This is a genomic window from Pseudorhizobium flavum (genome assembly GCF_044142885.1).
GTDB classification, from domain to species: domain Bacteria; phylum Pseudomonadota; class Alphaproteobacteria; order Rhizobiales; family Rhizobiaceae; genus Neorhizobium; species Neorhizobium flavum.
In genome coordinates, this window is record NZ_JBIOKZ010000001.1 from 111,553 (window position 1) to 168,357 (window position 56,805).

Sequence of the window (56,805 nt, forward strand, 5' to 3'; positions counted from 1 at the left end):
ATGCCGCTAGCCGCGTCGATCGGCCCCTTCGTCTTCCGGCTGGTGTTCTGGCTGGCGGTGGGTCTTGCTGCCGCATCCTTCCTGAAGTTCGGCGTAAACTTCCTGGCGCTCGTGATCCTCGCACTCATTGCCGCCTGCTTCTTCGTCAAGGGAGGCCGCGAAACTCTCGGGATCTGCCGCGACGCCATGGCGGAAGGGGCAAAGAACGCGCTGCCTGTCGGCATCGCCTGCGCCATCGTCGGCATCGTCATCGGCACGCTGACCCTGACCGGCATTGCCTCGACCTTCATCGGCTTCATCATCCGGGTGGGGGAGGACAACCTGTTCCTGTCGCTGGTGCTGACGATGATCACGTGCCTCATTCTCGGCATGGGCATCCCGACCATCCCGAACTACATCATCACCTCGTCCCTCGCGGGCCCTGCCCTGCTGGAACTCGGTGTGCCGCTTCTCGTCTCCCACATGTTCGTCTTCTATTTCGGGATCATGGCCGACCTGACGCCGCCGGTGGCGCTCGCCTGCTTTGCCGCGGCGCCGATGGCCAAGACATCGGGATTGAAGATATCGATCCAGGCCACCAAGCTTGCAGCAGCGGGCTTCATCGTGCCCTTCATGGCGGTCTACACGCCGGCCCTGATGCTGCAGGATGCCGGGCCGATCGCCGCGGCCTGGGGATATCCCGTGGAGGTGGCCTACATCTTCGTCAAGGCCTGCTTCGGCATCGCCCTCTGGGGCGTTGCCGTCGTAGGCTTCCTCTTCGCTCCGCTGGCGATGTGGGAGCGGGTTCTGGCCTTCGCTGCCGGGGCCTCCGTCGTGCTCGCCCTTCCCTGGACCGACGAACTCGGCTGGGCGCTCGGCATCATCATGGTGGGTCAGCACTGGCTGCGGGCGCGGCGATCGTCGCCTCCTGTCGCCGTACCGTGAGCCTCTGCGTGCTGGCGGGCGGCAAGACCATCGCGCTTGCCATCTCCGCCTTCACCCTGTCCTGGACACATTCCGTCGAGAAGACGGAATGGCGGGAGCACTGGGAGCTGACGCCGGCGGGGCTGGAACTCGCGGAAGCTGCCGTGAAGGGATCGGGGGCGGGCATGGAGCCCGGGCCTGACGCCGTATTGCGAGAAGGCTGGTGGGTCTGGGAGCCGGGACTGGCGCCCCAGCAACGGATCTCACTTGCAGCCTCCGGCGCGACCGGAAGGGGATGGACGCTCTGCCACGACAGTGGCTGCATGGAGCTCGGAGCCGCGGCCGGCGACGCGGTCGTCCTCGTACCCTGCACCCAGCCTTCAGGGAAGCCATAACGTCATCTTCACCATAACCAGGAATTCATCAGCGGGTGTCAACCCGTTCTTGAGGTTCACGCCCTAAGGCTGCAGCGCAGACATCCGGGCGCGGGAGCCAAATGGGCAGGATACGAGCACTGACGGAGAGTGACGCTGGAGCCGTGGCAGCGCTCTTCCAGCGCGTCTTTCGCCGGCAGAACACGCCGCCACCCGCCGCTTTGCTTGCGGACATCCGCGCCGTCTATCTCGATGACGAGGCCTGCGCCCCGGAACTGCCATCCCTGGTGCATGTCGAGGACGATGGAGCGCTGAGCGGCTTCATCGGACGGCACGTGCTGGCCATGACGCTCGACGACAGGCCGCTCCACATGGCGCTCTGCAGCTCCATCATGGTCGATGCGGAAAGAACCGGACCACTTTCCGGTGCCAAGCTGCTGAAGGCAGCGCTGGAGGGACCCCAAGACCTTTCCTTTACCGATACCGCCAGCGATGTTTCCCTGCGCATGTGGCGGGGCCTGGGCGGTGTAGCCCTTCCCCAACACAGCCTGGACTGGGTCCGCATCGTCGACCCGGCGATGGCCCTGCTGGATGGTGCCGGTTACCGTCTTTCGTTCCTCAGCCATCTGAAACCTCTGGCCCGAATGGCAGGTCGCAGTGTTCGCAGCCGCGTCCGGACCGATCCACTGCGTTGGGCGGCTTTCCCGGATAACCAGAAGGCGGTGACGACACGAACCATCGAGCCGGAAGAGTTCGCCGACATCTTCGGGACCTGTATCCGGCACCTTTCGCTACGGCCCGCCTGGCCAGCAGAAGAAACCGCCCGACTAGCCCGCAAGGCGATGACAAAGCCGGCTTACGGCGAAGCTGTCATCATCGGCATGTTCGACCGGAGACAGACGGCAATCGGTGCCAGCTTCTACCACGTTCGAGCGGGCTCCAGTGCCCGGGTCCTGCAGCTTCTTGCCCTGCCGGGGCAGGAAGGACCGGTCCTCGATGCGGTCCTGGTCGATGCGGCGGCACGGGGAGCCAGCCTTGTGCGGGGTCGCATGCAACCGGCATTCATGAACGCCATGCTCGGCCGCCGCCTAGCACTCGTCAACACCGGGTCCAGCATCGTCCATTCCCGCGATGAAGCTCTTCTGGAAAAGGCCAGATCCGGTGACGCCTTCCTCAATGGACTGGCGGGCGAACAATGGAGCCGCATGATCGGCGGCGCGAGCTAAGCCTTCCCCTTACCAATGCGCCAAACTGGCAAAGACGGCTGCTTTCCGCTACGGTTCCGCTACAGGAGCCCGCCATGTCCTTCTTTCCCGGAACAGATCCACAAGCCGGCGATCGCTTTGCCTGCGACGCCATCGAGAACCTGATCATCCCGCGATCGAGCGACATCGGCGGCTTTGCTGTCCGCCGCGCGCTGCCGAGCCGTCAGCGTCGCCTCGTCGGCCCCTTCATCTTCTTCGACCGCATGGGCCCGGCGCTGCTGCGCGCCGGTGAAGCCCTCGACGTCAAGCCGCATCCGCATATCGGCCTTTCCACCGTCACCTACCTCTTCGACGGTGAGATCAAGCACCGCGACAGTCTCGGCACCGAACTGGTGATCCGGCCGGGCGACATCAACCTGATGACGGCAGGACGCGGGATCGTCCATTCGGAGCGGACGCCGGAGAACCTGCGCGGGCGACCGCTCTCCGTCTCCGGTCTGCAGACCTGGCTCGCCCTGCCAGATGACCGGGAGGAGATCGACCCCGCCTTCTCCCATACCGGTTTCGAAGCCATGCCGGCGATCGACAGTGATGGAGCGAGCGGCCGGGTGGTGATTGGTAACTTCGCCGGCCTCTCATCGCCGGTTCCGGTCTTCACCGACACGCTCTACGTGGATCTCCGTCTCGCGCCGGCCCGGCGCTTTCCCTTTCCGGCAGCCCACGAGGAGCGAGCGGTCTACATCCTTTCCGGCGAGCTCAACGTGGCGGGCGACGGGTTCGCCGCAGATCAGTTGCTCGTCTTCCGCCCCGGCGACGAGATTACTCTCGAAGCAGGCCCACAGGGCTGCCACCTGATGCTCGTCGGCGGTGCCGCACTCAACTCCAAGCGCTATATCTGGTGGAACTTTGTCTCCTCCTCGCGTGACAGGATCGAGAAGGCGAAGGAAGAGTGGCGAACCGGACGCTTCGACATCGTGCCGGGAGACGAAGAAGAGTTTGTGCCCTTGCCCAATATGTGAAATCCGCTAAGGCATTTACTTGAAAAAGCCTCGTTCCTCCTCATTTTGAGGGACAAGCACTTCCGGAAAGAGCAGAAAAGGCCAGACTCCGTGACATCTCTTCCCCAGACTCCCCTCCTCGATGCGGTCAAGTTCCCGGCCGACCTCAGGATGATCGAGGATCGCGACCTGCCGCAACTCGCACGCGAGGTGCGGGACGAGATGATCGATGCGGTGTCTAAGACAGGTGGCCATCTGGGGGCCGGACTTGGCGTGGTAGAACTGACCATCGCTATCCACAAGGTCTTCAACACGCCGGACGACCGGCTGATCTTCGATGTGGGACACCAGTGCTACCCGCACAAGATTCTGACGGGGCGCCGCGACCGGATTCGCACACTGCGCCAGGAGAACGGGCTCTCCGGCTTCACCCGCCGCGCCGAGAGCGACTACGACCCGTTCGGGGCCGCCCATTCATCGACCTCGATTTCAGCAGGCCTTGGGATGGCGGTGGCCGCCGACCTCTCCGGGTCGAAACGGCACGTAATCGCGGTGATCGGCGACGGAGCGATGTCGGCCGGCATGGCCTATGAAGCGCTTAATAATGCCGGGGCCCTCGACGCACGCCTGATCGTCATCCTCAACGACAACGACATGTCGATCGCGCCGCCGACGGGTGCGATGAGCGCCTATCTCGCGCGCTTGGCCTCCGGACGCACTTATATGGGCGTGCGGGAGATCGGCAAGAAACTGACGGCCTACCTCGGCAAGGGCTTCGACCGCGCCATCACCCGCGCGGTGGAGCATGCTCGCGGCTATGTGACCGGCGGCACCATGTTCGAAGAGATGGGCTTCTACCATATCGGCCCGATCGACGGTCACTCCTTCGAACATCTTCTCCCGGTGCTGCGCAATGTCCGCGACAACGGACAGGGACCGGTGCTCATCCATGTCTGCACCCAGAAAGGCAAGGGCTACCCCCCGGCGGAGGCAGCCGCCGACAAGTACCACGGCGTCAACAAGTTCGACGTCATTACCGGCACACAGGCCAAGGCGAAACCCAATGCGCCGAGCTACACGAGCGTCTTCGGCGAGTCGCTGGTGCAGGAGGCAAGGTTCGACGAGAATATCGTCGGCATCACCGCCGCCATGCCGAACGGCACCGGTATCGACAAGCTGGCCGAGGTGTTCCCCTCGCGGACCTTCGACGTCGGCATTGCCGAGCAGCATGCGGTAACATTCGCTGCCGGCCTCGCGGCGGAAGGCTTCAAACCGTTCTGCGCACTCTATTCCACGTTCCTGCAGCGCGGCTATGACCAGGTCGTTCATGACGTGGCGATCCAGGGCCTGCCGGTCCGCTTCCCGATCGACCGGGCAGGTTTTGTCGGCGCCGACGGCCCAACCCATGCCGGCTCCTTCGACACGACCTTCCTCGCCACCTTGCCCGGCATGGTGGTGATGGCGGCCGCCGACGAGGCGGAGCTCAAGCACATGGTGCGGACAGCTGCGGCCTATGACGAAGGGCCGATCTCCTTCCGTTACCCGCGCGGCGAAGGCGTCGGCGTCGAGCTACCGGAACGGGGCCAGATCCTGGAGATCGGCAAGGGCCGGATCGTCAAGGAAGGCTCCAAGGTCGCCCTGCTTTCCTTCGGAACGCGTCTGAAAGACTGTCTGCTGGCGGCCGAGGACCTCGATGCGGCCGGCCTGTCGACAACCGTGGCGGACGCCCGCTTCGCCAAGCCGCTCGATCACGACCTGATCCGCCAACTTGCGCGCCATCATGAGGTGCTGATCACCATTGAAGAAGGGGCCATCGGCGGCTTCGGCGCCCATGTCCTGCACTTCCTGGCCACGGAAGGGCTGCTTGACCAAGGGCTCAAGGTCAGGCCGATGGTGCTGCCGGATGTTTGGATGGAGCAGGCGAGCCCGGACGCGATGTATGCAAAGGCAGGACTCGATCGCGCCGGGATCGTCACCACCGTCTTCAACGCCCTCGGGCAAAAGGGACTGGGACTTGGCGCTGCCGGGTGACATTGCGCTCTTCCCTTTCGTGAAAAGGAAAACGGCCGGGATGACCCGGCCGTTTCTTTTTTCCTACTGCCCGCGAGGCGTCAGAATTCCTCCCAGTTGTCCTCGCTCGGCTTCGCTGCAGCGGAGGCGCCACCAAAGGCTGCCGATAGCTTCCCGTGCAGGGCGCTGGCCGGCGAGGGAGCGGGACGTGAGGCCGGCGTCGCGGCAGCCGGCTTTAGGCCCGAGACCGGCTTAACCGTTGGCTTGGAAGCTGCTGGAGCGACGCGCTGAGGAGCGGCCGTCGAAACAGCTGGTTTCGGGGCTGTCGGTCTGGAAGACGTATTCGCCGCACCGCCCGCAGAGCGACCCGTCACCTGCCCGCCGAGGTTGAACTGACGCAGCAGCGAGTTCAGGGACTCCGCCTCACTCGCCAGCGAATGGCTGGCCGCCGTCTGCTGCTCCACCATGGCGGCATTCTGCTGCGTGCCCTGGTCCATCGTGTTGACGGCGACATTGATCTCCTGGAGACCAGTGGACTGCTCGCGAGTGGAGATGACGATCGCCTTGATGTGCTCGTTGATCTCCTGAACCTCGCCGACGATCGCCTCCAGCGCCTTGCCGGTCTCGCCAACCAGGGCGACGCCCGAGTCCACGTGCTCGCCCGATGTGGTGATCAGCGACTTGATCTCCTTCGCCGCATTGGCAGAGCGCTGGGCGAGTTCGCGGACTTCCTGCGCCACGACCGCGAAACCCTTGCCAGCGTCTCCAGCCCGGGCAGCCTCGACGCCCGCGTTGAGCGCGAGCAGGTTGGTCTGGAAGGCGATGTCGTCGATAACGCTGATGATGTTGATGATCTCGCTGGAAGACTTGGAGATTTGCTCCATGGCGGAGACCGCCTTGCGAACGACTTCGCCGGACTTCTCGGCGCCGACGCGGGCGCGCTCCACGCGTTGGCCCACATCCTCGGCGCGCTTTGCGGCATCCTTGACGGTCGTGGTAACCTCTTCCAGAGCCGCTGCCGTTTCCTCGACGGAAGCCGCCTGCTGTTCGGTGCGGCGCGCCAGATCATCGGCGGCCGTGCGCACTTCCTCGGCGCCAGCATTGATTGCCGCGGCATTTGCGCCAACCGACTGCAGCGCTGCCTGGAGCTTGGAAACGGCCTCGTTGAAGTCCACACGCAGACGATCGAGATTGCCGGTGAAGGGCGTGTCGATACGATAAGCCACGTCGCCGTTTGCCAAGCTGGAAAGACCCGCCGCAAGGGTGTTCACCGCAAACTCCAGTTGTCCGGATTCCTGCGCCTTGATCTCGTCATTGCTCATCCGTTCGCGATCGGCAGCCGCCCGTATGGCTTCACTCTCCTGCTCGAGACGGATCTTCTCGATTGCCGCATCCTTGAAGACGGCAACGGCATTGGCCATTTCGCCGACCTCGTCACCGCGTCCAAGCGCCGGCACCTCGATGTTGTTGTTGCCCGCGGCGAGCTGGGTCATCGCCCGGGTCATGCCGACGATGGGGGTGACGATCGCCCGCGACAGGGCCCATACTAGCCCGGTTGCGATCAGACCTGCCGCGGCGCCACCGAAGAGCAGCGCCAGCATGATGTCCCACTGGGCGCTCTTCTGGTTCGCCTGAAGCGATGCGACCAGCGCGCCGGCATCCTGCTTGATCTTTGCCGCGCTTTCGCGGAACGCATCGAGCTGGCCCCTTGACTGGTTCCTGCCGATCTCGATGATCTCCTCGATAGCCGCATCGGTATTCTTGCGCGCGGAAAGCTGCGGCTCGCTCAGTTGCGCGTGAAAGACGTCCGCGGCTGCCCGCATCTGGTCGAGCGATGCGATCAGGCCCGGTTGTCCGGCGGCTGCCTTCTTGGCCTCGTCGATTGCGGCGATCATCTTCTCGCGCTGGGCGAAGACTTCGTTATAGGTGCTGTCGCTGCGGAAAAGCAGGAAGCCGCGCTGGTTGACCGCCTGCTCGAGCATGGCTTCGAGAGCGTTATCGACGTGATGCAGGATTTCCTGCGCCTGCGCCTGCTCTTCTGAGGCGCGCGTGGATTTCACGACCTGCCAGAACACGACCGCAGAAGCGAGCAGGCAGACGGACATCACCGCGAAGAATGTGCCAATGAGCTTCTTGTTGAGGGACAGATTCTTGAGCGACATGGGCTTCCCGTGCGTGAGTATGCAACGAATTCGAACGAGCCGAAGTCATTTCGGGCAGTCGGGAGACAGCAGCGCCGGAGGATGGCGCTCCAAGCACTCAACCGGACGCGGCTTAAAATTCGATTGATATTTTGTGCAACCTTTGGGGCCGCAGGCGGTCGCACCGCTTGCATCGCGCTCGAAAGGGTCCCAAGGAGAGGCATGCTCACTCATCCGCCACAACGGCTCGATCAGCTTCTTCTATCCCTCGGTTTGTTCGGCAGCCGTTCCCGTGCCCGGGACGCAATCGTGCGCGGCACAGTGAAGGTGAACGGCCAGGTCGTCAGCAAGCCTGGCCAGACTTTTCCCGAAGATGCGACGATCGAGATCGACGACCCCGCTCAGGACTACGTTTCCCGGGCGGCTCTGAAACTGGTGGCAGCACTGGATCACTTCCACCTCGATCCTGCCGGCCGCAGTTGCCTCGACGTGGGCGCCTCGACTGGAGGGTTCACCCAGGTCCTGCTGCAGCGGGGAGCAGCGCATGTGACGGCGATCGACGTCGGGCACGGGCAGATGCACCCAACCATTGCGGACGATCCGCGGGTGACGAGCATCGAAGGCCTGAACGCGCGTGCGCTGTGTGCCGATGATCTGGACGGACGACCGATCGACTTCATCGTCTCCGACGTTTCCTTCATCTCGCTCAGGCTGGCACTGCCGCCGGCGTTGAAACTCGCAGGGTCGAAGGCCATATGCGTGCTTCTCGTCAAGCCGCAGTTCGAGGCTGGCCGCGAGGCGATCGGCAAGGGCGGCCTCCTGAAGGAGCCGGATAGCGGCCCCGCGGTCGCTGCGACGCTAGAGACCTGGCTGACGCACGACATGGGCTGGCGGAGCCTCGGGCTCATCCCCTCCCCCATCGCCGGCGGCGACGGCAATCAGGAATACCTGCTGGCAGGAACGAAAGAGACATGAGTACGCTGACGGTAACCATCAATCGGCTCGGCGCCCATGGACACGGCATAGCCAACACAGCCGAAGGACCAGTCTACGTGCCACATGCCCTGCCGGGCGAGACGGTGGCGATTGCCCGCAACGGCAGCCATGGAACACTTCTTTCGACAGCGATCTCCTCCCCGGATCGGGTTGCGCCTCTCTGTCGCCACTTCGATCCTGACCGCGACGCCTGCGGCGGCTGCTCGTTGCAACATCTTGCAGAGCAACCCTATATGGATTTCAAGCGCGATCTCGTCGTGGAGGCGTTGCGGAGCAAGGGCCTTACGCCGCATGTCGAGCCGCTCGTCACCTGTGATCTCGGGCAGCGCCGCCGAACGGTGTTCTCTGCCCGCCGGACGGACAAGGGTCTCCTGCTCGGCTTCAATCGCGCCGAGACGAACCACATAATCTCCGTCGAGGAGTGTCCCGTTGCAGCCCCTGCGATCATGGCGCAACTCGACGCCCTGCGCTCGATTGCAGCTGCCCTTACCGGTGGTTCGGAGAGCTTCCGCTTGACCGTGCTGGAAACCCTTGCCGGTCTCGATGTGGCGGCCGAGGGCGTGAAGCCCCTCGACGAGAAACGACGGCGTGCGGCAATCGAGACGGTGATGCGGCTCAGCGCCATCGCCCGTGTCTCCGTGAACGGCGAGATCCTCATCGAGCCCCGCAAGCCGCTGGTCGACTTCGGCGGCGTGCTGGCGGCGCCGCCGCCCGGGGCTTTCATGCAGGCCACGAAGGAGGCAGAGGATGCGATGGCCGCTCTCGTGCTTGCCCATATCGGCAAGGCGAAGCGCGTGCTCGACCTGTTCGCGGGTTCCGGGACATTTGCTCTGCGCCTGGCGCGTACGGCGCGGGTGCATGCCGTCGAGGGCGAGGACAAGCCGCTCAAGGCGCTCGACCTCGCAGCTCGCACCACCCCGGGCCTCAAGCCCGTGACGGTGGAGAAGCGCGACCTCTTCCGCCGGCCTCTCACGGCGCAGGAACTGAAGGTCTATGATGCGGTCGTATTCGATCCGCCGCGGGCGGGTGCCGAGGCGCAAGTCAGGGAACTGGCTCGTGCGGGCGTGAAGAAGGTGGCGGCAGTGAGCTGCAATCCCCTCACCCTGGCGCGCGACCTCAGGCTGCTTGTCGATCAAGGCTACGAGATCCGGTCGGTCATCCCGGTAGACCAGTTCCTCTGGTCACCCCACGTGGAAGCAGTCGCGCTTCTGCAACGCTGAAGCCACGCAAGCCTCACAACTTCACGCATCCGCAGATTGAATATGCGGTTGGTTGTATCCACCATCCCTCAATGCAATCATAGCGATTACACCAGAACACCGAAAATCGGAGATTGCAGAAGGAGGGGAAGTCATGACTGACATTGCGATGCATGGCCATGGTGTGCGGGGCATGAAGCGGGAGGCGTTGCACTCATTCAACGGGATCGGCGATCCCGGCAAGTTCGGGGTCATGTTTCCGGACCTGTTGCCGCTCCACGTCGGCGACGACGCATTGTTCGAACTCGCCCAGGCGATGCGCGACCAGGGAGACGTGGGAGTGGATCCGGATCCCGCCGGTGACAATGAGGCTATACCCGCCGGCTATACCTATCTCGGCCAGTTCATCGATCACGACATCACGCTGGACACGACGCCACTCGACCAGCAGAAGGCCGACCCCAAGGCTACGGAAAATTTCCGGACGCCGGCGCTCGATCTCGACTCGCTCTACGGAGATGGACCCGGCATCCACCCCTACCTTTACCAGCGGGATCCCACGACATTCGAGATCACCCAACAGTTTCTCATCGGGCATACGGGTGCGTCAAACAATGAGAAGAACGAACCGATCCAGTCGCTCCGGCATGACCTGCCGCGCAACCAGGTCGGCCATGCGCTGATCTTCGACGAGCGCAACGACGAAAACCTTCTCGTGTCACAGACGCATCTGCTGATGCTGAGGTTTCACAACGCTGTCGTCTATTGGTTGAAGGAGAGGCAGCCCTCGCTTCAGGGGATGGCGCTTTTCCATGAAGCCCGCCGGATCGTGACATGGCATTACCAGTGGATCGTCCTGTTCGACTTCGTCGAGCGGCTGACGGAGCCGGGCCTAATCACGCGCATCAAGAGGGAGGGGCGGCGCTTCTACCGGTTCAAGAAGCGCCCCTACATGCCGGCGGAGTTTGCGGCCGCCTGTTACCGGCTGGGCCATTCCATGGTTCGCGAAACCTACAGCCACAATCGCGCCTTCCATCCGGGCAGCCCGAGGATCGCAAACGGCACGCTGCAGGCTCTGTTCTTCTTTACCGGCAAGTCCGGCAAGATCGTTGGCGAACTGGCCCCGGACCCGGAAGCCTTTCCGCCCAATCCCCAGCAGAAGCTGCCCTCGAACTGGGTGATCGACTGGCGGCGGTTCTTCGACGTGGCAGGCCAGGGTGGTGAGGATTTCACCTTCAACTTCTCGCGCAAACTCGATCCATTCAGTGCCCCATCGCTCCACACGCTGCCGGGCCTGCGGGAGGATCCGACGGAGCAGCAGAGACGGGATGCGAACCTCGCCTTTCGCAACCTGCGGCGCGGGGTGCAGATCGGCCTGCCGTCCGGGCAGGACGTCTGTCGTGCGATGCAGATCGAGCCGATGTCACCGGAGGAGATCGCCACCGGGCCGGACGGCGAAGTTGCGAGGGAGCACGGCCTGCATGAGGCGACGCCCCTCTGGTACTACGTGCTCAAGGAAGCACAGCACCATCATGACGGCAGACGACTGGGGCCCGTGGCTTCGACCATCATCGCCGAGACCTTTCTCGGCATGGTCCATGGCGACGAGGAATCCTTCCTCTGGAAGCGCTCAAACTGGAAGCCGGAACTGACCTGCGAACAGGAGGGTCATTTCACCATGGCAGACCTCATCAGCTTCGTCGGCGACATCAACCCCCTCGGCCCATGAACACGAAAGGCCGCGGCAGCCCTGCCGCGGCCTTCCCAGACTCCATGCACCTTGGAAAATTAGGCCGCCCTGCGTCCGCCCTGCGTCGACATGCCGGCCTGGGCCGCCATTCCGAGGTTGAAGCGGGCAAGCAGTTCCATCAGCTTCGCGGCTTCTGCCGCGAGGCTATGGCTGGCGGCGGTCTGTTCCTCTACCATCGCGGCATTCTGCTGCGTGCCCTGATCCATGGCATTGACCGCGTTGTTGATCTCCAACAGACCGGTCGACTGTTCGCGCGTCGCCGTTACGATCGCACCGACATGGCGGCTGATTTCCTGGACCTGCGAAACGATCGCCTGCAAGGCGTCTCCCGTCTGGCCCACCAGCGTCACGCCCGAACGCACCTGGGTGTTCGAGGCCGTGATGAGCGCCTCAATTTCCTTCGCGGCCTGGGCCGAACGCTGGGCGAGTTCACGGACCTCCTGGGCGACGACAGCGAACCCTTTGCCTGCCTCGCCTGCACGTGCCGCTTCGACGCCGGCGTTGAGTGCCAGAAGGTTGGTCTGGAAGGCGATGTCGTCGATGACGCCAATGATGTTGGAGATCTTGCCGGAAGAGTCCTCGATCTCCGTCATCGCCGCGACCGCCTTGGAGACGACTGCACCGGAATGTTCGGCGCCATCGCGTGCGCGGGATACCAGCGTGCCAACCTCTTCGGCGCGATGCGCCGTGTCGCGCACGGTGGTGGTGATCTCTTCCAGAGCCGCTGCAGTCTCCTCGACGGAGGCCGCCTGCTGTTCGGTTCGGCGGGCGAGACCATCGGCGGCAACACGGATCTCCTCGGCGCCGGCATCAATCGTCCGGGCATTCGAGCCGACCGCCTGCAAGGCTGACTGCAACTGCGTGACGGCCGCGTTGTAGTCGGTGCGGAGACGGTCGATGTGAGCAGCGAAGGGCACTTCGATGCGATGGGAAAGATTGCCATCTGCAAGAGCGCCGAGCGCTTCGGCAAGTGCCTTCACCGCCCGCTCCGCCTCGGCCTGATCATGCGCCTTCTGCGCTTCCCGCTCGCGGCGCTCGGCATCGCTGAGGCGACGCCCCTCTTCGGCCTCGCCTTCCAGGCGTTCCCGCTCCAGAGCGTTGGTGCGGAAGACGGACACCGCGGCAGCCATAGCGCCGATCTGGTCACGACGATCCTCGCCGGGGATGGCGACCGCTAAATCTCCAGCGGCAAGGCGCTCCATCGCATGGGTCATGTCTGTCACCGGACGCACCACGAGACGGCTCAGCATCCATGCCATGGCGCCTATCATCAGGCGACCGCGAGCACTGTGGCAATGACCGCAGCCGTCTGGAAGGCTGTTAGCGACGCATAGGCCGCCTCGGCATCGACGGCGAAGCCTAGATACCACTCCACGGAGGGAAGACCGGCGACCGGAACGAAACTGACCAGCACGTTGCGCCCCCCGAAAGTGGTCTCAACCATAGTCGCGCCGGTGGCCGGCGTGTCCTGCGGGAAGACATCAGCCAGCGTCTTCATGACGAGGGAGGCCTCCGGATGAATGAGCACGGTCCCTGCCTTGTTTACCAGGAAGGCGGTGGCTGGGACGCCAAAATCGATCGACTTGACCATCGCAACGATGCTCTGCAGCGAGAAGTCGCTACCGACGACGCCGACCAGGGCGCCCTCGCGGTTCACGGGCACGGCAGCGCTGACCACCAGGTCGCCACTGGACGCATCCACATAGGGCTCCGTGAGGACGACGCTGCCGGACGCGACCGCATCCTTGTACCAGGGCCGCTGGCGCGGATCGTAGTCGGCCGGCATCGGCAGGTTAGGCCGCATGGTGAACGTGCCGGCCGTATCGCCGAAATAGGTGCTGGAGAACTCCTTGGTCAACACCTGATTGTCCAGAACGGCGGTGACCGCGTCCGGATTCCGGCTCACGGCATCGGCGACCATGTTGGTCAGCACGACGCGACCGTTCATCCAGTTGGCAAGCGCCTGCGACGCCTGCCGGCCGGCAGAGGAGATGCTGTCCTCGACCGACTTGGTCACTGAGGCGTGCTGGATGGAATTGATGTGGAAGGAGAACCCGGCGAGTGCGACGACGACGACCACGGAGGCCGCGACGAGGATGCGGGTCATGAGATTGGCTCTTTTTGCCATGACTGGTCCTTGGATGCGCGCCGGCAACGCCTGCGGAAGCAAAAGCTGCAGCGTCCGGCCATTCTGGATGATGGTAACGGCGCATCATGCGCAAGGGCACCTCCCATGCCCTGCGCCCAGTTAGGAACAATGATATTAAGAATAGCCTAAAATTAAGCCGGTGCGCCGGCTTTAGCGGCGCATGAATGCCTCGAAAGCTGCCCGGGCCTCGGCGCTGCGGAGCTGCGCCGTGAAGTGCACCAGTTCCTCGTCCATGCGCGCCAGCACATCGTCGCCATTGCCGCGGATGAGGTTGCGGGCGATCTTCATGGCATGGGGAGGCTTGGCGGCGAGGTTTGCGGCCAGCGCAAGCGTCTCGGCCTCGACAGCGTCCGGTGAGATGACCTTCCAGACTATGCCGGCCTCGCGGGCCTGTTCAGCGGAAAAATTCTCGCCTGCGGCGAGCAGTGCGAAGGCTCGCTGGTGTCCCATCACCCGCGGCGCGATGAGACTGGAGGCGGCCTCCGGCACGAGCGCGAGGTCGACAAACGGCGTGCGGAAGAGGCTGCGATCGGAGGCGATCGTCATGTCACAGTGCAGGTGAATTGTCGTACCAATGCCGATGGCCAAGCCGTCGACGCCGGAGACCATGGGCTTGTCGCAGGTGGCGAGTGCCTGGAGGAAATCGGCGGCCGATGGCCTACCGCCGCCACCCATGGCATAGGTGAGGAAATCTGCCATGTCATTGCCGGCTGAAAAGCAGTTGTCGGTCCCGAGGAAGGCAACCGCGCGGATCTCGGCGTCATTGTCCGCCTCATGCAGGGCTTCTGTCATGCGGGCATACATGGCCGTGGTGATGGCGTTCTTCTTCTCCGGCCGGTTGAGGCGGATGAGGAGAACGCCCGGCTGCGTGTCGGGCCGCTCGACGAGAATATGGTTGTCACTCATGGCATCTCTCCTCAGGCCAGAACGCCGCGGGCCGCTTCGAGGCTGGCAGCCCCTTCGATGACCTGGCGGTTCAGCGCCGCCGTTTCAGGCAGCAGGTTCTCCACAGCAAAGCGGCAGAGTGCAATGCGGTGTGCCCCCTTGCCATCCTCCGCAGGCGCAAGAGCCCCCTTTGCGAGATAGACGCCGGTCAGCACCAGGCCAAAGAGGCGCTGATACGGCGTGGCACCTGCGAGCGCCTCGGCCACGCGGCCTTCTGCCTGCGCCTTCAAGAGCCATTCCGTCGCCGCCTCCAGATCGCTGATCGCCGCCTGCAGGCCCTCAGCCGTCCTGCCGAAGGCTGGTTCGTTGGACGAGGCGACGCGCTCAGCGACTTCTTTCAACTCGGCGATGAAGCCGCCGACCTGGCCACCGCCAGAGAGCGGCAGCTTGCGGGTCACGAGGTCGATCGCCTGGATACCGTTGGTGCCCTCATAGATCGGAGCGATCCGCGCATCCCGAAGATAGCGGGCGGCGCCGGTTTCCTCGATGAAACCCATTCCCCCATGCACCTGAATCCCGAGGGACGCGACGTCCACGCCCGCATCGGTGGCGAAGGACTTGGCGATCGGCGTCAGGAGTGCGGCGCGCTCGCTCCAGGCCTTGGCCTCGTCGCCCTGGCTATGATGGGCCATGTCGATGGCGTGGGCACAGGCGTAGCAGATGGCGCGGGAGCCCTGGGTCAGCGCCTTCATCGTCAGCAGCATGCGCGCCACGTCGGGATGCTCGATAATCGGGCTCATGCCGCTTCCCGTCCAGCCGGGCGCCTTGCCCTGAGTGCGCTCCCGGGCATATTCAATGGCCTTCTGGGTAGCCGCCTCGGCGATTGCGACACCCTGCATGCCGACGGCGAGACGGGCGTTGTTCATCATGGTGAACATGCAGGCGAGGCCCTTGTTCTCCTCGCCAACCAGCCAGCCGATTGCGCCCTTCTCTTCACCGAACTTGCCATCGCCGTAGATCATCGTGCAGGTCGGCGAGCCGTGGATGCCAAGCTTGTGTTCGATCGAGTGGCAGAAGACGTCGTTGCGGGCGCCGAGCGAGCCATCCTCGTTGACGAGGAACTTCGGCACCAGGAAGAGCGATATGCCGCGCGTGCCGGCGGGCGCATCCGGAAGGCGCGCCAGCACCAGATGGATGATGTTATCCGCCGCGTCATGCTCGCCCCAGGTGATGTAGATCTTCTGGCCGAAGATCCGGTAGGTTCCATCGTCGCGGCGTTCGGCGCGGGTCTTGAGCACACCGAGGTCGGAACCGGCATGCGGCTCCGTCAGATTCATGGTCCCGGTCCATTCGCCGGAGACAAGCTTCTCAAGATAGATTGCCTTGAGTTCGTCGCTGCCGTGCTTGTCGAGCGCCTCGATGGCGCCCATGGTGAGGGTCGGTGCGAGGGCGAAGGCCATGGAGGCCGAGTTCCACATCTCCAGCGCGGCAACGTTCAGCATGTGCGGCAGATTCTGGCCGCCATAGGCTTCCGGACCGGTAAGGCCGTTCCAGCCACCTTCCCGCCAATTGCGGTAGAGATCGGCCCAGCCGTCCGGTGTGGTGACCGCAGCATCGGAGATGCGGGCTCCCTGCCGGTCGCCGACCTCGCCCAGAGGTGCCATCTCGTTGGTAGCAAAGCGGCCGGCCTCTTCAAGGATGGCATCAACCAGATCCTGCGAGAGATCACCGAGCCTGCCTGCGTCGATCGCTCCCGAAAGTCCGACGACATGATTCAGGGTGAAGGAAATCTCCTCGACCGGAGCCTTGTACATGCTGCATCCTCCTCATGGACGGCCGGGGGCGGGCCCGGCAAGAAACTCCCTGCTTTTTACGTAAACGTAAATCTGATTGTCAATGGAGCTGGCTCCTAGCTACGCAGAAACAGACAGCAAAAAGCCCGTCGGGCGGACGCCGGACGGGCTTCTTCTTCTTTGAGCAGGATCAGCTTGCCAGCTCAGTAATAGGGCGAGTAGCAGGTCTGGCGCGGGCCATGATAGGGCTGAAAGGTATTGGAATAGGCGTCATAGGACCGGTACCGGGCATGGCACCAGTCATAGTGGCGCGGGTTCAGGCCGCTGGCGCGGTACGCCGGAGCCGGCTCGACATAGCGGGGCTGTGCCGCGATAGCGCCGCCGATCAGGGCGCCTGCACCGAACGCTGCGAGGGGAAACCAGTAGCCGTCATGGTAGCGGTAGCCGGGGCGATGATGCCGGTAGCCGCGATGCCCATGGTAATAGCCGCGACGGTAACCGCGGTGGCGGACTTCGGTTACATCCGATTTCGCTTCTATCTTTGCCGCCGGGTTTGCCACACTTGGCATGGCGGCTTGGGCGGGCATGAAACCCGTACCGACGACAGCTGCCGAGAGGGCGGCGATCGCGACTTTTCTGAACAGCTCTTTCATCTTCTTCTCCGTTGAAGTTGAATTCCGCTCCCGTCGACCAGCACGGCTGCCGGGTATCCATGGATCAGCAAACTCATAGTAAAGGCAAGCTGAACCCCGAATTAACGCCAAGCACAGTTAAACCTGTCAAACGAGACAAGCCGCCCCCAAGGGAGCGGCTCATCGTGGCATACGCAACTATATCAGGAGTAGGGCGAGTTGCATTGGCGACGCGGCCCGTTATACGGCTGAAACGTGTTGTCGGAGGCGCGGTAGGAGCGATAGCGGCTTTCGCACCACTGGTAATGGCGCGCGCTGTGGCCACCACTCGGCCGGGCCTGAGCCCCACCGCCGATGATCGCACCTGCGGTGAAGGCGGCCAGCGGGAACCAGAAGCCGTTGTAGTAGCGGTATCCCGGTCGACGCTCCCGATAGCCGCGGTATCCGTTATAGTAGCCCGCCCGATAGCCGCGGCGGTAGTCGCGGCGAGCCTCCCGGCGGTCCCATCGGCGATCGTAGCGGCGTTCCCAGCGGTCACGGTACTGCACGTCGGTGACGAGTCCCTGCGCGCTCGCGGCCGGGGCGGCCGGCAACGGCATCGCCTGGACCGGCACATAGGTGGTCACGGTCACGGCAAGCGCCGCTACCATCGTCGTCAGGCGAAACTTGAACTTACCCATGGTTGGCTGTCTCCTCTTTTCCTTCGATCGGCGGAAAAACGGAGGAAGCGCCTGTTCGTTCCCGTGCGGTCCGGCAGGGTTCCAGCGCTCCGATACGCATGATTAACCATAGCTCGCTACCATCTGCGCCGACGCAAGACCGAGGGAAGCAAACGGTGCAGGCAAGTGCGAAGCGGCGTTACTACCAGAACCAGGCGCCGCGGCGCCTTTCCGCGACCAGCGCGGCACATCATTCCGAGTTCCTGCGGACGGGCAGGATCGATCGTACCGCGCCGACCTGGGATCGCGAGACAAAGCGCTACCTGAGCTTCGAGGAAGTCGCCGAAAGAACCAACAGGAAGCTGGTGCGGGCGGGCGAGACGACCCATGAGAGGCTCAACGCCTTCCATGAAGCGATACGCTTCCCAAAGGTTATATTCTCCAGGGCGTTCGAGGAAATCCCTCATCTCGGCTATTGCCATGTCACGACGGCGAGCACCCGATTTGCGCAGAGAGGGCCTGTCCACTGGTCCTTCTACATCGCCAATTTCTCCTCCGACATTAGCGAGAGCTATCCCTTCTTCGAGAATATCCGTAGCGGTAATGTGCGGATGTATTTCGCCGTCGCCTATGAAAAGGCGGCGGGCGACACACTCCGCATAGATCGATCGATGCGGAAGGATGGTCTCCTGTTCCGTACCGCAAATCCCCGCGAAGCCATGAAGAACCTTCTTCTTCTCGGGGCCCCAAGCCAGTCACTCCGGACGATGATCAAAAAGCTCTAGGCCCCGAGCTTTTGCATTGCCGACGCGGGCGATTACGCGTTAGGACACGCACATGACGGCCAGGATCATCCATCTGCGAAGCGATGAGGAAGACGCCCTGCACGCGGCTGTGGACACGCTGCGCGAAGGTCTGCCCGTGGCCCTTCCTACGGAGACCGTCTACGGCCTTGCGGCGGACGCGACCAATCCGCTCGCCCTGACACGGATCTACGAAACCAAGGGGCGCCCCCGTTTCAATCCGCTGATCTGCCACATGGCGGATTTCGCCATGGCCGAGCAGCACGCGCTGTTCGACCCGGTCTCCCAACGCCTCGCCGAGCATTTCTGGCCCGGCCCACTGACATTGATCCTGCCCCTGAAGGAGGGGACGCCCATCCACCCGCTGGCGACCGCCGGTCTCGCTACGGTGGGCGTGCGGGTTCCGGTTGGTTTTGCGGGCTCGGTGATCCGCCGGCTCGGCAGGCCCCTTGCTGCCCCGAGCGCCAACACATCCGGGAAGGTGAGCCCTACGAGCGCGCAGCACGTCGCAGAGGACCTGGGTGAGAAGCTGGCACTGATCATCGACGGTGGGGCAGCACCTGTCGGCGTTGAATCAACCATCCTCTGCGTCGAGGGAAACACGGTCCGGCTTCTGCGCCCAGGCGGGGTCTCCGCCGAGCAGATCGAAGCCGTGACCAGGCTGCCGATCGTTCGCCAGGAAGCGCCGGCCGCGACGATCGAGGCGCCCGGGATGCTGGCTTCGCATTACGCCCCCGGCGCGCCGGTCAGGCTGAATGCGGTCGCCGTAGGGCCAGATGAAGCACTGATCTGCTTCGGCAACCAAGAGGTTGCCGGGCAGAACGAGGCCGCCGCCCTCTTCGACCTCAGCCCCGCAGGTGACCTGGCGGAAGCCGCAGCCAACCTCTTCGACTATCTGAAGAAGGCAGATGCGATCAGGCCGCGCGGCATCGCCGTCGCAGCAGTCCCGAACGAAGGTCTGGGCGAGGCCATCAACGATCGGCTCGCGCGCGCCGCCGCGCCACGAAGCTAGCCAGGGAGCGCGCGTATGGACTTGCCCGGCATTTCTTCGGACATTCTTAGCCGCTTTGCGGCGATCGTCGGGCCGGCCAACGTGCTGCGCAGCGCGGAGGACATTGCGCCTCGCCTCGTCGAGAACCGCGGCCTCTACCGGGGCGCCTCCCCGATGATCCTCAAACCGGGCTCTACCCGCGAAGTCGCCGATATTCTCCAGCTAGCTACCGAGACTCGGACGCCGATCGTTCCCCAGACCGGCAATACCGGCCTTGTCGGAGGACAGGTGCCACGCGAGAGCGGGACTGACCTGATCCTTTCCCTCGAGCGCATGAACCGCATCCTGGATGTCGATCCCGTGGCAAATGTTCTTGCTGCGGAGGGCGGTGCCATCCTTGCGGAGGTGCAGCACGCGGCCCAATCCGTTCAGCGCCTCTTTCCGCTTTCGCTCGGATCGGAGGGCTCCTGCCGCATCGGCGGCAATCTCTCGACGAATGCCGGCGGCACGGCCGTTCTCGCCTATGGCAACATGCGCCAGCTTTGCCTCGGTCTCGAAGTGGTGCTGCCGACGGGCGAAATCTGGGACGGCATGCGGCGGCTGAAGAAGGACAATACCGGTTACGACCTCCGCGACCTCTTTATCGGCGCAGAAGGAACACTCGGCATCATTACCGGCGCCGTGTTGAAGCTCTTCCCGCAGCCGGTCGGCCGGCAGGTCGCGCTCGCCGGCCTAGCTTCACCCGCCGATGCTCTGCGCCTCTTCGAGAAGGCATCGAACCTCTGCGGGACGTCTTTGACCGGGTTCGAACTCATGCCCCGTATCGGGGTCGAGTTCACCACGCGTCATATCGAAGGCGTTCGCGATCCCCTTTCGGAGCCGCATCCCTGGTACGCGCTGATCGACATCTCCACATCCGACTCGGCCGAGACTGCCGAAACCATGGTCCATGCACTGCTGGAATGGGGCCTGGAGACGGGGCTCGTGCGGGATGCCGTTATCGCCAACTCTGTAGCGCAGCAGAAGGCGCTCTGGCACATGCGCGAGAGCATGTCGGATGCGCAGAAACCGGAGGGCGGCTCGATCAAGCACGACGTCTCCGTTCCGGTCTCGAGCATCCCGCCGTTCATGGAGGCGGCGGACGCGGCAATCATGGCCGCCATACCCGGTGCCCGCATCTGCGCATTCGGGCATCTAGGAGACGGCAACATTCACTACAACATCTCCCAGCCCGTCGGTGCCGACAAGGCCGCCTTCCTCGCCCGATGGCACGAGATCAACGAGATCGTCCACGGGATCGTGTTGTCGCTCAATGGCTCGATCTCTGCCGAACACGGCATCGGTCAACTGAAACGCGATGAGCTGGCCCGCATCCGACCCACGATAGAGATCGATCTGATGCGTCGCATCAAGCGCGCCTTCGACCCTGCCAACATCATGAATCCTGGCAAGGTCATCGCAATCGAATGACATGGGCGGCGGGCTGCTGCGGTCCTAGCGGCGGACCTGAGACAACGCCCACAGTGTATCGGCACTGATGCCGGTATAGGCGCCGCTTCCCGTCAGTATGTCGACTGGCGAGGGCCCGGTCACGCCGTTCTCGAGGTCATACATGATGGTGAAACGCTGGATCATCTTGCGAACCTTGTCCGGATCCTTGAGGTCGTTCAGGTCGAGGTTCTTCTCGACGATCTTCGCCTGCTGATCAATGTCCATGGCACCGATTTCGCTGGGCAGGCTGAAGGTTACCCTGAAGAACTCCATCAGGGCCTCGTCACCCAGGATACTGTAGGCGTCGGTGACTGTATCGACCATCCGCTCGAAGTAGAGAGCAAGCCGCACCCCGGCGTTCTCCTCGCCTCGTTCAATTTCGAGGGTTTGCCGAAGATAGAGGTTCTGCGTTTCCAGCACCTTGCCTCGCCCTTGCACGGTCGTATGCAAGTCGCGATCAAGATTCCCGTTCTCGTCGAAGTTGAAGGAGCCCAGAAGCTCCGCATGACTCCTGTCGGGATACTGATTCACGAAGCTCTTGGGATCGTTCAGGTCCGACGTGAATATCTGCTTGAGGAAGTCGTCCGTCGCGGTTGATGGGTCGATCCCCTTCGCCGTCAGCACGAAATCGACCAGGCGGCGATCGCCCAGGAATTCGCTGAGCGTCTTTATGCTGGCCATCGTCTGCGTGTAGTAGCTCGACTCAGCGTCCGCCTTCTTGCGCGCCGCCTCCTTCTCGTCGCCGCGAAGGAAGCGGGTCTGCTCGACGATGTAGGCCTTGGCAGTCTCGGTGATGGTCGCCATCGACTGAGCCTGGACAGGCGCAGTGATGCCGCCGTCCCTGGTGAAATTGAAGGCCTGCGCCAGCGTCAGGTAGCGTTCGTCCTTGAGACGGTAGACGTAGCTCTTGGGGTCGGAGAGGTCGCTCTTGAGCACGTTCTTCAGCGTCAGCAGAGAGACCGAGTTCGGATCCAATCCAACGGCCTGCAGGGCAAAGCCATAGATCGCCTTGTCCGACAGGAAATCCTCAACAGACTTCACCGCCGCCATCTCCGACTTGTAGAGCTTGATCGCCTTTTCGTCCGCCTCTTCCTGCTTGTCGTCATAGCGGCTGAAGTAATGGTTCGACGTTAGCGACGTCTGCGCGGCGGTCTGTGCGACAGGTCCGTCGAGGCTGCCATCGGTGTTGAAGTTGAAGGCGTTCGCAAGCTCCAGGTACTGAGGCCGATCCTTGCCGTAGAGATTGGCGTAGCTGTTCGGATCCGATAGGTCGCTGGTCAGGATCTGCTCCAGCGTCGACTTGACCACGAAAAGCTCGTTGAGGTTGAAGGCCTTGCGGACGTAGTCGTAAAGTCGTGGATCGCTCAGCAGATCGTTGACACTGGTGATCGTCGGGATCTTTGCCTCGAAATAATCCCTTTCGCGAAGCGCCGAAGCCTGCGTCTGGCGCGGCCGGCTGAGCAGGTAGAGGTCGGTGATCGCCGTCAATTGTTGTTCGGTCTGTGCTGCACCCTTCGCCGATGTGCCGTCCGCAGCAAATTCGAAGGCGCCGGCGAGATCGATGTGGGCCTGGGTCGACTTGATGGCCTTCTGGTAGCCGGCGATCTCCAGCTTAAGGGATGCCTTCCTGTCAACATGCTCCTTGGAATTGGTACCAAGGGCAGCGAGTTCCGCCTGGGCCGTCGACAGCTTGGCCGTCAGATAGGTCATCTGATCCTTGAGAACGGTGTTGGTGTAGCTGGCTGGATCATCCTTGTCGCTGCTCATTGCGCTCCGGACGACCTGGTAGGAGTAGACGCTGTCGTCTATCCCGAGCGATTCAAAGACGTATCGGCGCAGCCTGTCATTGCTCAGGATGTCGTCCACATGATCGACCTGCGCCATCATGGCCTTGTAGTAGCGCGTCTCCTCCGCCACCTTGTCCTGGGTAGCGATGATGCTCTGGTCGTAGAGGTCGAGAATCTCCTCCTGCTGCGCGGCCGACTGCGCGATCGCCGTGTCGCTTGAGGAGAAATTGAAGGCGGCTGCGAAATTCTTGTACCGGTCGTCGGTGAGCAGATTGGCGTAGCTGTTTGCGTCGGAGAGGTCGCTTTCGAGGACCTTCTTCATGAAGGCCTTGGCATAGGTCATCTCCTCAAGCCCATGGGCCTTCATTGCATAGGAGAACAGCCGGTAGTCGTCGAGGAATTCATCGATCGACGTCACTTTGCCGATGTTTTCCGCATAATAAGCCGCATCCCGCGCCACCATGTCCTGACTTGCGACACGCTGCAGGGTCTTGAACATGTCGCGGTTGACGAGGTCGTAGCTGAGATATGTCGAAACCATGGACGGGCACTCCGGTCGCAATATTGCCGACAGCAGCATGGCCGACCTTGCTTGCCCGGGGCTTTTGCGTCCCGACCTGCACGCGAGAGAACGTGTTCACCTTCTGGAAACCGAGCAGGATTGGCGTTTGATAACCATTCGCCGAGGCAAAACTTCCTTAACCGCGATTTTTAAGCCGTCTCGCACAGAGCGGCCCGTATGGTTTGCCCATCAGAGGACAAAAGTCCCGCAGGAGAAACCGGAAACGGCTCTCAGGTAAAACAAGGGTAGCATACACGATGACAAACACGGTTCTGAAGCCTGCCTGGGCAGGCTCCACGCTCAGGCTCGACCCCACGCGCTTCCCGCAGCAGGTCACCTATGCCCTGCGCGACACCTCCGGCGATGTCGTGATCACCATCGACTCGCGGGGGGCAGTCCTGCGCAAGACGCTGCCATCGAGCGGACTACCACTTTCATTCGCCCTTCCCGCCCGTGCCTTCAAGGGTGTCGCGGCACGCGCCATCGACCATGGCGACGGAGAGGTCACCGTCACGCTGGAGCTGCATCACGAAGATCCGGAACTCTGCATTCCGCTTCTCGTCGCCCATGACCTCTGCGACATCGCGGCCGACTGGCGCAGCTGGTCCGAGGCCTTCCGCATTCCGATGCTGATGGTCGAGGCAGACGGCATCGCCCGGCCGCTCGAAAACCATCTGGGCGACGTGCGGACGCATGAGGCAAGGCCTCGCCGCCGTCATTCCTATTTCGCTGCCCGCCGTCCGCGCTTCCTGGTCCGTCGCACCACGGGGAAGCTTGGCGTGACGATGAAGATCGAGGGCAAGGAGATCATCGCGCGACGCTAGCCGATCCACCGCCGCCCCGCGCTGATGCTGGAGCCCGGCCACAAGCCGGGTTCCTGCGTTTCAGGCAAATGGCAGCGCCAGGACGAGACCGGCGAAAATGACCGCGCCTACACGGGTGTTGAACTTGAAGAGCTGCAGGCACTGGTCCGGATTGTCGATATCGAGGACGAGGATCTGCCAGGCGAACATGACCGCAGCGACGAACAGGCCTAGATAGGCGATGAAGCCGACGTCTGCCCCGGCATATGCGGCAAGCAGGAGCACCAGCGTCAGGCCGTAGAGGCCGACCAGCCACGCCTTCGTGTTGGCGCCGAACAAACGCGCGGTGGAGCGGACTCCGACGAGTGCGTCGTCCTCCTTGTCCTGGTGCGCATAGATCGTGTCGTAGCCGATCGTCCAGGCGACCGACCCCAGGTAGAGCAGGGCCGGCGCCCAGGACAGGCTGCCGAACAAGCCGGCCCATCCCATCAGCGCGCCCCAGGAAAAGGCTAACCCCAGAAAGAACTGCGGCCAGTCTGTAAACCGCTTGGCGAACGGGTAGATCGCCACGACCGCCAGCGACAGGATGCCCAGCAGGACGGCGAATCCGTTGAACTGTAGCAGCACGAGCAATCCGACCAGTGCCTGGAGGACGAGGAAGACCTTGGCCTCGAAACGGCTTACCCGCCCCGAGGGGAGCGGCCGCGAGCGCGTCCGGGCAACGGCATTGTCGATCTCATGATCGACGAGATCGTTATAGGTGCATCCAGCGCCACGCATGGCGACCGATCCCAGGAAGAACAGGAACAGATGAAAGACGAAGAGGCCGAGCGACAGCTCCTCGCCGCGTGCGGCCACGTTGGCGGCGAGCGCCGACGACCAGAAGCACGGCCACATCAGCAGTTGCCAGCCGATCGGCCGGTCCCAACGCGCAAGCTGCGCATAGGCCCATGCGGGCCTCGGCAGGACGCGATAGACCCAGTTGTCGGAAGGCGCGTCGTAGACGCGGCCATTGAGATCGTCCGTCTTCATCATGCGATGGTCGTAACCCGCGTCGGGACGTGCCGCAAGGCTGGACGGACCGGACCGCCCCTAGAAGGTAACCGGTTCAAGCGGCGGACGGGTCGCATCGAACGACTTCAGGCGCTCCTCCCGCTCAGTGATGTAGTCCCGGTTGTCCGGAACGGTCATGCGCTTCCTGGTGAGTTGCATCTGGAAGATGAAGAAGTTCTCGTGGGTAAAGGCCATCTCGGACCCCGCCAGGTAGAACTCCCACATCCGCACGAAGCGCTCGTCGTAAATCGAAGCCGCTTCCTCGCGCCGGGCCAGGAAACGCTCCCGCCAATGACGCAGCGTATGGGCATAGTGCATTGGCAGGATCTCGATGTCCGAAACCAGCAAGCCAGATCGTTCGACAGCAGGCATCACTTCCGCAAGCGATGGGATATAGCCCCCCGGGAAGATGTATTTCTCGATGAAGGGGCTGTTGTAGCGGGCGGGGTAAGGCTGGCCGATGGAATGCAAGACCATCACCCCGTCTTCATCCAGGACTTCGTATGCCTTTCGGAAGTAGCGTCCGAAATTCAGTCGACCCACATGCTCGAACATGCCGACGGAAACGATGCGGTCGTATTTCGTCGACGCCGGCAGATAGTAATAGTCCTGCAGCTCGAAGCGCACCCGGTCCGAAAGTCCGCGCTTCTGTGCCCGATCGCGGGACACGCGTAGCTGCTCCTGGCTCAGCGTGATGCCAGTGACGTCGACGCCGGAGGATTCCGCAAGGTACATGGCCATTCCGCCCCACCCCGAGCCTATTTCGAGAACCTTCTGCCCCGGTTCAGCGAGCAGCTTTGCTGCGATGTGCCGCTTCTTGGCGACCTGCGCCTCGTACAGGCTGATGCCCGGCGGATTGAAGTAGCCGCACGAATACTGCCAGTCCTCGTCGAGGAAGAGATTGAAGAGCTTCGCGCTGAGGTCGTAGTGGTGGGCGACGTTGCGCTGGTTGCGGTTGATCGGCACCCCGTGCCTGATGCGAGCCCCAGCGATGCGGAGAAGCCCGCGCCATATCATGCCAGGTGTCAGTGCCTCGCTCAGGGTGTTGTCCTTGACGATTGCGAGCAGCTCGTAGATGTCGCCTTCCTCGAACAGAAGGCGGCCATCCATGTAGACTTCGGCGAGTTTCAGTTGGGGGTCGGATGCGACTTCTTCCTCTGCCTCTGCATGGGTGAAGCGGATGGCGACTGTTCGCCCGCCTCCGTCACCGAATACCTGCGAGCCGGCGGGGCCGCTGACGGTCAGCCTGCCCTTCTTGATGATCTTGGCGAGAAGTCGACGCAGGGACGAGGCCATAATTCACCTCCGAACGAAGTCTATCTTGCAGATTAAAAAGGAATAATTTCTTTCACCCGAGTTGCAAGCAGAGGAACGCCAAAAAAGATGACACAAAAACAGATGCCGTCCAACGCAGTTGAACGGCATCCTTCCGTAGGCATAAACAAGTTGCTAACGGCGCTTCAGCGCCTCTGCCAAGGCGGCGCCAAGGGCGCCTTGTGAGGAAACGCCCTTCGGTTCCGCTTTCATCTTCGCCGGGCCTGGACGCTGCACGTTCCGGTCGGAACCACGCGTGGCGGGCGCCGCCTCCCCTCCGTCCTTGCGCATGGTGAGCGCGATCCTCTTGCGCTTCACGTCCACCTCGACGACGCGCACCTTTACGACATCGCCGGCCTTTACGACTTCATGCGGGTCCTTCACAAAGCGATCGGCCAGCTGGGACACGTGAACCAACCCGTCCTGGTGAACTCCGATATCGACGAAGGCACCGAAGGCGGCAACATTGGTCACCGTGCCCTCCAGGAGCATGCCGGGCTTGAGGTCGGTGATCTCATCGACGCCCTCCGTAAACGTTGCAGTCTTGAAGCTCGGGCGCGGATCGCGTCCCGGTTTTTCCAGTTCCGCGAGGATGTCCTTCACGGTCGGCAGGCCGAACTGCTCGTCGATGAACTGCCGCGGATCGAGCTTCTTTAAGGTGGCGCTATCACCCATCAGCGTACGCAGGTCACGACCACAGGCGGCAACGATCTTCTTTGCCACGCCATAGGCTTCCGGATGCACGGCGGAGGCGTCCAGCGGCTCCTTGCCGTTCGGGATACGCAGGAATCCGGCAGCCTGTTCGAAGGTGCGGTTGCCGAGACGGGCGACCTTCAGCAGGTCCTTGCGGCTCCCGAAAGGTCCGTTCTGGTCCCGATGCAGGACGATAGCATCCGCAATCGAACGGCTGAGGCCGGAGACGCGCGAGAGCAAGGGCGCGGATGCCGTATTGAGGTCAACCCCGACGGCATTCACCGCGTCTTCCACGACCGCATCCAGCGAGCGCGACAGCTTTCCCTGGTCAACATCGTGCTGGTACTGGCCGACACCGATCGACTTCGGCTCGATCTTCACGAGCTCCGCCAGCGGGTCCTGCAGGCGCCGAGCGATGGAAACGGCACCGCGGAGCGAGACGTCAAGAGTTGGGAATTCGGCTGCAGCGGTCTCGGAGGCGGAGTAAACCGAGGCACCCGCTTCCGACACGATAACTTTGGTGGGCTTCGGCGCCGGCAGGCTTGCGAGCATGTCTGCCACCAGCTTCTCCGTCTCGCGGCTGCCGGTGCCGTTGCCGATTGCGATGAGTTCGACGCCGTGCTTGCGGATGATCGACGCAAGCTCCGCCTGGGTGCCACGGATGTCGTTCCGCGGGGGGAAGGGGTAGACCGTCGTCGTCTCGAGGAGCTTGCCGGTGCCATCGACCACGGCGACCTTTACGCCGGTACGGATCCCGGGATCGAGGCCCATAGTCGCGCGCGAGCCGGCGGGGGCTGCGAGAAGCAGATCCTTGAGATTACGAGCAAAGACGTGAATGGCCTCCTCCTCCGCCCGTTCGCGCAGCTCGCGCATCAGGTCGAGGGACAGTGAGGTGGAAAGCTTGACGCGCCAGGTCCAGCCGGCGGCCTCCATCAGCCAGCGGTCCGCAGGACCCTTGTCGCCGATCTCGAAGGCGGCGGCGATGATCCGGTGGGCCGGCTTCACCGGCGACGGGTCGTCCTGGTCGACCTCGATGGACAGTGTCAGCACTTCCTCGTTCCAGCCGCGCAGCATGGCGAGCGCCCGGTGTCCGGGTGCGGTTGCCCAGCGCTCGGAATGGTCGAAATAATCTGCGAACTTCGCGCCTGCCTCCTGCTTGCCGTCAACAACCTTTGCCCGCAACAGCGCCCGGTCGCGCATGTGCTGGCGAAGTCGTCCGAGGAGATCCGCATTCTCCGAGATCGTTTCGGCGACGATGTCGCGGGCACCTTCCAGCGCCATCTTCACGTCCGTCACTTCTCCAGCGATATAGGGTTCCGCAAGCTTCGCCGGATCGGCTGCGCGATCGGCCCAGATCGCTTCGGCAAGTGGGCCGAGGCCTCGCTCGCGGGCGATCTCGGCCCGGGTGCGCCTTTTCGGCTTGTAGGGAAGATAGAGGTCTTCCAGCTCGGCCTTGGTGGCGGCCTTCGCCAGCCTTGCTGCCAGTTCCTCCGTCATCTTGCCCTGCGAGGTGATCGACTCGATCACGGAAGTGCGGCGCGCTGCCAACTCCCGCAAATAGACAAGCCGCTCCGACAGAATGCGCAACTGTGTGTCGTCCAGACCGCCGGTCACTTCCTTCCGGTAGCGGGCAATGAAGGGGATCGTCGCTCCTTCATCGATCAGGCCGATGGCAGCGGTGACCTGGTCTGCCCTGGCATTGATTTCGGCGGCGATCGCAGCGGCGAGGAAACGGATGTCGGCGGCCATGGCAGTCTCACTGGTTCAAGGGAGGCGCGACCATATCCAAACTTTGCGGCATGGCAACGTGACGAGGCAGGATTCCACAGGATGCGCTTGACCTTTCGCCCCCCTCCCCTTAACCGCCCGGTGAGGCATCAAGAGAGGGCGAGAGATGAAGGTTCTGCTGATCGGCTCCGGTGGACGCGAACATGCGCTGGTCTGGAAGCTTGCCCAGTCACCGAAGCTCACCAAGCTCTTTGCCGCGCCCGGCAACCCGGGGATTGCCGAACATGCGGAACTTGTGGCCCTCGACGTGGATCGTCAGGACGACGTGCTGTCCTTCTGCCGCAGCGAAGGCATCGATTTCGTCGTGGTCGGGCCGGAGGCTCCACTCGTCGCCGGGCTTGCGGATCTGCTGCGGGATGCCGGTATCGCAACATTCGGCCCCTCGGCAGCCGCCGCCCAGCTGGAAGGCTCCAAGGGCTTCACCAAGGACCTCTGCGCCCGCTATGGCATCCCGACCGGCGCCTATCAGCGCTTTACCGATGCGGATGCGGCCAAGGCCTATGTCCGGGACCAGGGTGCTCCCATCGTCATCAAGGCGGACGGACTTGCCGCCGGCAAGGGCGTCACCGTGGCAATGACTGTCGAGGAGGCCTTGGACGCCGTCGACGACTGCTTCTCCGGCGCCTTCGGAGCGGCTGGTGCCGAAGTGGTGGTCGAAGCGTTCCTCGATGGCGAGGAGGCAAGCTTCTTCTGCCTGTCCGACGGCAAGACCGCCTTGGCGCTGGCCACCGCACAGGACCACAAACGGGTCGGCGATGGAGACACCGGGCCCAATACCGGCGGCATGGGCGCCTATTCGCCTGCCCCGGTGATGACACCGGATATGGTGGAGCGAACGATGACGGAGATCATCGAGCCGACCATCCGCGGCATGTCCGAGATGGGCCACCCCTTTACCGGCGTCTTCTTCGCGGGGCTGATGATTACCGAGAAGGGACCCGAACTCATCGAATACAATGTCCGCTTCGGAGACCCGGAATGTCAGGTTCTGATGATGCGCCTGAAGAGCGACCTCCTGCCTCTCCTCCACGCGGCAGCGACCGGCAGGCTCGACCAGGTTTCGGCCGAGTGGTCCGATGACGTCGCGCTCACCGTGGTAATGGCATCGAAGGGGTACCCTGGTTCCTATGACAAGAACACGCCGATTGGGCCACTTCCAAAGACTGCCGATGATGCGAAGATCTTCCATGCCGGCACTGCGATAAAGGACGGAGAGTTGGTCGCGACCGGTGGACGGGTTTTTAATGTGACCGCCACGGGCGGGAGCGTCGTCGAGGCGCAGGCGAAGGCCTACGCGCTGGTGGACCAGATTTCCTGGAATAACGGCTTCTGCCGCCGCGACATTGGTTGGCGAGCCGTCGATCGCGGATAAGCCTTTTTACCTGAGCTTAACCAGTTTTGCTGACGGTATCGCAATTCTAAAACGGTAGACCTCCTCTGATATGAGAGGAGTCGTGCCATGCGTTTTCTGCTGACGAGTGCCCTGATCCTGGCGAGCGTACCGGCGCTTGCCTCATCGATCACGCCGCTCAGCAGCCATGGGGAACGCGGAAGCGTCATCACGAAGAGCTGCCTTGGCTGCCCGCCTCCCGCCTCGAAGGAAGAACAATCCCGCTACCGTGTGCCGGTTCTGGAAACCGGCCCGCAGAAGACCGAGATCGTCGAGATCGATGGCGAGAAGAAGATCGTCCGCACAGATGCATGGCTCGGCGGCTCACCGGTCGTGCATGTCAGCAAGATGCAGGACTGGATGATCCAAGGGGGCGCCACAACCCTGGCCGGCCAGGATGGCATTGACCACGCCGCGACCGTCGGTGCGGTCGTGGGCGAGACGTTGCCCTACATCGAGCCTTTGGACGTAAATGCCTTCTCCCTAAGGCTAACCGCCCGCTGACGTCCTCTATCTTTTCATTCGTCAAGAACTCGACCAAAGGCTGATTGGCAGGCTGCCAGGAAGCGTTTCCGGCTTAGCGCTTTATTAGCATCTGCAGCACTTACCTAGTCCCTAGTGCGGTGCAGCATGATCCGGCGCAGGAAGCGCCTGCCAACATGGTCATCGTCGTCCGCTTCTCCGCGACGACCCTGGCCGACCTTGCCGAGAGACGACATGAAGAACCTGAAAATCTCCATCCAATTGATGATGCTGGTCGGCTGTCTGATGGCCGCCTTCAGCATAGCGACCTTCTTCCAGATCCAAGCGTCGGCCAACGCAATCTACCATGAACGCTACGAGATGTTGCGGACGCAGACCGAAACTGCCCTCTCCGTGCTGAAGCGCTTCCACGCGCTCGAAACCAAGGGAGAGATCACCCGCGAGGAAGCCCAGACCCGCGCCTATGATGTGATCAACGACATGCGCTTTGTCCCAGACGGCTACTATTTCGGCTACGACTATGCCGGTGTTCGGGTCATCTACCCGGACAAGAAAGGGGTTGGTCAGAGTTTCGCCCACCTCACCGACAAGGCCGGGAACAAGTTCCTGATGAACATCGTGGACAAGGGACGCACCGGCGGCGGCTGGACGGAATATCTGTGGCCGAAGCCAGGCCAGGCGGAAGACCAGCTCTTCATGAAGGCTGCTTATTCGCTGGGCTTCGAGCCATGGGGGATCACGGTCGGGACCGGTGCATATCTGGACGATCTGGACGCCACGATCATGGATAGCGTGATGGGGGCACTGATTGCCGGACTCGTCGTTCTGGGGCTGGGCGCTGCCGTGGCCTTCATCGTCATCCGCAACATCACCCGGCCCCTCGCGGCCGTCCATTCGGCACTCGAGGCCGTGGCGGAGGAGGACGAATCGCGGCCAATTCCCCATATCGACATGCGCAACGAGGTCGGCATGATGGCCAAGGCCACCGCCGCGCTCCAAGAGAAGGTCCGCGAGCGTCACGCAATGGCAGCCCGGCAGGAACAGCAGCAGCAGGAACTCGACAGCGAGCGCCAGCAGAATGCCACTCTTCAGCAGGAGGAAGCAGAACTGCAGGCGCGGGTGGTGACGACGATCGGAACTACGCTGGAGGCGATGGCCCACGGCGATCTCACGGTCCGTTGCGGCGATCTCGGCAGCCGCTACGCCGCGCTGCGCGACAACTTCAACGACGCGCTGTCACGATTGGAAGCCGCCATGGCCAAGGTCAATGCAAAGGGCATCGACATAGGCACTTCCAAGGAGGAAATCCGCCGCGCTTCCAATGAACTTTCGCAGCGCACGGAGCGGCAGGCAGCCAATCTGGAGGAGACCTCGGCGGCACTTGACCAGCTCACCGTTGCCGTACGCCAGACGGCCGAAGGCGCGCAAGAGGCGGCACAGCGTGTGACATCGGTCAGCAGCGAGGCTGGTCGCAGCGACAGCATTGTCAGCGAAGCAATCAATGCGATGAGCAGCATCGAACAATCTTCCGCCGAAATCGCCAAGATCATCGGCGTCATCGACGAGATTGCTTTCCAGACCAATCTGCTGGCGCTGAACGCCGGGGTGGAAGCGGCTCGTGCCGGCGAATCCGGCAAGGGCTTCGCGGTCGTCGCCCAGGAGGTCCGCGAACTGGCGCAGCGCTCTGCCGCTGCCGCGAAGGAGATCAAGGACCAGATCTCCCGCTCCTCGGGCGAAGTGAACAATGGCGTTCGGCTTGTCGGCGAGGCGGGCGAGGCTCTGAAACGGATCTCCGGTCAGGTGAAGGCGGCAAGCGATGTGGTCAGCAAGATCGCCCATTCGGCTGCCGAGCAGGACACGACGCTGCGATCTATCTCGTCGTCGTTGAACCAGCTCGACGCAGCCACGCAACACAATGCCGCGATGGCGGAGGAAACGACGGCCTCCGCCGAGGCCCTCGCCGTGGACACAGAGGAACTGCTGGCCCTGATCCGGACCTTCCGGGTGAACCAGCAACCGGAGGTTCATCGCCTTCAGGGGGTCGCCGAGCAGATGCGAACGGCCGGGTAAGACCCGCCAATAATAAAGAAGCCGCCGGACCGCCGGCGGCTTTGTTCATTCTCGGAGTCCGTCAGCCAGCGATCTTTGAGAAATCTGCGACTGTTCCGGTCGCTTCACGGATGGCCTTCAAGAGCGCCAGGCGGTTGGCGCGGATAGCCGTGTCTTCGTCATTCACCAGCACCTCCTCGAAGAACAGGTCGACCGGCGCCCGCAGCTTCGACAGGGCCTGCATGGCGGAGCGGAAGTCTTCGCGCGCAACGGCTTGCGAAGCCTCACTGGAGGCCGACGTGATCGCGCTCCACAGCGCCCTTTCGGCGTCGAGGCGCAGGAGTTCTCCCGAGACGCCATCGGCGACTACAGTTCCCTTCTTCTCCTCGGCTGCGAGAAGCTGCGTGGCGCGCTTGGTGCCGGCGAGGAGGTTGATGCCGTCCTCGGAGGTGATGAACGCCGTCAGCGCCTCGGCGCGGCGGGCGACCATCAGCAGGTCGTCGGCCTCCGGCGTCAGCACCGCATCGATGATGTCATGGCGGGCGCCCTGGTCACGGAGGTAGACCTTGAGGCGATCGTGGAAGAAGGAAAGGAGGTCGGCCGCTACATCCGAAGACGGATCGACCACGGGAAAAGTCTCGTTGATGTAGCTGTTATCAGCCAGAGCCTGAGCCCGCTCGGACCCTTCGCCGCTCATCGACGCGACCACTGGAGCGCCGCCTGCACGGGGCATTGCGGCAGACAAGACGGGAAGCAGATTCAGCCGCACATTCCGCTCCAGCAGGATCCGCACCACGCCCAGCGCCGCACGGCGCAGCGCATAAGGGTCCTTCGAGCCGGTCGGCTTCTCGTCGATCGCCCAGAAGCCGACCAGCGTGTCGAGCTTGTCGGCCAGTGCCGCTGCGATCGCCACCTTGTCGTCCGGCACGCGGTCGGACGGGCCTTGTGGCTTGTAATGATCCTCGATGGCGGCAGCGACAGAGGCATGTTCCCCCTGCAGCGCCGCATAGCGGCGGCCCATAAGTCCCTGAAGTTCCGGAAATTCGCCCACGGCTTCGGTGCGAAGGTCCGCCTTGGCCAGCACGACCGCGCGGTCCACGAGAGCAGCATCGGCGCCAGTGACCGCCGCCAGTTCCTTCGCCAGCGCGCGGATGCGGCTCACACGCTCGCCCTGCGTGCCGAGCTTGGCATGGAAGGTGACGTTCAGCGCATCGAGCTTCGCCATGCGCTGGTCGAGCGGCTTCTTCAGGTCGAGACCGAACTTTTCGGCTGAAGGCTTCAGGTCCTGAAGATCCGGAAGGTCGCCCTGGTCGCGCGTCCAGAAATGCTTGGCGTCCGAGAGGCGCGCGCGGACGACCTTGCCGTTGCCGTGGATGATCTCCCTGCCGCCATCCTTTGCCTCGATGTTGGAAACGAGGATGAAGCGGTTGGAGAGCCCCTCCCCGCCTTGGCGGCGGGTGACGAAGCACTTCTGGTTCGTCTTGATCGTCAGGCGGATGATCTCAGCCGGAATCTCCAGGTATTCCTGCTCGAACTCGCCCATCAGAACATGCGGCCATTCGACGAGGCCGGACACTTCTTCGAGCAGGCCCTCGTCCTCGACCAGTTCAAGACCGTTGGCGAAGGCGACATCGCGGGCGTCATGCAGGATCACGTCCTTGCGCCGCTCCGCATCGAGCATCACCTCGGCTTTTTCCAGGCTCCTGACGTAATCATCGAACCGGCGCACGGTGATGGCGTCCGGCGCATGGAAGCGGTGGCCGTAGGTGACATTGCCCGCCACCAGGCCGTCGATCTCGAAGGGGATGACCTGCGTTTCATCGTGCTCCGGCCCAAAGACGCAGACGATCGACTGCAGCGGGCGCACCCAGCGCAGGCTTTCCGATCCCTTGCCCTCGGTGCCGGCGAAGCGAGCGCCCTTCGGCATGGAGGCCGCTCCCCAGCGCATGGACTTCGGCCAGGGGAAGTTGCGGATGATGCCGGGCATCACATCAGCGATGATCTCCTCGGCGGCACGGCCGGGTTTCGAAAGGACCGCGACGTAGAAGTCGCCCTTCTTGGGATCGCTGACGACCTGTGCTTCGGAGACCGACGAAAGGCCCGCCTTGCGCAGAAAGCCCTGCACCGCCTGTTCCGGCGCCTTGGTGGAAGGTCCCTTGATCTCCTCGCGCTGATCCGCCGAACGCGCCGTCAGGCCGCGAATGTCGAGCGCCAGCCGGCGCGGCGTCCAGTACTCGCGCGCACCCTCATAGGTCAGTCCTGCCTCCACCAGCGCATCGGTCACGAGTTTCTTAAGGTCGCCCGCCGCCTTACGCTGCATGCGGGCCGGGATTTCCTCGGAACGGAGTTCAAGAAGCAGATCGGGCATAGCGTCCTTCCTCACCCTCGCCCGAAGGAGAGGGTCGGCACAGGGTGCCGGTGATGGGGCAGAAATCGTCGGCTTCTGCTAGCAAAGATCAACCTTGCTGCACAATGGCAAATGTAGCCGTTAACCACATGGCAGACACAGGCGGTGGACTGCAGATCAGAGAATACTGAGAAAGACAGCCAGGGAACGGCTGACTGCAAGCATACTCTCATCCTCAAGGCATCCAAACGTCGGACCAAGCTTGTCGCGCTTCACGGACATTGCCTTGTCGACCATCACCTGAGAAATCTTGCGAAGCCCGTTCGCCGCCGAAGGATGCACAGTCACTCGGATCAAGGGCGCATCGACGATCGTCGCCGAAACCAGCAGCACGGTAACCGTTCCTGTTTCGGCGAAAAGATCTGATTGGATGATCAGCGCTGGTCGAGGCTTCGAAAAATCACCTGGAAGAGCGATCGTAACAAGATCGCCGCGCCTCATGCCTCGCCGTCTCTATCCAACTGCCCCAGCGCGGCTTGCAGGAAGGCGTCGAGGTCCGCATCTATGGCATCCGCGGCTGCAACCAGCGAGGCCTGACGGCGGCACTCCGCAACGAACCCTTCTTGCCGAGTGTCCGGCACCCAGATCTGAACAGGCCTCAGCCCCGCCAGTCTCAGTGCCTCGCGCCGCTTTTCCACACGCTTATTGACCGGGGTCGCCATATACGGCTCCATGTTGTTACATGTAACGTAGACCCTCCGCCCGTTCGGATCAAGGGCGGACACGGGACATGCGTCCAACTACCATCCGCCGCCGCCACCACCGCCGCCACCGCCGCCGGAAAAGCCACCGCCGGAGGAGAAGCCCGATGACGAGGAACTCGATTTCGGTGCGGGGATCGTGGAGGCGATCGTCGAGGCCATGGACGACGAGAAGCCGCCGATGCGATCTCCGAAATGGCCGATGCCCTGGCCTTCATACCAGGCCGGCGAATAGGACGCGGCTGCCGCCCCCGCGGCAGCCGTTGCCAGCCACGTCTCGAAGGCACGGCTCCACGGCTTTTCCACGCCGAGCGCTACGGCATAGGGCAGAAGCGTCTCGAAATGCTGCGGCGACATCTCAGGGGCGCCGGCCATGTTCATCCGATCCTTCTCCGCGAGGGTCAGATAGGTGCGCAGTCCCTCGATCCCGTCCATCAACCGGCGGCCGAGCGGCGTCGGCGCGCCCAGCAGAAAGAAGAAGATAACGTTGATCAGCACGATGCCGCCGACGGACACCAGAAGCGGCCAGTGGCCGCTGCCTGACAGATCAGCGAGTGTCACGACAAGGACGGTCGAAATGGCAGAAATCGCAACGAGACCGATGAAGCCGAGAATCACGACAGCGATGATCTTGGAGAATAGGGAACTGCCGCGCCGGAGGTTCTTGCCGAGGCTGACCGCGAAGCCACCGAAGAAGGCGGCAAAGAACACTGGGACCATGAAGACGAAGATCAGGTCGGGCTCGATGTCGCCGAACAGGAACAGGAGAACCAGGGCTGCCACGCTGAGCGCGATGCCGCCGATGACGTAGCCGGTGTTGGCGCGGTAATACTTGCCGCGATGCTCCTTCTCGATGGCGCGGCGAAAATTCGTCCCGACCGTCTGAACTTTGGTACCGTTCGCCTTGTCGATGATCAGCTGCTCGCCAGGGGCGCCAATATTCTTCAACAGCGCTGCCTGCCCCGCAGGCAGAGGCCCCTGCGTCCTCTTGTCAGTCCTGCGGATCGTGATGGAGTCCTTGAGGTCCTCCAGCGTCACATAGCCCTTGACGGCAAGATCGATGGCGCTGGCGGAGAGTGCCGTCCAGCCGCCGCCGGAGAAGCCCTTGTTGTCGACGTAGTTCACCAGCGCCGGTGAAAGGCCCTCAGGCGGGTCCCAGCGCGGCACCATGACGCCGCTGGCGGGATCTCGTCCCACCCGGCTCCAGTTGCGGGCATAGTAGAGCGCAACGAGTGCTAGGCCGCCGAAGCCGAGGATTGCGTTGATGTTGTCGCGCAGCCACCAGCTTCGCTGGTCGGCGGCTGAAGGCGGTGCAATCACGCTCTTCGGAATTCCAACAACGATCGTGAGGCCCTCATTCGGCGCGAGCGGTTTGGTGGTCGAGAAGACGGCGGTGTTGCCGTTCACCCGCATGTTGGCGTCCGTGTCGGCGGCACCCAGGGGCCCGGTATAGGCAACGGTTTCCGTCACCGCTGCGCCGTCCGGAAGCGTTACACGCGCCGAAGCCTGATCGATGCGGAACATCCAGCCATTGCCGGTGACGTTCCAGTAGAGCTCGTCGTGATCGCCGAAATAGCGAATCTGGCGGTCGGTGCGGTAGGCGATGACATAGGTATGTTCGCCGTGGTCAAGGAAGACGTCCTGCGAGCCGGTATAGATACGGATGCCGCCGGAGATGGATTCCGTATGCCACTCTTCCGGCTCTCCGTCGCGGGTGACGGAGATGACATCGAAGCCAACGCGGATCGTCCGTCCCTCATCATCCTCCATGGTCAGCGGAAAGTCGCGGAAGATCCCGCGGCGAATGTCATCGCCCTCGGCATTCACGGTAATGGTCTCGGAAACCGTCAGCCCACCATCCGCGGCAATCTGAATGTCGGAATGGTAGGAGCGGATGAGCTCCGCCGCGCCTGCCGACAGGATCGTCGCAAACCAGATGATGACCGGCAGGAGCAGGCGCAACATGATCGGCAAGCCTCAGAACTTGACGGCTGGCACGGCACGATCGGCGGGGTCTTCTATTTCGAAATACTCCCGCTTGGAGAAGCCGAACTGGTTTGCAATGATGTTGGAGGGGACGCTCTCTACCTTCACGTTCAGGTCACGCGCGGCGCCATTGTAGTAGCGGCGCGCCATCTGGATCTCGTGTTCAATCGTTTCCAGCGAGTTCTGCAATTCCAGGAAGTTCTGGTTCGCCTTGAGGTCCGGATAGGCCTCGGCGAGTGCGAAGAGCTTGCCGAGCGCCTGCGATAGCAGGCCTTCCGCCTGGGCGCGCGCCGCTACATCACCCGCAGGAACCGCCTGGGCGCGGTTGCGCAGTTCCACGACCTCCTCGAAGGTGGATTTCTCATGGGCCGCATAGCCCTTCACCGTCTCTATCAGGTTGGGGATCAGGTCGGCGCGACGCTTGAGCTGGACGTCGATGCCCGACCAGGCCTCTTCCGCCATCTGCCGCGACTTGACGAGACTATTGTAGAGAAAAATGCCGTACAGAACGACGAGTACGACGATGGCAAGCAGGATATACATCCAAGTGTCCCCCGAGACAGTAAGATCGGGCGGACACTAGAAAGCTTTTCCAACAGCGTCAAACGCTGGTGTCAGGCTGCCTCTCGGCCCGTTTGTGCGCCGCCAGCTTCGGTCAGCAGGAAGGCTTCGCCGCAGGCCTTGGCGAGGGTGCGGACGCGCAGGATATAGCTCTGGCGTTCGGTAACGGAGATCACGCCGCGGGCATCCAGCAGGTTGAAGACGTGGCTTGCCTTGATGCACTGGTCATAGGCGGGGAAGACGCACTTGTGCAGCATCTGGTTGGCATTCGCACCGGGTGCTCCGGCATTGAGCAGCGCCTGGCATTCCTTCTCGGCGTCGATGAAGTGACGGTGCAGCATGGCTGTATCGGCATATTCGAAATTGTGCCGCGAGTACTCCTGCTCCGCCTGGAGGAAAACGTCGCCGTAGGAGATCTTGTCCTCGCCCTCGCGGCCGTTGAAGTTCAGGTCGTAGACATTGTCGACGCCCTGGACGTACATGGCGAGGCGTTCGAGACCGTAGGTCAGTTCTCCCGCAACCGGCGAGCACTCGATCCCGCAGACCTGCTGGAAGTAAGTGAACTGCGACACTTCCATGCCGTCGCACCAGCATTCCCAGCCGAGGCCCCAGGCGCCCAGCGTCGGGCTTTCCCAGTCGTCCTCCACGAAGCGCACGTCGTGCAGCAGCGGATCGAGACCGATCGCCTTCAGCGAGCCCAGGTAGAGCTCCTGCAGGTTGGACGGGTTCGGCTTCAGGATGACCTGATACTGGTAATAGTGCTGCAGCCGGTTAGGATTCTCGCCGTAGCGGCCATCCGAGGGACGCCGCGATGGCTGGACGTAGGCCGCCTTCCAGGGTTTCGGCCCGAGCGCTCTAAGTGTGGTCGCGGGATGGAAGGTTCCGGCACCAACCTCCATGTCGTAGGGCTGCAGCACGGCGCAGCCTTTGTCGGCCCAGTAGTTGTGCAGCGCGAGGATCAGCCCCTGGAAGGAGCGGGTCGGGGACATGTGGTCGGGAAGATCGGTCATGAATACAGCCGGCATCTCTACAAATGATGCGGACGAGTGCCACGCAGAGCCGCAAGGGTCAAGGATTTATGCCGCGCGGGCAGCCGGCATCACTCGTCGTCGCGCTTGACCCGATACTCGCCCGTCTCCGGATCTTTCACGAGCGTACCCAACGCGCCCGTCTCCTGTTCCTTTCGACGTTCCCGGGAACGCGATGTGAGCTTCTCCGCATCGGCGACGAACCGCTTGTAAAGCAGCCAACCTCCGCCGACGATCAGTATGAAGAAGATCAGTTGTACCATGGGTCGCCTCGCCCCTTACCCTACATTCCGTAGCGACCCCACAATGCCTTCTCCTCCAGCGTCTCGGCAAGGCCCGCTACGGCGCCGGCACCGATATCTCCTGCGGCACTGCCGCGCACCACACCGGGCAGACGCCGGCCGAAGATGTTGCGGGCACCGCCGACCAACTCCAGCCGTGTCTTGGGGCCAAAGCGACATTTCAGCGTATCGCGCATTTCACCCATACCATCCACGAGCCCCAGTTCCAGGCCCCGGACTCCGGTCCAGAACAGGCCGGAGAAGATCGTCTCGTCATCCGCCAGGCGGCTGCCGCGGCGCGCCTTCACCATGTCGATGAAGACCTTGTGGATCTCCAGTTGCAGCGTCTTCAGGTATTCGACGTCGCCTTCCTTCTCGGGCTGGAAGGGATCGAGGATCACCTTGTTCTCGCCCGCCGTGTAAACTCGCCGCTCCACGCCGATCTTGCGCAGGAGTTCGGGAAAGCCGAAGCCGCCGGAGACGACACCGATCGAGCCGACGATGGAGGTCGGATCGACGAAGATCTCGTCGCCCGCAAGCGCGATCATGTAACCGCCCGATGCCGCGACGTCCTCGACGAACATCAGGACCTTCTTGTTCTTCTCTTCGGCGAGCGCCCGGATGCGCTGGTAGATCAGCCGTGACTGGACAGGCGAGCCGCCCGGCGAATTGATCGATATCGCCACGGCTGGGGCATCCTTCTTCGCAAAGGCCTTCTCGAGCGCAGGAGCGACGGTCGCGATATTGAGGGTCGGGCGGAACTGACTGCCGCCTGTCATGATGACACCATGCAGCCGGACCACGGGGATCGCCGTCCCCTCCTTGCGGAATCGCTTCGGCAACACACGCGACAACAGACCAGCCATCTCAAACCCTTCGTTCACGACAATATTGCCGCAGATGTATGACCGGCTGAGCGAAACACAATGGCACCGTCGCCATTTCAGCGTCTGGGCGGACCTCGGCGGCTGATGGCACTGCGGCCGTTGTTCAGGGCGTCTGCTTCGGGCGTGAAGGCGTGGCCTTCTCCTCCGTGAAGGAAAAGTGGAGCACGGAAGAGCAGGCGGGCACGAGAACCTTTCACCGCCGTCACGAGAAGCCTCGTCGCATCCGCCGCCGGCCGCGGATGCACAACGGTGATCTCCAGCCCTCCAAAGCGCCGACCGCAGGCAGCGATGATCTCTGCGATGGATTGCGGCCGCGCGATGAGGGACAGTTGGCCGCCCGGCTTCAGAACGGCGCCGGCCGTTCTGATCCATCCCTCGAACAGACCATCAGCCATTGCATGCGCCTCGGCCTTCAGGACGTCGGGGGTGGTGCGGTCCGCAGGGTCGTTGAACGGCGGGTTCATGATGACATGATCGTGAACATCGTCCGCAAGCCCGGCGGCAAGTCTGGCCTTCCCCCGGCTCGTCACGTCCGCCTCCAGCACGGTCACCCGTGGGGCGAGTGCGATATTCTCCGGCAACGATAGTGTCTTCCTTGCACAGTCCGCCATCACCGACGAACGCTCGACCAGCAGCACGCTCGCTTGAGAAAGCCTCGATGCCACGGCCAGACCCGCCGCACCCGCACCGGCGCCGAAATCCGCCACGCTGATCGGGCCGTTCGCATTCACCAGCGAGGCCAGAAGCATGGCATCGATCCCCGACCGGTGACCCACGCCCTTGGGCTGCACCACATGGAAACGGCCGCGATGAAACGCATCGACCGTTTCGATCATGCCTGCGCCTCCCTCAGCTCCCCTCCGAGGCCCGCATCGTTGAGAATCTGCCGCGCCTCGTCCGCCCGGTCATCCTCCACGAGAAAGCGGCGCGGCAGAAGACCGAGCGAGCCTTCAAGGATGCTCATGGTCTGATCCGCGATCATGCAGTGGATACCTGCGTCGCGGATCAGGCTTTCGGCGTAGGAGAGAAGCACGGCATCGTTGGTGCGTATGAGTTCCTGCATGGATCCCTGTTCACATTTCAATGTTTGGCAATTCGTGCCGGGGACGGTATAGGCCACTTCTACAGATCGTGGGTGAATTTGAACAGGAGACCGGAACCTTGGGCGTCGTCGTACCGCTTGAAGAAGGAAAGAAGAAGTCGGCTTCCGTCAAACCCCTCGTCGACCTGACGAAAGCCGACATGGAGCGGGTCAACCAGTTGATCCTGTCCAAGGCCGGTTCCGATGTACAGATGATCCCCGAAGTGGCCAACCACCTGATCTCTTCCGGTGGCAAGCGCCTGCGTCCTATGCTTACACTCGCCGCGGCATCCATGTTTGGCTACAAGGGCGACAGCCATGTCAAACTCGCAACCAGCGTCGAATTCATGCACACGGCGACGCTACTGCATGACGACGTGGTGGACGAAAGCGATCTCCGCCGCGGAAAGTCCACGGCGCGGACGATCTGGGGCAACCAGGCAAGCGTCTTGGTGGGCGATTTCCTGCTCGGGCAGGCCTTCCGGATGATGGTCGATGTCGGCTCGCTCGACGCGCTCGACGTGCTGTCTACGGCCGCCTCCGTGATCGCGGAAGGCGAGGTCTTGCAGCTTTCGGTCGCCAAGAACATGGAAACGACGGAGGATGACTATCTCTCGGTCATCCGGGCCAAGACCGCTGCCCTGTTCGCGGCCGCAGCCGAAGTCGGCCCCATCATCGCGCAGGCCGACAAGGCTGGCCGCAATGCACTGAAGTCCTACGGGATGAACCTTGGTCTCGCCTTCCAGCTGGTCGACGACGCGCTGGATTATGGCGGAACTGCCGCCGATCTCGGCAAGAATGTCGGCGACGACTTCCGCGAGGGCAAGATCACGCTGCCGGTCATTCTCTCCTATCGCCGCGGCACCGCAGAGGAACGGCTTTTCTGGCGTAGCGCGATCGAGGCGGGCGAGAGTTCGGAGGAAAACCTCCAGCACGCGCTGGACCTCATCCGGAAATACGATGCGCTGAACGACACGATCGGGCGCGCCATCCACTATGGCACGATTGCCCGCGATGCACTCGCTCCCCTGCCCGCCTCGCCTTACAAGGCGGCCCTTCTGGAAGTGATCGATTTCTCCATCCAGCGCGTAAACTGAACGGCATGCACAAAAGAGGCTTTCTTGCGGCCCTGTACCAAAAAAGCCATGCTGTCGGTGAATCACTCGGTGCAGGATACTGATGAAAGGCACCTCGATGCGGCAGATTTCCAAGCTTTCCTTGCTTTGCGGTACAGCGCTGGTGACAGCTCTGTTCCTTGCGGCCGCGCCGAATGCGGCGACACCCGAAGGGAAGCCCGCCGAAGAGGCGGCCAGTTTCGAGCCTGCCAAGGTGCAGTCGTTCGCCGGCGCGTTCCTCGCCGCGCGCACGGCCGATGTCGATCATGACTACCCGACTGCCATCACCCTCTACCGCAAGGCGCTTGAGTTCGACCCCGCCAATCTGGAGATCCGCGAGCGGCTGATGATCGCCCTCTTCCTGGACGGGCAGTTCGAGGAAGGGCGCGCCGAGGCAGAAGCCTTGAAGGACGATGAGGCGGTCGAACGGATCACGACGATCGTGCGCGGCCTCGACGCCATCCGCGACGGCCGCTTCAACGAAGCAAAGGAAATGCTTGCCTACAAGGGTCCCAACGACCTCGACAAGCTGACGCACACCTTGATCAGTGCGTGGGCTGACGTCGGCGCCGGGGAAGAAGGCAAGGCGCTCAAGACCGTTCGTGACATGACGGGGCCGGACTGGTTCAAGGTGTTTACCGACTACCAGCTGGGAACGATGGCGCTCGTCTCGGGCGACACGAACGCCGCGAGGACGCACCTGACGGCCGCCATCACCAACGAAGAAGCGGTTGCAACCGCACCCGATACGTTCATGCGCGCCGTCATGGCGCTTGCGCGGCTGGAGGCTGCCGCCGGCAACAAGCAGAAGGCACTCGATGCGATCTCCGTCGGTGACGGGATGATCAGCAACTACGCGCCGCTAAAGGCCCTGCGCGAAAGCATCGAGAGTGGCGAGAAGCCCGCCCAGCAGATAACGGACGCCTCGCAGGGCGCTGCCTCCGTACTGTTTTCCATCGGCGCTGCGCTCAACCGCCAGGGCGCCGAGGACATGGTGTCGCTCTACCTGCAGGTTTCGCACGCGCTTGATCCGGAAAGCGCCGACACACTGATCCTCCTCGGCGGGATCGCCGAGAAGCTTGAGAAGCCGGAGCAGGCGATCAGCTATTACGAGAAGGTGCCTGCCAATTCTCCCATGCGGCGGATCTCCGAGCTCCAACTCGGCCTGGCACTTGCCGGCTCCGAAAAGGTCGAGGAGGCGCGTCAGCACCTCAAGGCGCTGATCGCGGCCGACCCCTCCGACCTCCGCAGCTACCTAGCCTATGGCAGCGTGCTGTCAGACGCCAAGGACTACAAGGAGATGGCGGCGAACTACGACAAGGCTGTGGAGGTCATTGGACCCGTTCCCAAGCAGGGCGACTGGACCATCTTCTTCCAGCGCGGCATTGCCTATGAGCGCCTGAAGAAATGGGATCAGGCAGAGCCGAACTTCAAGAAGGCGCTGGAGCTGAACCCGGAACAGCCGCAGGTCCTCAATTATCTCGGCTACTCCTGGGTCGACATGAACCGCAATCTCGAGGAAGGCCTCGACATGATCCGCCGCGCGGTCGAGCTTCGTCCGGACGACGGCTATATCGTCGATTCGCTCGGCTGGGCCTATTATCGCATGGGTCGTTTCGAGGATGCGGTGGCGGAACTGGAACGGGCCGTGCAGTTGCGGGCCGGAGACGCCACGATCAACGACCATCTTGGCGACGCCTACTGGCGGGTCGGCCGGAAGCTCGAAGCAGTCTACCAGTGGAACCGGGCGCTGATCTCCGAGGGCGACGACGTCAACCGCGACCAGATCAAGGAGAAGATCGACAAGGGCCTGCCGCCGCTCGATCCGACCGCGACAACCGCCGACAAGCGTCCGGAGGAGCCTGCGACCCCTGCCCCCGCGCCGGCAGACAACAAATCCTGACAGCCATGCGGCCCTCCTTGCATGGTTCTGGTGCGGAGCTGGATGTAAGCCTCCCGGTCACCGAACTTGCCCCGGCAAAGATCAACCTGGCGCTTCACGTGACCGGGCAGCGGCCGGACGGCTATCACCTGATAGAGAGCATCGTTACCTTTGCCGATATCGGAGACCATCTGACCTTCGCGCCCGCTGACGAGGATCGCCTGAGCCTGTCGGGGCCCTTCGCCCCTGCCATCACCGGTGGCTCCGACAATCTAGTGGCCCGCGCGCGCGACGGACTGCGTCGTCTACTGCAAGCCAGAGGCGTGGAGGCCCCGGCCGTCGCCATCCATCTCGAAAAGAACCTGCCGGTCGCATCCGGGATCGGTGGCGGTTCGGCCGACGCGGCGGCGACGTTGAGAGGGCTCTTGCGGCTCTGGAGCGCAGGCAGCATCAGCATCAATGAGATCGAGGCTCTGGCGCTGTCGATCGGCGCGGACGTCCCCATGTGCATGGCAGGCAGACCTTTGATCGCAAGCGGCATCGGCGAGAAGCTGTCGCCTTTGACGGACATGCCGCGCTTTGCCCTGGTGCTCGGCAATCCTCTGCGAGGCGTCTCCACGCCAGAGGTGTTCTCGCGCCTCGCGTCCAGGCAAAACACGGGGCTGGTCTTGAATGATCCACGCAACTGGATGTCGATCCTGAATGCTTCGAGGAACGACCTGGAGCGGGCCGCCAGCGACCTGGTGCCGGAGATAGAGGAATTATGCGAACTCCTGCGAAGCCGAGGTGCGGTGCTGACGCGCATGTCAGGATCCGGCGCCACCTGCTTCGGCATATTCGATTCCAGGCGAAGTGCCGATCACGCCGCAAGTATGTTGCAGGCCGAAAGGCCGGACTGGTACTTTGCCTCGACAGAAACCATTGCCGGATCGTGACATGAACCGTATCGACGAGAGCCGTCCCTTCATCCCCGTCGGCATTGCCGTCCTGACCGTCTCCGATACCCGCACGCCGAATGACGACCGTTCTGGGGATACACTCGTCGCCCGGATCGAGAAGGCTGGGCACGTGCTGAAAGCCCGCACCATCGTCACCGACGACAAGGAGAAGATCGCCGCCCAGGTGCGCACATGGACGCTCGACCCGCAGATCGATGTCATCATCACCACCGGCGGCACCGGATTTACGGGGCGGGATGTCACGCTGGAGGCGCTGGAGCCGCTGTTCGAGAAGCGGATGGATGGCTTTTCGGAAGTGTTTCACCGCATTTCCTATGACAAGATCGGGACCTCGACCATCCAGTCCAGGGCCACCGGCGGTGTGGCGAACGCCACCTTCATCTTCGTCCTGCCGGGTTCGCCCGGTGCCTGCAAGGACGCCTGGGACGGCATCCTGGAGGCCCAGCTCGACTACAGGCACATGCCATGCAACTTCATCGAGATCATGCCGCGCCTCGACGAGCACCTGAAGCGAGGGGCCGGCTGAGGCTCAACCCGCCGCACGCAGCGAGCGGGCGGGAATCAGTTCGCTGGACAGCCTGACCGCCTTGAGCCCGCTCACCAGAGCTTTGACGTCCATTCCTGGCGCGACCTTGCTCAGCGCCTGCCGCTTCGTCAGCAGGAGGCCGTGCTCGAGCGGCTGCGCCCTCCCCACGAGTCGCTTCAGGAACGGACGGCGGCAATGGCGGGCAAGGGAGAAGCGGGCTGGCCTGCTGCCCGACGCGATGTACTCCATCACCTCGTCGATCCATCCCTTCTGCAGACGCGCACCCGGCTCGATGAAGAGCAACCATTCACCTCGGGCAGCCAGCAGGACATCGGAAAGAACCCACTCGCGGTAAAACCTGCATCCCGCCGCATCGGCGACCCTTGCCGAGCCGTCGGAGGACCCTCGATCGAGCACCGCTACATCGCTGACAAGCCCCTCCACCGCACCCGAAACCAGACCTGAAAGTGTCTGGGCGAGTTCGGTTTCGTGGTCACTGCATTCCATCAAGACAGTCAGCATGAACTGCTTCTATCGTATCATCATCGGCTTTTCCACATCCACCCCTTCAAGTTTGTTCTTGCATTGTTCTCCTTTCTGTCTTAGGAATTTAATCAGGCGGGCAAGCAGAAAGGCCCTTCGGAGCGTCACATGAATGAGCTGACCCATCTGCGGCAGGATGCCTTCGCACCTGCCCATACGGCAGATATTGCCGATTGCCTGGTGAAATCCTCAAGCCTTCGCATCGAGATCGACCGGCGGCGCGGCCGCGGCGCCGGGCTGAATCCGAGCGGCCGGTTCGAGCAGGAACGGCGCGAGGCGTTCGACGACGGGTGGCAGTCGCTTGAGGAACTGGAACCGTTCACGACGGACGTGCAGGTGGAAAAGCCCCGCACGGCAATTACGCGGAACGATTCACCCGATATCTCCTTCGACCGCTCCATCAATCCCTATCGCGGTTGTGAGCACGGCTGCATCTATTGCTTTGCACGCCCGACCCACAGCTTCATGGGATTGTCTGCCGGGCTGGACTTCGAGGCCAAGCTCTTCGCCAAGCCGGACGTGCCGAAGCTGCTGGAGCGCGAGCTCAGCCGCTCGGACTACAAGGTCCGCGCCATCGCCATCGGCACGAATACCGATCCCTACCAGCCAATCGAGCGCGAATGGCGGATCATGCGTCAGATCCTGGAGGTTCTTCACAAGGCCAATCATCCGGTTGCGATCGTGACGAAGTCGGCCCTGATCACGCGCGACCTCGACATCCTCTCGGACATGGCCGCGAAGGGATTGGCAAAGGTCGGTATTTCCGTCACCACCCTCGACCGGAAGCTGGCCCGCACGATGGAGCCACGCGCCTCCACCCCCACCAAGCGTCTGGAAGCAATCAAGGCCCTGAACGATGCCGGTGTACCGACGGCTGTCATGGTCGCCCCCATCATTCCGGCGCTTAACGACCACGAGATCGAGCGCATCCTGGACGCAGGGCACGCGGCGGGTGCCCGGGAAGCGAGCTACGTCCTTCTGCGCCTGCCGCTGGAGGTGAGCCCGCTGTTTCGCGACTGGTTGCTTCGCAACTATCCCGACCGCTACCGGCACGTCATGTCGCTGGTGCGCTCCATGCGCGGCGGCAAGGATTACGACGCCGACTTTGGCAAGCGGATGAAAGGCTCCGGCCCCTACGCGTGGCAGATCGGCCGCCGGTTCGACATGACCGTCAAGCGGCTCGGCATGGGGCGTCGTGGCCTGCCGCTGCGCGATGATCTCTTTGTCCGCCCGGATGGAGGTGGGATCCAGCTGTCGCTGCTCTGACGAACGAAGGTTCTTGATTGCTCCAGATTTCGGTGCGGATGCCGCCTCCTCCGTATCCGAAACACCCCGGCCCCGCCTCCCCGTGGCGGGACAGTGTGCCGCATCACACCGGCCGGGGCTTGCAGGAGGTCGGGTGGGCGTGCGAGTCTGCCGCCATGTTGGCTCGCACGTCCCCCGATTCTCCGATGCTGTTCGATGACGTCCCGCTCGTCCCGGACTTCAGCCTGGAACTTGTCGCCCGCAATGCCGGCCACTGGCCAGTGGCAGGAACGGACGAAGCCGGCCGCGGCCCATTGGCAGGCCCTGTTGTCGCAGCAGCCGTCATCCTCGATCCCAACAACATTCCCGACGGTCTCAATGATTCCAAGCAGCTGACCGCTGCGCGGCGCGAGGAACTCTTCGAAGCGATCATGGCAACCGCCGATGTCTCGATCGCCGCTTCGGGACCCCGGCACATCGACGAGCGAAACATCCTGCGCGCGAGCCTCGATGCCATGCGCCGGGCCGTGGCCGGCCTTTCGATCCTACCGGCCTATGTTCTTGCAGACGGTCGGGACGTACCACAGGGTCTCTGCTGCCCCGGACGTGCAGTCATCCAGGGGGATGCCCGATCGGTATCGATCGCAGCCGCGTCGATCATCGCCAAGGTCACGCGAGACCGGATGATGACGCGGGCACACCAGGTTTTCCCGCTCTACGGGTTCAACAGCCATGCCGGCTATGCGACGCCCCAGCATCGCGCGGGGATCGAAGCTCACGGCCCGTGCCTGCTGCACAGGATGAGCTTCCGCCCCCTCCGCAAGGATGAGGCTGCGGAGTAACGCGATCAGACGGCAACGAAAAAGGGCCGCGCAATGCACGGCCCTTTTTCGATTCAGCTACCGATAGTCAGTTCAGTCGCGACTGGACTTTTCCGAGCGAGTCTTTGAACAGCGTTTCCTGCGTACCGGCATCGGCCTTGCTCGCAATCACCTTTTCAGCGGCGGCAATTGCGAGGTCGACGGCAGCGGAACGAACTGCGGCAATGGCGTCAGCCTCGGCCTGCCTGATCTTCTGCTCCGACAGGGCATTGCGGCGGGCAACAAATTCCTCCGTCTTCTGCTTGGCCTCTTCGGTCAGCATGGCTGCTTCCCGTTCAGCGGCAGCGACGATCTGAGCGGCGTCGGCCTCGGCTTCCTTGCGCTTGCGCTGGTATTCGGCCAGAAGCTGCTGCGCTTCCTCGCGAAGGCGCTTGGCTTCGGCAAGCTCGTTGCGGATGTTCTCTGCGCGCTCGTCGAGCGACTTTGCGAGCATTCCCGGAACCTTCAGGTAGGCCAGAAGCACGAAGAAGAGGATAAGGCCGACGAGGGCAAAGAAAGTAGCGTCGAAAGCCATGGATCAGGCCCCCTTCGGAGATGCTGCGGCAACGGCAGCCTTGATTTCATCGGCGTTGGCCTTGGCGCCGATCAACTGATCGACGATGGCTGATGCCGTTTCTTCGGCGATAGCTCCAACCTGGGCGAAGGCCTGAGCCTTGATGTCGCTGATGCGGGCTTCGGCGGCCGAGAGCTTCTCTGCAAGCTCTGCCTCGATGGCGGCGCGGTCGGCGGCAGCCTTTGTCTTGGCGGCCTCACGAGCCGTCTCGCCGATCGTGTGCGCCTTGGAGCGCGCCGCAGCGAGTTCGCTTTCATAGGTTTCGACAGCCGCATCGGCTTCCGACTTCAGGCGGGACGCCTCGTCGAGATCCTGGGCGATGCGGTCGTGGCGCTGCTCGAGAATTCCACCCAAGCGCGGCACGATAACCTTCTTCATCAGAAGGTAGAAGAGACCGAAGGTGATGACGAGCCAGAGAAGCTGCGACGGATAAGTCGAAGCATCGAAGGGCGGGAATACGCCCGTGGCATGCGCGTCGTCGTGAACGACACCGGTTTCCGTGTGCAGTTCGCCTGCAGGCGCTGCGCCCGGCGCTTCTTGCGTCTCTGTGGCTTCCGGCGCGGTCTGCGCAAATGCCGAAGTCACGAACATCATCACCTCCAGGTGGAATTCGAATGCGAAGGATCACGGCCATCGTCAGGACGGCCGTGATCCCGTAACCCGATGCCGCTATTAGACGGCGAACAGGAGAAGGAGAGCAACGAGCAGCGAGAAGATGCCCAGAGCTTCCGTAACGGCGAAGCCGAATACCAGACGGCCGAACTGGCTGTCAGCGGCGGACGGGTTGCGCAGGGCGCCCGACAGGTAGTTGCCGAAGATGTTGCCGAGACCGAGAGCCGTACCGGCCATACCAAAGCAAGCGAGACCTGCGCCGATGAACTTTGCTGCTTCCGCTTCCATGAATGAACTCCTTCGAAATGGTTGTTGCGGCGGATGACTGGCGCCTGCGGGGCGCCAATGTGGTTATTCCTTAGTGCCCGCCCGGATGGACCGCGTCATTCAGGTACATGCAAGTCAGTACCGCGAAGACATAGGCCTGTAGAAAGGCGACGAGGAACTCGAGACCCGTCAGGGCGACGGTCATGATGAGAGGCAGGATGGCGCCGCCGATTCCGAGTGCGCCAAGCGCACCCATCGAGGCAACGAAGCCCGAAAAGACCTTCAGCGTGATGTGCCCCGCCAGCATGTTGGCGAAGAGACGCACCGACAGCGAGATCGGACGGGACAGGAAGGAAATGATCTCGATCGCGACGACGAGCGGCAGAAGCACGCCGGGAACGCCGCTCGGCACAAACACGCTCAGGAAGTGAAATCCGTGCTTGTAAAAGCCGTAGACGAGAACCGTGCCGATGACCAAGAGCGCAAGCGCGAAAGTCACGATGATCTGGCTGGTCACGGTGAAGAAGTAGGGGAACATGCCCAGCATGTTCGCCGTCAGAACGAACATGAACAGCGTGAAGACAAGTGGGAAGAACTTCATCCCAGAATTTCCGGCGCCCTCACGCAGCATGCCGGCAATGAACTCGTAGGACATCTCGGCGACCGACTGCGCCCGGCCGGGGATCAGTCCGCGTTGCGAAGTGGCGAAATAAAGGAAGCCGGCGGCGCAGGCGACCGTGGCGACCATGAACAGGGATGCATTGGTGAAGGAGAAATCCATGCCGCCGATTTCGATCGGAACGATCTTGCTGATCTGGAACTGATGGGTCGGATCGTTGGCCACCGTCTACCTTCTTTCTTCCTTCACTCGCCTCGCCGACGGTCGCCACTCATGCGCCCGTCAAGGCTTTCGCTTCTTATCCCGGCCACCAGCCAAGGATGGCGGCATTGCAACCATCCCCACGGCCCGCAGGACATTCAGTATACCGGCGCAGAAGCCAAGGAGGAGCAGGATGATCATGCCCCAGGGCCCTGTACCGGCAAAACGGTCGAGAAGATAGCCGAGCATGGCGCCCACCGCGATTGCGGCGATGAATTCCGAGGAGATCTTCAGACCGAGAGCCATCCCACGACGGCTTTCCTCGCTCTGCGCATCCCTCTTCGCTTCAGCCGCTTCTTCCGCGTCCCGCTCCGCCAAGGCGGCAGAAAGACGCCTGCGGCGCTGCTCCAGACTCTCGTCCCGATTATCCGTCATCCGCATCCTCCCTTGCCGTCTTCCCGCATCCTACGGTGCATCGACCGTCCGATCCGTGTGCGAAACATGCTGACTGCTAGGGATTTCGCGCCTTCCGGCCCGTTTTCAAGTCGGGCGCAACATAGTTTTGAGCGCCTGCATAGTCAAGGCATGGGGACGAGATGGGATCCAAGCCAATTGATTCTATTTTTCAAGCATTTACGGCAGAAGCACTACTATCGGCCTAAACTTCTTGAGCGGAATCACGAGGCAGCGGCGTCAGGCCGCATTCAGCTCCAGCCGCCGCCATAGGTGCGATAGAAGATATGCAGGCCGATGCGCCCGACCTTCTTCATAGACCGCGCCCACTTCGGGCGGACGTATACCGCGTGGTAGTGGGTCGATGAGCCCACCTCGTTTAGCCAGATCTTCCCGGCGGTGACCGCCATGGCGACCTCGCGAGCCATCTTCCAGTGATATTGCGAGCGGATGCGGTCCCGGATGTTGTCGCAGGCAAAGGAGAACTGGCAGCGGTTGCGCCAATCCTCGTTCTGGTAAACGACGCCGCAGATCGTATCCGGATAGGCAGGATTGCGTACGCGGTTGAGGATGACCTGCGCCACGGCCGCCTGCCCGCGCGCCGATTCGCCACGTGCTTCGAAGTAGATGCCGGACGCGAGGCATTGCTGCTCACGGGCCGAAAATGTTTCCGCCGGAAGCGGCGTCGCGGCCCATGCATGATCATCACGCCCGATCGGCGGGATGAAGCGCCCGGCTTCGGGCTTCTTGAGGATAGCGTCGAACGGGGATTCCCGGGCGAAATCCGGCTCTGGAGGCGCGTAAGCGGTTGCCAGGACATCGGCCTTGTCATTGGTTACGAGGCTGGCGATCATCGGCGACACACCGGCAGCCGGCTTCTCCTCCTTGCGGAAGTAGAAGGACGCCAGTTCGAACTCCTTGACCTTCTTCCCGGGCTTGGCGAACCCGGCCAGTTCCTGTCGGCCTTGCGGCGGCAGCGTCAGCGCACTGGTCCGTTGCAGGATCGAACCGGCACTGAAGGCCTTGGGAGGCTGCATCGGCTCCACCGCCACGATACGCCCCTTCTTCGCCTTCCGGTTGACGCGATCCTCGTCCGGCGTAGCGTCGTCCTTGCTGCCACCCCCAACAAAGGCGATCTTGCTGCCATCCGGCAGAGCCAGACCTGCATCGGAAGGAAGCATGCGCTCCGCGCCGGGGAAGGCGAGCTCGGAAGAATGAATGGATCCGGCCGGAGAATGGGTCAAAACGGTCCGCCATCTCTGACCTGCATCGAGCCCATTCAGAAGAGCGGAAAGATCCCCATGGGACGCCGTAGAGGGAAAGGCCAGCCACGCGACAAGGCCGAATAGCGCAGGAGTGCTCCAGGCATTCAGGCGGGCACGGCAGTTGCGACTCAAAAGAACATTCGAACGCAAAACGAGGGACTCCACGGGCTACGGCAACCCGCGAAGGATCAATCATTAACCTTGACGAGGCGTTAACGGCTCATCGGGAAAAGCTTGAACAGGCTGACAATTTAGCGAACCGGCATAGATGTGCGACGGTTCTGAAGCCTATTCGAAGACGATCGTAGGAGCCGGTCTTTCCACCCGCCCCTCCAACGCCTCGCGCACCCGTAACGCGATATCCCGATAGATCTGCCCGGCGAGCCCCTCAGGATCCGCTGCCACGACAGGCGTTCCACTATCGGACTTCTCGCGGATGTCGATGGTCAGCGGCACTTCACCCAGGAAGGGGACGCCGATCCGCGCGGCTTCTGCCTGTGCGCCGCCATGGCCGAAGATGTCGTAGCGCGCACCGGTATCGGGCGCCACGAAGTAACTCATGTTCTCAATGATGCCGAGCAGCGGCACTTCCACCTTGCGGAACATGGTGATGGCCTTGCGAGCGTCGATCAGCGCCAGGTCCTGCGGGGTAGAGACGATAACTGCGCCAGCAAGAGGCACCTGCTGGGCCATGGTGAGTTGCACGTCGCCGGTGCCGGGGGGCATGTCGACGACCAGGACGTCGAGCTCGCCCCAGGCCACCTCCCGCAGCATCTGCAGAAGCGCCGACTGAACCATCGGGCCACGCCAGATCATGGCGGTCTCTTCGTCGACAAGGAAACCCATGGACATGGCCTTGAGGCCATAGTTCTCCATCGGACGGATGATGCGGTTCTCGATCTGCTGTGGCCGCCCCGAAATCTTCATGAGCCGCGGAATCGAGGGGCCGTAGATATCGGCGTCGAGTATCCCGACCTTCATTCCGATGGCCTGCAGGCCGAGGGCAAGATTGACAGCGGTCGTGGACTTCCCCACTCCCCCCTTCCCGGACGCAACCGCTATGATCGCGCCCACTCCCGGTACGCCCGCCTTTTCCGGGCGCGCCGGAGACCCATGCGCGTGCGGCGGCGCTACAGGCTGCGGGCGACGTGGCGGGGCAGAGGGCGCGGCACCGGCCTTTCGATCCGCCGTCAGCGTTACCAGGGCACCTTTGACGCCGGGAACGGCCTTGACCGATCGCTCGGCGGCTGCCCGCAACGGCTCCAACTGCTCGGCCCGGTCGGCGGGCACGGTGATCGAGAAGTACACCTTGTTGTCGGAGATGAAGACATCGGAGACCATCTTCAGCGAGACGATGTCATCGGTGAGGTCAGGGCCCCGGACCTTTGCAAGCGCCGCCAGAACCTGTTCCTTGGTCACGTCCGTCATCGATCAAACTCCTGTCGCGCGACAGTCGCAGGGCGACTGGTCCGGAGTCCTTATAGGAGTTGGTCGCCCGATGCTGCAACACGCAATGGCGATGCTGCCCGACGCAAGCTCATTGAATCGCCAGGCAGCATCGTTTCTCATCACGTCACTATCGGACGCTGTGGGTCCCCTCTGGGCCTTCCCCGTGCAATGCACGGACCGTGCCAGATGGCGAACGTCGCCGGGGATGCGGCAGTGGCGCCGCCTGACCGGATGCAACAGAGTTCCGCGGAGGCGGTGTGCTCATTTTGTGAGCAGCGCGATTCACGCGACGGTCAGCAAATAAGTCCTAGGCGGAACGCGGTTGCGACCGCCTGGGTGCGATTGACGCTGTCCAGCTTCTTGGCAGCTCGGTTGAGGTAGTGATTGACCGTATGCTCGGACAGCCCCAGGATTTCGGCGATTTCTGCGCTTGTCTTTCCAGCTGCCGTCCAGGTGATGCAGTCCAGCTCGCGTTCGGACAGCGTCTCGACGGTGCGGGTGGTCATGCTGCGTATCTGCCCGAGCCGCTCATAGACATGGATGGCCAGATAGCTGAGTTCCATCATCTGCTGATGCGTGAAGGGAGCACCATCACCGGCGAGCGATACGGCGCCGCGCATCCCAGTACTGTCGTGAACCGGGAAATAGGCGCCTCGCACCAGACGGTAAGGGCCGAACAGGTCAGTCGAAACCGTATTGCCGCGCACAAGGTTCACCGCCTCCAAGTCATATTGGGTGGGAATGAACGATTCACGCAACTGCTTCAGGATTGGGCTGGAGGAGAGAAGTCCCTCTCGGTCGAAATGAGTAATGAGCTCCGCAGGCCAGTTGGTGATGACGCTATGGGCGGAAAGAGTGAGGGAGGTCGGTCCCGGCATGTTCACGACCATGAAAGCGCGAGCGCCGTAGGATTCGGTAATCCGCTTCATGAACCGGAATACGTCGAACTGCGTCTTCAGTCCCTTGATCTCCAGGACCTGATCCTCGGTCGATTCGTTTGCGATGCTCTTTTCCAAAGGCGGCATTGGGCGGATTTCTCGATTTCCTGGTGTGACGCGGCTGACCAGAATGGTCGGATGGAGAGCAGTTCAGCGCCCAGGAACGGAGTTGTCAGACACCTACGCCCCGGTCGATGCAATCTTGTCTTTACAGAGAAAGATTATAGACAGGTATGTCGAAAATTCCGCAATAGCAATCGCCAATCTGACAGGAAGTCATGTTGGCGGAGACATTTGCAGCGTCCAAGCGATGGTGCAAGATTCACTTCCCGGAGCTCATCATGCACGACGTAAAATCCGAGCCTGCGACCTTGTCCAACACCATTTCCGAGCTCGGAGAGGGGCCAAGCTTCGAGCCGGAAACGAACACACTTTGGTGGTTCGACATCCTGGGGAAGCTGCTTCACGAAAGGAACCTCTCCACCGGTGAGGAACGACATCACCCGCTGCCATTCATGGCGAGCGTCATCGCCCGCATCGATGCGGAACGACAGCTTCTGGCAACGCAAGAGGGGCTCTACATCCGCAACCGCCGGGACGGTGCGCTCAGCCTCTATTGCGAGCTAGAGGCTGGGAATGCCGGCACCCGCTCCAATGACGGACGACTCCATCCGAGTGGCTGTCTCTGGATCGGGACGATGGGGAAAGGAGCCGAGGAAGGGGCCGGAGCCATCTACCATGTGGCACGGAAGACCGTGACCCGGCTCTTCGGCAATATCAGCATTCCAAACGGAATCTGCTTTTCGCCGGACGGTTCCACCGGCTATTTTGTCGACACCACGAAGAACCTCCTGATGCGGGTCAGCCTCGACGCCTCTACGGGACTGCCAATCGGCGAGCCCGCCATCCTCATTGATACGAGCGATCAGCCGGGCGGCATGGACGGCTCGGTCTGTGACCGGGACGGCAACATCTGGAATGCGCGGTGGGGCGCCGGAGCGGTGGACTGTTATTCTCCGGACGGTGCGCTGGTGACGAGGCGCACGCTGCCGGCGCGGCAGACGACTTGTCCGGTCTTCTTTGGACCCGGCCTGACGAACATCGGGGTTACGTCAGCTTGGGAAGGACTGAGCCCTGACCAGCGGGAGAGCGACCCTCTTGCCGGCCAAGTGTTCGCCCTCACCACCGGTGCGGCCGGCACGCCGGAGCCGAGCTTCCGCGCCTGAGCCTTCCACCTCCTTGAGTTCTCCGCTCGCCAACCGGCAGTTGGCAGGCCAGCCGCCTATAAATTCGGCATTGAGCGGGAACTAAACCCCAGTTCGATCCATTGTCTGCGCGAACCAGCGCGATTGAACGTCGCGCGTTCACATCGAGAACACTAGGAAGGTAGGTTCGACATGAAGAAGACTTTCAGCACAATGGCGGCCGCAGCCGTCCTGATGGCCTCCACTGCAATCGCACCGG

51 protein-coding genes and 1 pseudogene (2 of these 52 cut by a window edge) are annotated in these 56,805 nt (G+C 62.7%); 23 read left to right on the plus strand and 29 right to left on the minus strand.

The features are described from left to right. The 5 genes from ACEPP2_RS00575 to dxs form a co-directional block, all read left to right on the plus strand. A protein-coding gene (locus tag ACEPP2_RS00575; RefSeq protein ID WP_142590073.1) for a TRAP transporter permease crosses the window boundary here: on the plus strand, window positions 1–924 show its final stretch. It extends 1,188 nt beyond the left edge of the window; 924 of the gene's 2,112 nt are visible here — the last part of the coding sequence; the start codon falls outside the window, past its left edge; the stop codon is at window positions 922–924. Further along, entirely contained in the window at window positions 921–1,298 is a 378-nt protein-coding gene (locus ACEPP2_RS00580; protein WP_152340815.1) for a DUF1850 domain-containing protein, read from the plus strand. Before ACEPP2_RS00575 ends, ACEPP2_RS00580 begins: the two co-directional genes overlap by 4 nt. Before the next feature lie 101 nt (window positions 1,299–1,399). Beyond that, on the plus strand, window positions 1,400–2,503 hold the full coding sequence (locus ACEPP2_RS00585) for a hypothetical protein (RefSeq protein WP_395515460.1): 1,104 nt from the start codon (window positions 1,400–1,402) through the stop codon (window positions 2,501–2,503). Window positions 2,504–2,577: 74 nt separating this feature from the next. After that, window positions 2,578–3,501: a pirin family protein gene (locus ACEPP2_RS00590; RefSeq protein ID WP_077548127.1), complete on the plus strand. Its 924-nt coding sequence runs from the start codon at window positions 2,578–2,580 to the stop codon at window positions 3,499–3,501. A gap of 90 nt (window positions 3,502–3,591) precedes the next feature. After that, the gene (gene dxs, locus ACEPP2_RS00595) at window positions 3,592–5,511 is read left to right on the plus strand and encodes a 1-deoxy-D-xylulose-5-phosphate synthase (protein WP_395515461.1); all 1,920 of its coding nucleotides are present in this window, start codon (window positions 3,592–3,594) and stop codon (window positions 5,509–5,511) included. Between the two features lie 80 nt (window positions 5,512–5,591). Here the strand turns inward: dxs and ACEPP2_RS00600 are convergent, their stop codons facing one another. Then, window positions 5,592–7,652 carry a methyl-accepting chemotaxis protein gene (locus ACEPP2_RS00600; protein ID WP_395515462.1) on the minus strand — a complete coding sequence of 687 codons (2,061 nt, stop codon included), beginning with the start codon at window positions 7,650–7,652 and terminating at the stop codon, window positions 5,592–5,594. Window positions 7,653–7,853: 201 nt separating this feature from the next. Between ACEPP2_RS00600 and ACEPP2_RS00605 the strand changes: the two genes are divergently transcribed. The 3 genes from ACEPP2_RS00605 to ACEPP2_RS00615 all read left to right on the plus strand — a co-directional run bounded on the left by ACEPP2_RS00605 (window position 7,854) and on the right by ACEPP2_RS00615 (window position 11,555). Further along, complete coding sequence (locus ACEPP2_RS00605) at window positions 7,854–8,606, plus strand: TlyA family RNA methyltransferase (RefSeq protein ID WP_077548130.1); 753 nt, start codon at window positions 7,854–7,856, stop codon at window positions 8,604–8,606. Continuing rightward, window positions 8,603–9,847 carry a class I SAM-dependent RNA methyltransferase gene (locus ACEPP2_RS00610; RefSeq protein WP_395515463.1) on the plus strand — a complete coding sequence of 415 codons (1,245 nt, stop codon included), beginning with the start codon at window positions 8,603–8,605 and terminating at the stop codon, window positions 9,845–9,847. The genes ACEPP2_RS00605 and ACEPP2_RS00610 overlap by 4 nt, the downstream gene beginning before the upstream one ends. 133 nt (window positions 9,848–9,980) lie before the next feature. Next, the gene (locus ACEPP2_RS00615) at window positions 9,981–11,555 is read left to right on the plus strand and encodes a peroxidase family protein (RefSeq protein WP_395515464.1); all 1,575 of its coding nucleotides are present in this window, start codon (window positions 9,981–9,983) and stop codon (window positions 11,553–11,555) included. Window positions 11,556–11,614: 59 nt separating this feature from the next. On the opposite strand, the pseudogene mcpU reads toward ACEPP2_RS00615, so the two are convergent. From mcpU to ACEPP2_RS00640, 5 genes and pseudogenes are all read right to left on the minus strand, one after another. Continuing rightward, window positions 11,615–13,704 (minus strand): annotated as a pseudogene (gene mcpU / locus ACEPP2_RS00620) (methyl-accepting chemotaxis protein McpU). Window positions 13,705–13,875: 171 nt separating this feature from the next. Then, complete coding sequence (locus ACEPP2_RS00625) at window positions 13,876–14,631, minus strand: crotonase/enoyl-CoA hydratase family protein (protein ID WP_395515465.1); 756 nt, start codon at window positions 14,629–14,631, stop codon at window positions 13,876–13,878. A gap of 11 nt (window positions 14,632–14,642) precedes the next feature. Next, window positions 14,643–16,424, minus strand: a complete 1,782-nt coding sequence (locus ACEPP2_RS00630) for an acyl-CoA dehydrogenase (protein WP_395515466.1) — start codon at window positions 16,422–16,424, stop codon at window positions 14,643–14,645. 182 nt (window positions 16,425–16,606) lie between these two features. Further along, window positions 16,607–17,056, minus strand: a complete 450-nt coding sequence (locus ACEPP2_RS00635) for a BA14K family protein (protein ID WP_395515467.1) — start codon at window positions 17,054–17,056, stop codon at window positions 16,607–16,609. 182 nt (window positions 17,057–17,238) lie between these two features. After that, complete coding sequence (locus ACEPP2_RS00640) at window positions 17,239–17,715, minus strand: BA14K family protein (protein WP_142590062.1); 477 nt, start codon at window positions 17,713–17,715, stop codon at window positions 17,239–17,241. A 155-nt stretch (window positions 17,716–17,870) separates the two neighbouring features. Between ACEPP2_RS00640 and ACEPP2_RS00645 the strand changes: the two genes are divergently transcribed. Genes ACEPP2_RS00645 through ACEPP2_RS00655 form a run of 3 tightly spaced genes read left to right on the plus strand, consistent with a single transcriptional unit; the run spans window position 17,871 to window position 20,958 of the window. Further along, window positions 17,871–18,479 (plus strand): DUF6656 family protein, encoded by a 609-nt coding sequence (locus tag ACEPP2_RS00645; RefSeq protein ID WP_142590061.1) that lies wholly within the window; start codon window positions 17,871–17,873, stop codon window positions 18,477–18,479. A gap of 52 nt (window positions 18,480–18,531) precedes the next feature. Further along, the gene (locus ACEPP2_RS00650; RefSeq protein WP_281978457.1) at window positions 18,532–19,509 is read left to right on the plus strand and encodes an L-threonylcarbamoyladenylate synthase; all 978 of its coding nucleotides are present in this window, start codon (window positions 18,532–18,534) and stop codon (window positions 19,507–19,509) included. 15 nt (window positions 19,510–19,524) lie between these two features. Beyond that, window positions 19,525–20,958 carry an FAD-binding oxidoreductase gene (locus ACEPP2_RS00655; RefSeq protein ID WP_395515468.1) on the plus strand — a complete coding sequence of 478 codons (1,434 nt, stop codon included), beginning with the start codon at window positions 19,525–19,527 and terminating at the stop codon, window positions 20,956–20,958. 24 nt (window positions 20,959–20,982) lie between these two features. On the opposite strand, the gene ACEPP2_RS00660 is transcribed toward ACEPP2_RS00655, so the two are convergent. Then, window positions 20,983–23,307 (minus strand): DUF1217 domain-containing protein, encoded by a 2,325-nt coding sequence (locus ACEPP2_RS00660; protein WP_395515469.1) that lies wholly within the window; start codon window positions 23,305–23,307, stop codon window positions 20,983–20,985. A gap of 278 nt (window positions 23,308–23,585) precedes the next feature. Here ACEPP2_RS00660 and ACEPP2_RS00665 point away from each other — a divergent pair, with 278 nt between their 5' ends. Continuing rightward, window positions 23,586–24,152 carry a DUF6101 family protein gene (locus ACEPP2_RS00665; RefSeq protein ID WP_152340831.1) on the plus strand — a complete coding sequence of 189 codons (567 nt, stop codon included), beginning with the start codon at window positions 23,586–23,588 and terminating at the stop codon, window positions 24,150–24,152. Window positions 24,153–24,212: 60 nt separating this feature from the next. On the opposite strand, the gene ubiA is transcribed toward ACEPP2_RS00665, so the two are convergent. The 3 genes from ubiA to ACEPP2_RS00680 form a co-directional block, all read right to left on the minus strand. Beyond that, the gene (gene ubiA / locus ACEPP2_RS00670) at window positions 24,213–25,166 is read right to left on the minus strand and encodes a 4-hydroxybenzoate octaprenyltransferase (protein ID WP_152340832.1); all 954 of its coding nucleotides are present in this window, start codon (window positions 25,164–25,166) and stop codon (window positions 24,213–24,215) included. A 57-nt stretch (window positions 25,167–25,223) separates the two neighbouring features. Next, window positions 25,224–26,480 (minus strand): class I SAM-dependent methyltransferase, encoded by a 1,257-nt coding sequence (locus tag ACEPP2_RS00675; RefSeq protein WP_395515470.1) that lies wholly within the window; start codon window positions 26,478–26,480, stop codon window positions 25,224–25,226. Between the two features lie 153 nt (window positions 26,481–26,633). Continuing rightward, a complete protein-coding gene (locus tag ACEPP2_RS00680) occupies window positions 26,634–28,940 on the minus strand; it encodes a Tex family protein (RefSeq protein WP_395515471.1) in 2,307 nt (768 codons plus the stop codon). A 145-nt stretch (window positions 28,941–29,085) separates the two neighbouring features. On the opposite strand from ACEPP2_RS00680, the gene purD reads away from it, so the two are divergent. The 3 genes from purD to ACEPP2_RS00695 all read left to right on the plus strand — a co-directional run bounded on the left by purD (window position 29,086) and on the right by ACEPP2_RS00695 (window position 32,922). Beyond that, window positions 29,086–30,351, plus strand: a complete 1,266-nt coding sequence (gene purD, locus ACEPP2_RS00685) for a phosphoribosylamine--glycine ligase (protein ID WP_395515472.1) — start codon at window positions 29,086–29,088, stop codon at window positions 30,349–30,351. A gap of 87 nt (window positions 30,352–30,438) precedes the next feature. Next, a complete protein-coding gene (locus ACEPP2_RS00690) occupies window positions 30,439–30,873 on the plus strand; it encodes a plant virulence effector HPE1-like domain-containing protein (RefSeq protein ID WP_077548143.1) in 435 nt (144 codons plus the stop codon). A gap of 213 nt (window positions 30,874–31,086) precedes the next feature. Beyond that, on the plus strand, window positions 31,087–32,922 hold the full coding sequence (locus ACEPP2_RS00695; RefSeq protein ID WP_395515473.1) for a methyl-accepting chemotaxis protein: 1,836 nt from the start codon (window positions 31,087–31,089) through the stop codon (window positions 32,920–32,922). A gap of 61 nt (window positions 32,923–32,983) precedes the next feature. On the opposite strand, the gene glyS is transcribed toward ACEPP2_RS00695, so the two are convergent. The 10 genes from glyS to ACEPP2_RS00745 form a co-directional block, all read right to left on the minus strand. After that, window positions 32,984–35,269: a glycine--tRNA ligase subunit beta gene (gene glyS, locus ACEPP2_RS00700; RefSeq protein WP_395515474.1), complete on the minus strand. Its 2,286-nt coding sequence runs from the start codon at window positions 35,267–35,269 to the stop codon at window positions 32,984–32,986. A 156-nt stretch (window positions 35,270–35,425) separates the two neighbouring features. After that, on the minus strand, window positions 35,426–35,749 hold the full coding sequence (locus ACEPP2_RS00705; protein ID WP_395515475.1) for a type II toxin-antitoxin system PemK/MazF family toxin: 324 nt from the start codon (window positions 35,747–35,749) through the stop codon (window positions 35,426–35,428). Continuing rightward, window positions 35,746–35,970, minus strand: coding sequence for an antitoxin MazE family protein (locus ACEPP2_RS00710; RefSeq protein ID WP_395515476.1), 225 nt, complete (start codon window positions 35,968–35,970; stop codon window positions 35,746–35,748). Before ACEPP2_RS00710 ends, ACEPP2_RS00705 begins: the two co-directional genes overlap by 4 nt. Window positions 35,971–36,048: 78 nt before the next feature. Further along, window positions 36,049–37,974 carry a DUF2207 domain-containing protein gene (locus ACEPP2_RS00715; protein ID WP_395515477.1) on the minus strand — a complete coding sequence of 642 codons (1,926 nt, stop codon included), beginning with the start codon at window positions 37,972–37,974 and terminating at the stop codon, window positions 36,049–36,051. Window positions 37,975–37,986: 12 nt separating this feature from the next. Next, on the minus strand, window positions 37,987–38,538 hold the full coding sequence (locus tag ACEPP2_RS00720; RefSeq protein ID WP_281978469.1) for a LemA family protein: 552 nt from the start codon (window positions 38,536–38,538) through the stop codon (window positions 37,987–37,989). Between the two features lie 71 nt (window positions 38,539–38,609). Further along, window positions 38,610–39,566 (minus strand): glycine--tRNA ligase subunit alpha, encoded by a 957-nt coding sequence (locus tag ACEPP2_RS00725; RefSeq protein WP_281978470.1) that lies wholly within the window; start codon window positions 39,564–39,566, stop codon window positions 38,610–38,612. An 89-nt stretch (window positions 39,567–39,655) separates the two neighbouring features. Next, window positions 39,656–39,847, minus strand: coding sequence for a hypothetical protein (locus ACEPP2_RS00730; RefSeq protein ID WP_052637158.1), 192 nt, complete (start codon window positions 39,845–39,847; stop codon window positions 39,656–39,658). A 20-nt stretch (window positions 39,848–39,867) separates the two neighbouring features. Continuing rightward, a complete protein-coding gene (locus ACEPP2_RS00735; protein WP_395515478.1) occupies window positions 39,868–40,731 on the minus strand; it encodes a S49 family peptidase in 864 nt (287 codons plus the stop codon). Window positions 40,732–40,808: 77 nt separating this feature from the next. Further along, window positions 40,809–41,588 carry a tRNA1(Val) (adenine(37)-N6)-methyltransferase gene (locus tag ACEPP2_RS00740; protein ID WP_395515479.1) on the minus strand — a complete coding sequence of 260 codons (780 nt, stop codon included), beginning with the start codon at window positions 41,586–41,588 and terminating at the stop codon, window positions 40,809–40,811. Next, window positions 41,585–41,815, minus strand: coding sequence for a putative signal transducing protein (locus ACEPP2_RS00745; RefSeq protein WP_052637155.1), 231 nt, complete (start codon window positions 41,813–41,815; stop codon window positions 41,585–41,587). Before ACEPP2_RS00745 ends, ACEPP2_RS00740 begins: the two co-directional genes overlap by 4 nt. A gap of 98 nt (window positions 41,816–41,913) precedes the next feature. Between ACEPP2_RS00745 and ACEPP2_RS00750 the strand changes: the two genes are divergently transcribed. From ACEPP2_RS00750 to moaB, 4 genes are all read left to right on the plus strand, one after another. Beyond that, window positions 41,914–42,930, plus strand: coding sequence for a polyprenyl synthetase family protein (locus tag ACEPP2_RS00750; RefSeq protein WP_395515480.1), 1,017 nt, complete (start codon window positions 41,914–41,916; stop codon window positions 42,928–42,930). A gap of 97 nt (window positions 42,931–43,027) precedes the next feature. Beyond that, window positions 43,028–44,851: a tetratricopeptide repeat protein gene (locus ACEPP2_RS00755; RefSeq protein ID WP_395515790.1), complete on the plus strand. Its 1,824-nt coding sequence runs from the start codon at window positions 43,028–43,030 to the stop codon at window positions 44,849–44,851. A gap of 5 nt (window positions 44,852–44,856) precedes the next feature. Beyond that, window positions 44,857–45,765, plus strand: coding sequence for a 4-(cytidine 5'-diphospho)-2-C-methyl-D-erythritol kinase (locus ACEPP2_RS00760; protein WP_395515481.1), 909 nt, complete (start codon window positions 44,857–44,859; stop codon window positions 45,763–45,765). A 1-nt stretch (window position 45,766) separates the two neighbouring features. Next, window positions 45,767–46,315, plus strand: coding sequence for a molybdenum cofactor biosynthesis protein B (moaB, locus tag ACEPP2_RS00765; RefSeq protein WP_395515482.1), 549 nt, complete (start codon window positions 45,767–45,769; stop codon window positions 46,313–46,315). A gap of 3 nt (window positions 46,316–46,318) precedes the next feature. On the opposite strand, the gene ACEPP2_RS00770 is transcribed toward moaB, so the two are convergent. Next, window positions 46,319–46,837, minus strand: a complete 519-nt coding sequence (locus ACEPP2_RS00770) for a glycosyl transferase (RefSeq protein ID WP_395515483.1) — start codon at window positions 46,835–46,837, stop codon at window positions 46,319–46,321. A gap of 129 nt (window positions 46,838–46,966) precedes the next feature. Here ACEPP2_RS00770 and ACEPP2_RS00775 point away from each other — a divergent pair, with 129 nt between their 5' ends. Together ACEPP2_RS00775 and ACEPP2_RS00780 are read left to right on the plus strand one after the other, a co-directional pair. Beyond that, window positions 46,967–48,124, plus strand: a complete 1,158-nt coding sequence (locus tag ACEPP2_RS00775) for a PA0069 family radical SAM protein (protein ID WP_395515484.1) — start codon at window positions 46,967–46,969, stop codon at window positions 48,122–48,124. Window positions 48,125–48,279: 155 nt separating this feature from the next. Continuing rightward, window positions 48,280–48,945, plus strand: coding sequence for a ribonuclease HII (locus tag ACEPP2_RS00780; RefSeq protein WP_395515485.1), 666 nt, complete (start codon window positions 48,280–48,282; stop codon window positions 48,943–48,945). Window positions 48,946–49,012: 67 nt separating this feature from the next. Here ACEPP2_RS00780 and ACEPP2_RS00785 read toward each other — a convergent pair whose 3' ends face one another. The 8 genes from ACEPP2_RS00785 to ACEPP2_RS00820 form a co-directional block, all read right to left on the minus strand. Beyond that, window positions 49,013–49,498: a F0F1 ATP synthase subunit B gene (locus ACEPP2_RS00785; RefSeq protein WP_142590040.1), complete on the minus strand. Its 486-nt coding sequence runs from the start codon at window positions 49,496–49,498 to the stop codon at window positions 49,013–49,015. A 3-nt stretch (window positions 49,499–49,501) separates the two neighbouring features. Continuing rightward, window positions 49,502–50,128, minus strand: coding sequence for a F0F1 ATP synthase subunit B (locus ACEPP2_RS00790; RefSeq protein ID WP_142590039.1), 627 nt, complete (start codon window positions 50,126–50,128; stop codon window positions 49,502–49,504). 81 nt (window positions 50,129–50,209) lie between these two features. Then, a complete protein-coding gene (locus ACEPP2_RS00795; protein WP_010026583.1) occupies window positions 50,210–50,437 on the minus strand; it encodes a F0F1 ATP synthase subunit C in 228 nt (75 codons plus the stop codon). Between the two features lie 70 nt (window positions 50,438–50,507). Beyond that, entirely contained in the window at window positions 50,508–51,260 is a 753-nt protein-coding gene (locus ACEPP2_RS00800; RefSeq protein WP_077548159.1) for a F0F1 ATP synthase subunit A, read from the minus strand. Window positions 51,261–51,317: 57 nt separating this feature from the next. Continuing rightward, a complete protein-coding gene (locus tag ACEPP2_RS00805) occupies window positions 51,318–51,671 on the minus strand; it encodes an AtpZ/AtpI family protein (RefSeq protein ID WP_077548160.1) in 354 nt (117 codons plus the stop codon). Window positions 51,672–51,940: 269 nt separating this feature from the next. Further along, window positions 51,941–53,086 (minus strand): cell wall hydrolase, encoded by a 1,146-nt coding sequence (locus ACEPP2_RS00810; RefSeq protein ID WP_077548227.1) that lies wholly within the window; start codon window positions 53,084–53,086, stop codon window positions 51,941–51,943. Between the two features lie 156 nt (window positions 53,087–53,242). Further along, the gene (locus tag ACEPP2_RS00815; protein ID WP_395515486.1) at window positions 53,243–54,382 is read right to left on the minus strand and encodes an Mrp/NBP35 family ATP-binding protein; all 1,140 of its coding nucleotides are present in this window, start codon (window positions 54,380–54,382) and stop codon (window positions 53,243–53,245) included. A gap of 314 nt (window positions 54,383–54,696) precedes the next feature. Beyond that, entirely contained in the window at window positions 54,697–55,428 is a 732-nt protein-coding gene (locus tag ACEPP2_RS00820; RefSeq protein WP_395515487.1) for a helix-turn-helix transcriptional regulator, read from the minus strand. A 254-nt stretch (window positions 55,429–55,682) separates the two neighbouring features. Between ACEPP2_RS00820 and ACEPP2_RS00825 the strand changes: the two genes are divergently transcribed. Both ACEPP2_RS00825 and ACEPP2_RS00830 read left to right on the plus strand, forming a co-directional pair. Beyond that, window positions 55,683–56,567, plus strand: coding sequence for an SMP-30/gluconolactonase/LRE family protein (locus tag ACEPP2_RS00825; RefSeq protein WP_395515488.1), 885 nt, complete (start codon window positions 55,683–55,685; stop codon window positions 56,565–56,567). Between the two features lie 171 nt (window positions 56,568–56,738). Then, window positions 56,739–56,805 carry the start of a PRC-barrel domain-containing protein gene (locus ACEPP2_RS00830; RefSeq protein WP_395515489.1) on the plus strand. Its footprint extends 710 nt past the window's final position, so only the first 67 of its 777 coding nucleotides appear in the window; the start codon lies at window positions 56,739–56,741; its stop codon lies beyond the right edge, outside the window.

Coding starts and splice junctions, on each gene's coding strand:
- ACEPP2_RS00585 (WP_395515460.1), top strand. CDS start 1,400: ATGGGCAGGATACGAGCACTGACGGAGAGTGACGCTGGAGCCGTGGCA.
- ACEPP2_RS00590 (WP_077548127.1), top strand. CDS start 2,578: ATGTCCTTCTTTCCCGGAACAGATCCACAAGCCGGCGATCGCTTTGCC.
- ACEPP2_RS00600 (WP_395515462.1), bottom strand. CDS start 7,652: ATGTCGCTCAAGAATCTGTCCCTCAACAAGAAGCTCATTGGCACATTC.
- ACEPP2_RS00605 (WP_077548130.1), top strand. CDS start 7,854: ATGCTCACTCATCCGCCACAACGGCTCGATCAGCTTCTTCTATCCCTC.
- ACEPP2_RS00610 (WP_395515463.1), top strand. CDS start 8,603: ATGAGTACGCTGACGGTAACCATCAATCGGCTCGGCGCCCATGGACAC.
- ACEPP2_RS00615 (WP_395515464.1), top strand. CDS start 9,981: ATGACTGACATTGCGATGCATGGCCATGGTGTGCGGGGCATGAAGCGG.
- ACEPP2_RS00625 (WP_395515465.1), bottom strand. CDS start 14,631: ATGAGTGACAACCATATTCTCGTCGAGCGGCCCGACACGCAGCCGGGC.
- ACEPP2_RS00630 (WP_395515466.1), bottom strand. CDS start 16,424: ATGTACAAGGCTCCGGTCGAGGAGATTTCCTTCACCCTGAATCATGTC.
- ACEPP2_RS00635 (WP_395515467.1), bottom strand. CDS start 17,056: ATGAAAGAGCTGTTCAGAAAAGTCGCGATCGCCGCCCTCTCGGCAGCT.
- ACEPP2_RS00640 (WP_142590062.1), bottom strand. CDS start 17,715: ATGGGTAAGTTCAAGTTTCGCCTGACGACGATGGTAGCGGCGCTTGCC.
- ACEPP2_RS00650 (WP_281978457.1), top strand. CDS start 18,532: ATGACGGCCAGGATCATCCATCTGCGAAGCGATGAGGAAGACGCCCTG.
- ACEPP2_RS00655 (WP_395515468.1), top strand. CDS start 19,525: ATGGACTTGCCCGGCATTTCTTCGGACATTCTTAGCCGCTTTGCGGCG.
- ACEPP2_RS00660 (WP_395515469.1), bottom strand. CDS start 23,307: ATGGTTTCGACATATCTCAGCTACGACCTCGTCAACCGCGACATGTTC.
- ACEPP2_RS00665 (WP_152340831.1), top strand. CDS start 23,586: ATGACAAACACGGTTCTGAAGCCTGCCTGGGCAGGCTCCACGCTCAGG.
- ubiA (WP_152340832.1), bottom strand. CDS start 25,166: ATGATGAAGACGGACGATCTCAATGGCCGCGTCTACGACGCGCCTTCC.
- ACEPP2_RS00675 (WP_395515470.1), bottom strand. CDS start 26,480: ATGGCCTCGTCCCTGCGTCGACTTCTCGCCAAGATCATCAAGAAGGGC.
- ACEPP2_RS00680 (WP_395515471.1), bottom strand. CDS start 28,940: ATGGCCGCCGACATCCGTTTCCTCGCCGCTGCGATCGCCGCCGAAATC.
- purD (WP_395515472.1), top strand. CDS start 29,086: ATGAAGGTTCTGCTGATCGGCTCCGGTGGACGCGAACATGCGCTGGTC.
- ACEPP2_RS00690 (WP_077548143.1), top strand. CDS start 30,439: ATGCGTTTTCTGCTGACGAGTGCCCTGATCCTGGCGAGCGTACCGGCG.
- ACEPP2_RS00695 (WP_395515473.1), top strand. CDS start 31,087: ATGAAGAACCTGAAAATCTCCATCCAATTGATGATGCTGGTCGGCTGT.
- glyS (WP_395515474.1), bottom strand. CDS start 35,269: ATGCCCGATCTGCTTCTTGAACTCCGTTCCGAGGAAATCCCGGCCCGC.
- ACEPP2_RS00705 (WP_395515475.1), bottom strand. CDS start 35,749: ATGAGGCGCGGCGATCTTGTTACGATCGCTCTTCCAGGTGATTTTTCG.
- ACEPP2_RS00710 (WP_395515476.1), bottom strand. CDS start 35,970: ATGGCGACCCCGGTCAATAAGCGTGTGGAAAAGCGGCGCGAGGCACTG.
- ACEPP2_RS00715 (WP_395515477.1), bottom strand. CDS start 37,974: ATGTTGCGCCTGCTCCTGCCGGTCATCATCTGGTTTGCGACGATCCTG.
- ACEPP2_RS00720 (WP_281978469.1), bottom strand. CDS start 38,538: ATGTATATCCTGCTTGCCATCGTCGTACTCGTCGTTCTGTACGGCATT.
- ACEPP2_RS00725 (WP_281978470.1), bottom strand. CDS start 39,566: ATGACCGATCTTCCCGACCACATGTCCCCGACCCGCTCCTTCCAGGGG.
- ACEPP2_RS00730 (WP_052637158.1), bottom strand. CDS start 39,847: ATGGTACAACTGATCTTCTTCATACTGATCGTCGGCGGAGGTTGGCTG.
- ACEPP2_RS00735 (WP_395515478.1), bottom strand. CDS start 40,731: ATGGCTGGTCTGTTGTCGCGTGTGTTGCCGAAGCGATTCCGCAAGGAG.
- ACEPP2_RS00740 (WP_395515479.1), bottom strand. CDS start 41,588: ATGATCGAAACGGTCGATGCGTTTCATCGCGGCCGTTTCCATGTGGTG.
- ACEPP2_RS00745 (WP_052637155.1), bottom strand. CDS start 41,815: ATGCAGGAACTCATACGCACCAACGATGCCGTGCTTCTCTCCTACGCC.
- ACEPP2_RS00755 (WP_395515790.1), top strand. CDS start 43,028: ATGCGGCAGATTTCCAAGCTTTCCTTGCTTTGCGGTACAGCGCTGGTG.
- ACEPP2_RS00760 (WP_395515481.1), top strand. CDS start 44,857: ATGCGGCCCTCCTTGCATGGTTCTGGTGCGGAGCTGGATGTAAGCCTC.
- moaB (WP_395515482.1), top strand. CDS start 45,767: ATGAACCGTATCGACGAGAGCCGTCCCTTCATCCCCGTCGGCATTGCC.
- ACEPP2_RS00770 (WP_395515483.1), bottom strand. CDS start 46,837: ATGCTGACTGTCTTGATGGAATGCAGTGACCACGAAACCGAACTCGCC.
- ACEPP2_RS00775 (WP_395515484.1), top strand. CDS start 46,967: ATGAATGAGCTGACCCATCTGCGGCAGGATGCCTTCGCACCTGCCCAT.
- ACEPP2_RS00780 (WP_395515485.1), top strand. CDS start 48,280: ATGTTGGCTCGCACGTCCCCCGATTCTCCGATGCTGTTCGATGACGTC.
- ACEPP2_RS00785 (WP_142590040.1), bottom strand. CDS start 49,498: ATGGCTTTCGACGCTACTTTCTTTGCCCTCGTCGGCCTTATCCTCTTC.
- ACEPP2_RS00790 (WP_142590039.1), bottom strand. CDS start 50,128: ATGTTCGTGACTTCGGCATTTGCGCAGACCGCGCCGGAAGCCACAGAG.
- ACEPP2_RS00795 (WP_010026583.1), bottom strand. CDS start 50,437: ATGGAAGCGGAAGCAGCAAAGTTCATCGGCGCAGGTCTCGCTTGCTTT.
- ACEPP2_RS00805 (WP_077548160.1), bottom strand. CDS start 51,671: ATGACGGATAATCGGGACGAGAGTCTGGAGCAGCGCCGCAGGCGTCTT.
- ACEPP2_RS00815 (WP_395515486.1), bottom strand. CDS start 54,382: ATGACGGACGTGACCAAGGAACAGGTTCTGGCGGCGCTTGCAAAGGTC.
- ACEPP2_RS00820 (WP_395515487.1), bottom strand. CDS start 55,428: ATGCCGCCTTTGGAAAAGAGCATCGCAAACGAATCGACCGAGGATCAG.
- ACEPP2_RS00825 (WP_395515488.1), top strand. CDS start 55,683: ATGCACGACGTAAAATCCGAGCCTGCGACCTTGTCCAACACCATTTCC.